The organism is Domibacillus antri (assembly GCF_001936625.1).
Classification (GTDB): domain Bacteria; phylum Bacillota; class Bacilli; order Bacillales; family Domibacillaceae; genus Domibacillus; species Domibacillus antri.
In genome coordinates this window covers 1-57,671 of sequence record NZ_MSDU01000021.1, presented here as the reverse complement: position 1 = coordinate 57,671, position 57,671 = coordinate 1, and the positions used below count along the sequence as shown (strand labels likewise).

Below are 57,671 nucleotides of genomic sequence, written 5' to 3'. Positions count from 1 at the left end.
GGCCGTCAACAAGCATGTAGCGATAGTTGAAGTCCTGCGCCATCCGTACCATCGTTTCATACACAGCAGAGTCACCGTGCGGGTGATACTTACCAATAACGTCACCGACGATCCGTGCAGACTTTTTATAGGCTTTGTCCGCTGTCATGCCAAGGTCATTCATTGCATAAAGAATACGCCGATGAACCGGCTTTAAGCCATCACGCACGTCCGGAAGTGCACGGGAAACGATAACGCTCATCGCATAATCTAGAAATGATGAACGCATTTCCTGGCTTATATTAATCTCTTTCACGTTGGAGCTTGGCGTATCAGCCATGAAAAAATCCTCCCTTTTAAAAAAGTGGGAGCGCCCGCATTCACGGGCGCCATTTCAGTTTATATATCGAGATTTTTAACGTAGCTTGCATTATCTTCAATAAATTTACGGCGCGGTTCCACCTTATCGCCCATTAAAATTTCAAAGGTTTCATCCGCTTCCATTGCATCTTTCAATGTCACCTGCAAAAGGGTACGCGTGGAAGGGTCCATTGTCGTTTCCCACAGCTGTGCAGGATTCATCTCACCCAAACCTTTATAACGCTGCAATGCCGGCTTTGCGTTTCCAGGGAGCGCAGCCATAATTTCATTTAACTCATGATCATTATATGCATAGCTAATTTGCTTCCCTTGCTGCACTTTATATAATGGCGGCTGGGCAATATACACATAGCCTGCTTCAACGAGCGGTCGCATATAGCGGAAAAAGAACGTTAACAAAAGGGTGCGGATATGCGCGCCGTCAACATCGGCATCGGTCATGATGACCAATTTGTGATAACGTGCTTTTGAAAGATCAAAATCTTCGCTGATTCCTGTACCGAGTGCAGTAATCATCGCGCGCACTTCGTTATTCGATAAAATTTTATCCAACCGCGCTTTTTCAACGTTCAAAATTTTCCCGCGCAGCGGAAGGATCGCCTGGAAGTGCCGGTCGCGGCCCTGCTTTGCTGATCCGCCGGCAGAATCTCCTTCGACGATGTACAGTTCGCTGATTTTCGGGTCGCGCGATGAACAGTCCGCGAGTTTCCCCGGCAGGCTTGAGACCTCAAGTGCACTCTTGCGGCGTGTCAGTTCGCGTGCTTTTTTAGCAGCTAGGCGGGCCCGGGCTGCCATCATCCCTTTTTCGACAATTTTTCGCGCTATTGTTGGATTTTCAAGCAAAAATGTTTCAAAGCGGCCGGCAAAAACGGAGTCTGTTACCGTGCGTGCTTCGGAGTTTCCAAGCTTTGTTTTTGTCTGTCCTTCAAACTGCGGATCCGGATGCTTCACTGAAATAATGGCGGTCAATCCTTCACGTACATCTTCACCGGACAAATTTGTATCAATCTCTTTCACAAGTCCATTTTTACGGGCATAGTCATTAATGACACGCGTCAATGCCGTTTTAAAGCCGGATTCATGTGTTCCGCCTTCATGCGTGCTGATGTTGTTCGCAAATGAATAAATATTGCCGACATAGCCATCGTTGTATTGCAGGGCTACTTCAACATGAATGCCTTCTCGCTCACCTTCCATGAAGATGGCTTCTTCATGCAGCACTTCTTTTGTGCGGTTCAAATGTTCCACATATGATTTAATTCCGCCTTCATAGTGGTATTCGTTTTGTTTTCCTTCACCGCGCTTATCTTCCAGCGTAATTTTAATTCCGCGGTTTAAGAAAGCAAGCTCACGCAGGCGCTGCGCCAGTGTATCGTAATCGTATACAAGCGTTTCCGTGAAAATTTCTCCATCCGGGCAGAAATGAATATGTGTACCCGTAATATCCGTCTCACCGACTATTTTTAAATCTTCCTGGGGAACACCGCGTTTAAAAGACTGATAATGAATTTTCCCATCGCGGTGTACATATACTTCAAGCATCGTTGAGAGCGCATTTACAACGGAAGCGCCAACGCCATGAAGACCGCCGGATACTTTATAGCCGCCGCCGCCAAATTTACCTCCGGCGTGAAGAACAGTCAAAATGACTTCAACAGCAGGGCGGCCCATTTTTTCATGAATGCCGACCGGGATACCGCGTCCATTATCTTTAACGGTAATGCTGTTATCTTCTTCAATGATGACGTTGATTTCTGTACAAAAGCCGGCAAGCGCCTCATCAATACTGTTATCGACAATTTCCCAAACGAGGTGATGAAGACCTCTTGCGCTCGTCGAACCGATATACATACCGGGACGTTTTCGGACAGCCTCAAGTCCTTCAAGCACCTGTATTTGATTTTCATCATAGGAAGGTGTCGTATTTTGTTGTTCCATTGTCAAATCCAGTCACCTTCTCTTTCGGTAAAATGATATTACTTTATTTGTTGAATAGCTCCGCTTGTTACACTGTAAGCGGAAGCAGCATTTAATGTGTCGTGTTCAATGCCATCCGTGTTCGTTGTGGTCACAAACGTCTGCACTTTCCCATGAATCGTATTCAGTAAATGGGATTGACGGTAATCATCCAGTTCGGATAAAACATCATCAAGAAGTAAAATCGGGTATTCCCCGATTTCAGATTGAATCAATTCAATCTCCGCAAGTTTTACCGCCAGCGCTGTCGTCCGCTGCTGCCCCTGCGATCCGAATGTTTGAATGTTTTTGCCGTTTACATAAAAAAGAAGATCGTCACGATGCGGTCCTGTCAGTGTAACACCGCGGTCCACTTCTCTTGTCCGGCCTTTTTGAAACGATTCGGTCAAAATAGACCGAATCTGCTCTTCACTGTGTTCCTCACGAATACCTGCGGCAGGTTCATATAAAATATTAAGTGATTCAATGCCTCTGGAGATCCCTGAATGCAGCGGTCCTGCCCATCTTTGAAGCATTCGGATAAATTCAAACCGCTTTATCATCACTTTCACAGCCAGATCAATCAACTGTTCTGTCAGTACATCAAGCATGGTGTAGTCTGATGCACGTTTCGTCTGCAGCTGCTTTAAATAATGGTTCCGCTGCTGCAACACTTTATGATAAAGACTTAAATCGTGTAAATAAACAGGCGATACCTGTCCAATTTCCATGTCAATAAAACGCCTTCTAACCTGTGGGCTTCCTTTGACAAGCGTCAAATCTTCCGGCGCAAACATGACCACGTTCATATTGCCGATGTATCGGCTCAGACGCGTTTGCTCAAGATGATTGACCTTCGCTTTTTTTCCTTTTTTGGAAATCAGCAGTTCAAGCGGGAGTGACTGATGCTTTTTTTGCACTCGCCCTTTTATTTTAGCATATTCCGCTTCCCAGCGAATTAAATCTTTATCATTTGATGTCCGGTGCGATTTGGCCATCGCCAGCACGTAAATGGATTCAATGATATTTGTTTTTCCCTGCGCATTTTCACCGATGACGACATTGACGGTATTGTCGAATTGAACAAGAAGAGATTCGTAATTGCGATAATTTTCAAGGGCCATTTGTTCAATGTGCATATAATCAAAACACCTTTCGCGGGCAGTTAATCGCTCTCTTCCTCTGATCCGAATCCAACTTCATATATACCATCACCTGGAATTTCCACTTCATCGCCTTCATACAGTTTCCGTCCTCTGCGATTATCTTTTTCGCCATTTACATATACATCGTGCTCGCTTAAAAACCATTTAGCCATGCCGCCCGTCTGAATAACGCCGGCAAGTTTTAAAAATTGACCGAGCGTGATGAATTCTTCATCGTTCCCTGTTTTTTGAGTCGTCATATAGTCGTTTCCTCCGTTAAAAAACCTAATACTTTATTTTACTAAATAATTGGCTTGAATACAAAAAAAGCGGAGCTGTTACGCCCCGCTTTTCGCATGGGTGGATCAATATGTGCGGACAGGTAAAATTAATTGCAAGGTTGAGTCATCATGAAGCGGGCGAATAACGAACGGACGCATCGCACCTGTAAACTGTATATCAATTTCTGCCCCTTCAATGGCTTTGAGTGCATCCATCATATATTTCGCGCTGAACGAGATTTTCAGTTCCTCCCCTTCTGCTGAAATGCTGTTAACCTGCTCGGTTACTTTTCCGATCTCAGGAGAGTTGGATGAAATTTCAATCGTACCGGAATCCCCGCTGCTCATTTTCACTACATTGTTTCGGCCTTCACGGGCTAAAAGTGAAGCGCGGTCAACCGCCTGCAAATATTCTTTCGTGTTCAGTTCAATTTTCGTTTTGTAATCATCCGGAATAAGACGGCTCGTATCCGGATAATTCCCTTCAAGCAGACGTGAGAAAAATAACACATGTTTTGAACGGAAAAGAACCTGGTTTTCCGTCATGACAATTTCCACCGGTTCATTCGAGTCATCTAAAATTTTACTAAGCTCGGTCAAGCTTTTCCCTGGAATGACCACATTATATTCGCCGTCCGGGAGCCCTTCCGCTGTTGTTTTTCGCAAAGCAAGGCGGTGGCTGTCTGTTGCTGTACAAATAAGTGTTCCTTGTTCGATTTTCCAGTTGACGCCAGTTAAAATGGGACGGGTTTCAGATGTTGATACGGCAAATACAGTTTGCCGTATTAATGTTTTAACAAGATCAGCAGGCAATTTGAACACATTTTCATCATCGATTTGCGGCAAATGAGGATATTCATCTGCATCTTGCCCATTCAAGCTGAATTCCGCATGTCCTGAACGAATCATTGTTTGAAACGATGATGATGTTTCAAATTCAATAGTAGAGGCCGGCAGCTTACGGACAATTTCATTAAAAAAACGGGCATTCAAGACAACTCCGCCTGTTTTTTCAATCACCGCAACCGGTGTTTCCCCTTCTTCTTTCGGTATAAATGATTCGATCGAAATATCAGAGTCGCTTCCCGTCAATGTAATGCCATCATCTGATGCGTGAATTTTAATACCGGTCAAAATAGGAATTGTCGTTCTGGAACTTACTGCTTTTAAAACATCTTGTACACTTCCGACAAGCCGGTCTTTTTGAATGGAAAATTTCATACTGTGTCCCTCCGTTATTATATTAGAATAGCAACCTCCTTAAAGGTTGGTTCTGTATTTTTATATTAAAAAAATAATAGTCGTAGTAGTAGGGCTTGTTGATTTGTGGATAAGTGCAAAAAAACGAAATAAATACAGTCTATCCACATGTGGACAGACTGTTGATACTCGCCCTGGTTTATTCACAAGCTATTAAGCTTTTAAAATGGTGATAATTTCTTTCACTTTTTGTTGAACAGCAGGATCTGTGTCCAGCAGCTTTGATATTTTTTCGTGCGCGTGGATGACCGTTGTATGATCACGCCCGCCAAACTCCTCCCCGATTTTGGGAAGTGAAAAATCCGTCAGTTCACGGGATAAATACATGGCAACCTGACGCGGAAATGCAACTGATTTTGTCCGTTTTTTCGCTTTGAAATCTTCGAGGCGGATATCATATTGCTCACCAACGACCCGTTGAATATCCGGAATCGTAATGACTTTTGGCCGTGCCCCTGGAATAATGTCTTTCAGCGCGTCTGCAGCCACGTTTGCGTTCACTTCCTTGTTAATTAAAGAAGAATAGGCAACAACACGGATGAGCGCTCCTTCTAACTCACGGATGTTTGTGTCGATTTGATTGGCGATGTACAGCATGACTTCATTTGGCACGTCCAAATTTTCAGCCCGGGCTTTTTTGCGCAGGATTGCAATTCTTGTTTCCAGATCCGGTGGTGTAATATCGGTAATCAATCCCCACTCGAACCGTGAACGGAGCCGGTCTTCAAGCGTCGGGATTTCTTTTGGAGGCCGGTCACTGGATATGATGATTTGTTTGCTTTCCTCGTGCAGCGTATTAAATGTATGAAAGAACTCTTCCTGTGTTTGTTCTTTGCCCGCCAAAAATTGAATATCATCAATGAGCAGAACGTCCACATTACGGTATTTGTTCCGAAACTCCACCGCTTTATTATCACGGATGGAGTTAATAAACTCGTTCGTGAATTTTTCCGACGACAAATAAACCACTTTTGCTCCTGGATTGTGTTCAAGAACGTAATGTCCGATCGCGTGCATTAAATGTGTTTTTCCGAGACCCACGCCCCCATAGATAAAAAGTGGATTATACGCTTTTGCGGGAGCTTCTGCCACAGCAAGTGAAGCCGCGTGGGCAAAACGGTTGCCCGAACCGATTACAAATGTGTCAAACGTGTATTTTGGATTCAGCATGCTTTGAATGGTATCCTGTCCGTTCGTTTTTTGATTGGCCGCCTCTTGTTCTTGCTGGTGTTTTGGAGGTACGTATGTCTCGAAATCATGGACGTCCGGAGAAATAAAGTAAACATCCAGCTTTTCTCCGGTTAAATCATTAATAATTTCCGACATAAGGTGCGTGTAGTGCCCTTCAAGCCAATCGCGGTTAAAAAAGTTGGGGGCAGCAACAACAATTGCGTCTCCATGAAGAGAATGAGCCTTCGTTGATTTTACCCACGTATCATAACTCGGTTTGCTTATTCTTGTTTGAATATTCTCAAGAACCTTGTTCCAGAGATCATCAATGTTTTCCATATGGCACCTTCTTTCTTGCTCCAGGCATACTATGTTCAATGTTTGTACAACATAAACAAGGGGAGAATTTATAATTATGCATGACAATGATTGTGAATAAATATATAATAAGATGAAAGTAGTTTTTCGACAATTTCTACAGTGTGTGGACAAAAATAAAAACAGTCTGTTTATAGCTTTTCCACAAACTATCCACAGTTGTGGATAGTTTTTTTCTGGAAATGAGTTATCCAGAGTGAAAACAAAATAATAATAGCAGAAATATAGAGCAGTTGCAATGGTTGAAATCAATTATCCACAGGGTAAAAACCAATGTTTGAAACGTTGTCCACAGTGTGAGGACTTGTGAAGAACAAGAGTAAGAGGTTGTGGATAATCAAAAAGTGCCGTCGAATGCTGTCCACAATGTGTATTTGTTCAACAAATTATGTGTTGTGTATAAATAAATTCCGCTGAGAAAAGACAGTAAAATAAAGTCGATCCAATCCGTTTTTAAAATGCAGTTGACAGGATTGACACTCGTCTTTATAATTAACAAAGACTGTTTTGAAAATATGAATTTGAAAACCTCAGGGAGGTGTTTTAATATGAAAAGAACGTATCAGCCTAATAAACGTAAAAGAAGCAAAGTTCATGGTTTCCGTGCACGTATGAGTTCTAAAAACGGCCGCCGTGTTTTAGCAAGCCGCCGTGCAAAAGGCAGAAAAGTATTATCTGCATAAGACCACTGACCATTTCAGTGGTCTTTTTTTCTAAAGATCGCTGTGCGAATGAAAGAACCAGCAGGTGTCATGATGAAAAAATCATTCCGAATTAAAAAAAATGACGATTTTCAAACGGTTTTCAGTAAAGGGAAATCGTTCGCGAATCGGCAGTTTGTTGTTTATATGTATAAAAAAGAACAAAATGTACCGTTCCGGATCGGCTTGTCGGTCAGTAAAAAAATCGGCAATGCTGTTGTGCGCAACCGAATAAAGCGATACATAAGACAGTGCTTTATAGAATTAAAGATGGATGTTTGTCCCGGCTATGATTTCATTATCATTGCAAGAAAGCCGGCCGCGGATATGTCATGTACGGAAGTGAAAGGCAGTCTTATGCATGTGCTGAAGCTGGCGAGGGCGCTGCAGGGAAAACAATCGAATAAACCAAATAAAGAGTAAGCAAATGATAGGGGGCGTAATAGTTTGAATAAAAGAACGCTTTCATTTCTGATTCTGGCTCTTTTTTCTGTATTGCTTGCCGGCTGTACAGAAGTCAATCAGGAAATTACAGCAGATAGTGAAGGGTTTTGGAATGAATATGTCATTTACCCGCTTTCGCAATTTATTACAGCTACATCCAATTTAGTAGGCGGCTATGGCCTGGGGATCGTTGTGGTGACGATTATTATCCGAATTATCATATTGCCGCTTATGATTAAACAGACAAAAAGTGCAAAAGCGATGCAGCTGCTGCAGCCTGAAATTAAAAAAATTCAGGAAAAATATAAATCAAAAGATGCACAGACACAGCAAAAATTACAGCAGGAAACGATGGCACTTTTTCAAAAGCATGGTGTAAACCCGCTTGCCGGCTGTTTCCCGATTTTAGTTCAAATGCCGATCATCATCGGTCTTTATCAGGCAATTATGCGTACGGAAGAAATTAAACACCATACATTTTTATGGTTTGATCTTGGTTCACCGGATATTATTTTGTCGGTTCTTGCCGGTGTGTTTACATTCTTCCAGCAAAAATTGATGATGGCCGGAACAGTCAATCAAAATCCGCAGATGGCGATGATGCTTTGGCTTATGCCGGTTATGATTATTGTCTTCGGGATTACACTCCCGGCGGCGCTATCGCTATATTGGGTTGTCGGCAGTATTTTTATGATTGTCCAGACACTCATTATTAATGGACCGAACAAAGCACAGGATCCATCTATTATGTAAAAATAAAAGGACATTGTCTCTTCAGACAATGTCTTTTTATTTATTAAAAAAAGGAAATTAAAACCTTTTTTAAAATAAAAGTTATTATGGAGTTATCAACATGTGGAGAATTCATTATCTTTTTTTCATTGACGGGCTGTGGTATCCTATTTATTTAGGGAATGAAAAAGAAGCCATTGGCTGCTATAGATAAAATGAAAATGCGAAAGAGGTGGAAAAGATGGAATTTGACACAATTGCCGCGATTTCAACACCGCCTGGTGAAGGAGCGATTGCGATCGTCCGGTTAAGTGGTGATGAAGCTATTTCCATTGCGGATAAAGTATTCCGCGCGCCGGGGAGCAAAACGTTATCCACAGTACCGAGTCATACGATACATTACGGGCACTTAATAGATCCATCCACAGGACGTACGGCGGAAGAAGTAATGGTGTCTTTAATGAAGGGACCGAAAACCTTCACGCGGGAAGACGTCGTGGAAATTAACTGCCACGGAGGAATAACGGCGGTTAATCGTGTTTTGCAGATTGTTTTAAATGAAGGAGCGCGTCTTGCAGAACCGGGAGAATTCACGAAGCGTGCTTTTTTAAACGGCCGAATTGACCTGTCACAGGCAGAAGCAGTCATGGATTTAATTCGCGCCAAAACGGATAAAGCGATGAACGTCGCTTTGAATCAAGTGGAAGGCCGTCTGTCAAAGCTTATTCAAAAACTGCGCCAGGAAATTTTAGAAACGCTTGCCCACGTGGAAGTGAATATTGACTATCCGGAATATGACGATGTGGAAGAAATGACGCATCGCGTATTACTTGAAAAATCACAATTTGTGCAGTCTGAAATTGACCGGCTGCTCCGGACAGCGGAACAAGGGAAAATTTTGCGTGAAGGATTATCCACTGTCATTGTCGGCCGGCCGAACGTCGGAAAATCATCGCTCCTAAATGCACTCGTTCAGGAAAATAAAGCAATTGTTACGGATATTCCCGGAACGACGCGTGATGTCATTGAAGAATATGTGAATGTACGCGGTGTTCCGCTTCGTCTTGTCGATACAGCGGGTATTCGCGAAACGGAGGATATTGTTGAACGGATCGGTGTCGAACGGTCAAGAAAAGTACTGAAGGAAGCCGATTTAATACTACTTGTGTTAAACTATTCGGATGAACTGTCGCAGGAAGATGAAAACTTGTTTGAGGCCGTTGATGGTATGGATGTTATTGTTATTGTGAATAAAACAGATCTTCCGCCGAAAATAAATATGGAGCGCGTGCGGGAATTGGCCAAAGACAACAGGCTTGTGACAACATCGCTTCTGGAAGAGCAGGGAATTGATGAACTGGAAGAAGCGGTTGCGTCGCTCTTTTTCTCAGGAGCAGTCGGCGCTCAGGATATGACATACGTCTCTAACTCCCGGCATATTGCGCTTTTAAATCAGGCAAATCGATCCATTACCGATGCGATTAACGGCGTAGAGTCCGGTGTACCGATTGATATTGTCCAAATTGATTTGACGAGAACGTGGGAATTACTCGGTGAAATAATCGGAGAAAGCGTTCATGAAAGTTTGATTGATCAGCTGTTTTCACAATTTTGCCTAGGGAAATAATCATTAGAAAGGAAAACGAAGCATGAATTATTATGAAGCAGGCGAATTTGATGTTGTCGTCATTGGAGCAGGGCACGCGGGCGTAGAAGCAGGTCTTGCTTCCGCCCGGGTTGGTGCTAAAACGTTAATGATTACGATTAACCTCGACATGATTGCCTACATGCCATGCAACCCGTCAGTGGGCGGACCGGCAAAAGGAATTGTTGTGCGGGAAATTGACGCGCTTGGCGGCGAGATGGCGAAAAATATAGATAAAACACACATTCAAATGAGAATGTTGAATACAAGAAAAGGGCCGGCTGTCCGCGCGCTGCGTGCGCAGGCCGATAAAGTCTTGTATCAGCAGGAAATGAAGAAAACGATTGAAAATGAACCGAACTTGACACTCATTCAAGGGATGGCGGAACGATTAATTATTGAAGACGGTGAATGCCGCGGAATCATTACACAAACAGGTGCCATGTATCGCTCAAAAGCAGTTGTTATTACGAGCGGAACGTTTTTACGCGGGGAAATTATTCTCGGTGATTTGAAATATTCAAGCGGCCCGAATAACCAGCAGCCGTCTCTAAAGTTATCCGAACACCTCGAAGAACTCGGCCTGGAACTTGTCCGCTTCAAAACAGGTACACCACCGCGCGTGAACAGCCGGACAATTGACTATTCAAAAACGGAAATTCAACCGGGTGATGATGTGCCGCGTGCGTTCAGTTACGAAACGAAGGAATATATTACGGATCAGCTTCCATGCTGGCTCACGTACACGAATGAAGAAACGCATCATATCATTGGCGAAAATCTGCATCGTTCTCCGATGTATTCTGGCGTCATTAAAGGGCGTGGCCCGCGCTACTGTCCGTCAATTGAAGACAAAGTCGTCCGTTTCAACGACAAACCGCGACATCAAATTTTTCTTGAGCCGGAGGGCCGTAATACAGAAGAAGTATATGTGCAGGGATTTTCGACAAGCTTGCCGGAAGACGTGCAGTACCGCATGCTCCGGACTATTCCGGGTCTTGAAAAAGCTCAGCTGATGCGAGCAGGTTATGCAATTGAGTACGATGCAGTGGTGCCGACGCAACTGTGGCCGACTCTGGAAACAAAAAGAGTAAAAAACTTATACACAGCGGGACAAATTAATGGTACATCCGGTTACGAGGAAGCGGCCGGACAAGGACTCATGGCCGGAATTAATGCAGCTTGCCGTGTTCTCGGCAAAGAAGAAGTTGTCTTAAGCCGCTCAGATGCCTATATCGGCGTTATGATCGATGACCTTGTCACAAAAGGAACAAGTGAGCCGTATCGACTGTTAACATCACGGGCGGAATACCGTTTATTGCTCCGTCATGACAATGCGGATCTTCGTTTAACCGAAATCGGCTATAAACTTGGTATGATTTCAGAAGAACGCTATGCTGCCTTTACAGCGAAAAAAGCGGCGATTGCCGAGGAAATAGACCGGTTAAAATCAACGATTATTAAACCGGATGAAAAAACGCAGGCTATTATTCGTGAAGCAGGCGGAAGTGAGTTGAAAGACGGTATTCGCGGTGCGGATTTACTCCGCCGTCCGGAAATGACATATGAAGCGATCAAACAGCTTATACCGGCGGATCGTCAGTTGGACGAAGAAGTGGAAGAGCAGGTAGAAATTCAGAGTAAATATGAAGGCTATATTGAAAAATCGCTTCAGCAGGTAGAACGAATGAAAAAGATGGAAAACAAAAAAATTCCGGCTGACATTGATTATGATGCGATCAGCGGCATTGCCAACGAAGCACGGACAAACTTGAAAGAAGTACGGCCGCTCTCGATTGCGCAGGCGTCACGTATTTCCGGGGTCAATCCGGCTGATATTTCCATTTTACTGATCTATATCGAGCAGGGCCGTGTTGCGCGGACCGGCAGCGAATAAGGAAGGTCTCTCAATGAAAATCGATCAATTTCAAATGGCTCTTGCTGAAAAAGGCATTGTGCTTTCAGATAAGCAAATGAATCAATTTCACCGCTATTATGAGCTGCTCGTTGAATGGAATGAAAAAATGAACTTAACGGCCATTACCAAACAGGAAGATGTGTACGTTAAACATTTTTTTGACTCGCTGACAGCGGCCATGTATACCGATTTAACGAAGCCATTCCGTATTTGTGATGTCGGAGCGGGGGCAGGGTTTCCAAGTATTCCACTAAAAATCGCGTTTCCGCAGCTCGACGTGACAATTATTGATTCATTAAATAAACGAATTACATTTCTGAACCATCTTGCGTCTGAATTGAAGCTGGAAAATGTTCATTTTGTACATGGAAGAGCAGAAGAAATGGGCCGGAAACCGGAACATCGCGAGCAGTATGATATTGTGACTGCCCGTGCCGTTGCCCGCATGTCCGTACTTTCAGAGCTATGCCTGCCTTTTGCCAAAACGGGCGGTATTTTCGTCGCAATGAAAGCAGCGAGCGCAGCCGATGAAATGGCAGCAGCGGCGAAAGCTATTCACGTGCTGGGCGGAAAAACAGAAAATGTTTTTTCGTTCCGTCTTCCTGTGGAAGAAAGTGAACGGACCATTATCGTGATCCGCAAAGAAAAAGATACACCGAAAAAATACCCGCGCAAGCCGGGAACACCAAATAAAACACCAATTGAATAATGATAGCAGGAACAGGGCGCCTCATGGCGAATAGTAACAGGTGGAGAAAAGAGAAGGTGGTGTAGTCATGAAGCGTCCTTTTTCCCGTTTATTTGGAGGGAAAAGTGAACAGTCATCCGATGTCGCAATCATGCTGCCGGCAGACGAAGTAAAAGAAATTTCCGTTCAATGCATTCAGCCAAATCGATTTCAGCCGCGCATTGTCTTTCAAGAAGAAAAAATTCAAGAGCTGGCGTCAACGATTGCTGTACACGGCATTATTCAGCCGATTGTCGTAAGAGAGATAGAAGAGGACCGTTATGAAATCATTGCCGGTGAAAGACGGTACAGAGCGGCACTAAGCCTCGGACATACGGCTGTTCCGGTCATCATCCGTTCGTTTACCGATGAACAGACAGCGTCCGCCGCTTTAATTGAAAATGTACAGCGGGAAGAATTATCGCCGGTTGAAGAAGCAGCCGCGTACAAAAGACTGCTCGATTTACATGAGATGACACAGCAGTCACTCGCTGTCATGGTCGGAAAAAGCCAGTCGTTTATTGCGAATAAACTTCGCCTTTTAAAACTGCCGGAAGATGTGCAGCAAGCTGTGGCGGAAAAGCACATTACAGAACGGCATGCACGTGCTCTTCTGCCGCTGAAAAAGCCGCAGCTGCAAAGTGAGCTGCTTCAAATTATGCTGGCAAAACAGTTGAATGTAAAACAGACAGAAGACCGGGTTATAAAAATGCTTGAAAAAGAGCAGCCAAAGCCGCGTAAAAAAGCGGTCAGCCGGGACATTCGCATCGCGGTAAATACGATTCGGCAGTCATTGTCACTTGTTCAGGAAAGCGGTATTCAAGTGGAGCAGTCAGAGGAAGAAAGTGACGATTTCTATCGGATTACGATTCAAATACCGAAAAAACCGAAACAATGACGACTGAAAAGCCGTTTTTACTCAATTGAGTTAAAAAACGGCTTTTTTGCATGGAAAAAAGCAAAAAATCGTTTATTTTGTTAAAATAAGAGACAGACAACACGGACAGAAGAAAGCAGGTGTCTTCCATTGGGGAAAGTAATTACGATTGCCAATCAAAAAGGCGGTGTAGGAAAAACGACCACATCCGTTAATCTAGGGGCTTCTCTCGCCTCGCTTCAAAAAAAAGTACTGCTTCTTGATATTGATCCACAAGGTAATGCAACAAGCGGGGCCGGCATTGAAAAAAGCACGGTGGAACAATGCATCTATGATGTCCTTGTGGATGACGTAGAGCTTGTAGATGTCATTAAACCGACAGCTGCGGAATGCATGTATGCAGCCCCCGCCACGATTGCACTGGCGGGAGCGGAAATTGAGCTTGTATCTGCCATTTCACGCGAACTGCGGCTTAAAAAAGCATTGGAGCCGCTCAGGGAAAGCTTTGATTATATTATCATTGATTGTCCCCCTTCACTTGGACTGTTAACGGTTAATGCATTAACAGCAGCCGATTCTGTTTTAATTCCGGTGCAGTGTGAGTATTATGCACTCGAAGGACTCAATCAATTGTTAAATACAGTGCGCCTCGTTCAAACGCATTTAAATAAAGATTTATATATAGAAGGTGTACTGCTTACAATGTTTGACGCTCGGACCAATTTGAGTATTCAAGTGGTGGAAGAAGTGAAAAAATATTTTCATGATAAAGTGTATCAAACCGTTATTCCGCGCAATGTGCGTTTAAGTGAAGCGCCAAGCCATGGGAAACCGGTAATGCTTTACGATGCCCGTTCACGCGGTGCAGAAGTGTATCTTGACTTTGCGAAAGAGGTGGCAGCACATGGCTAAAGGACTTGGCAAAGGCCTTGATGCGCTTTTTAAGGATTTAAGACCTGAAAATAATAGTACTGTTGAAGACATATCCGTAAAAGAAATACGTCCAAACCCGCATCAGCCGCGAAAGATTTTTAACGAGGAAGCGATTGATGAATTAAAGCAGTCGATTGAATCACACGGCATTTTGCAGCCAATCGTGCTTCGCAAAAGTATTAAAGGCTATGAAATTGTTGCTGGAGAGCGCCGCTTTCGTGCTGCACAAGCAGCCGGATTGAAAGAAGTGCCGGCTATCGTAAAAGAGTTGACAGAAGAGCAGATGATGGAACTTGCGCTTCTCGAAAACCTGCAGCGTGAAGATTTAACGGTGATGGAAGAAGCGGCTGCCTATCAGCTCATCATGGATAAACTAAAGATTACACAGGCAGAGCTCGCCGCCCGGATCGGAAAAAGCCGTCCGCATATCGCCAACTATGTCCGTCTGCTTGGACTTCCGGCAGAAATCCAAACCTTTATCGCCGAAGAAAAACTGTCAATGGGACACGCCCGTGCGCTGCTCGGCTTGAAACATAAGAAACAGCAAAATGAAGCGGCGATAAAAGCGGTGGCGGAAGGATGGACGGTTCGCCAGATGGAAGTCTGGATCCGCAAATTAAATGACAATGTTTCACGTGAAACAAAACCGGTAAAAAAAGATGTATTTATCATAGATCGAGAGGAAGCACTGCGCGCAAAGTTCGGTACCTCCGTTCAAATCCGCCAATCGAAAAACGGCAAAAAAGGGAAAATTGAGATTGAATATATGTCAGCTGACGATTTAAACCGGATTTTGGAAATGCTCGATCAAGAATAGCAGAGGGTATTAGGATGTTTTTAATCGGTTCACTCGTAAATGGGCTGGCGATTGCGGCTGGCGCTTTGCTTGGAAAGATGCTGACCCGCATCCCGGAAGGAATCAAAGGGACAGTTATGCATGCCATTGGACTTGCCGTCAGCGTTCTCGGGCTGCAGATGGCGTTAAAAAGCGAGAATTTTTTGCTTGTGATTATCAGTCTTGTAACGGGTGCACTTGCCGGTGAACTGCTGAGACTGGACGAGCGTTTAAACAGCCTGGGAGAGTGGCTGGAACGAAAGGTTGGCTCAAGCGGCACCGGAAGCATTTCGCAAGGATTTGTGACTGCGACGTTAATTTTTGTCATTGGGGCGATGGGTGTGATCGGTGCACTGGACAGCGGCATTCGAGGTAATCACGAAGTTTTATTTACAAAATCGCTGATCGATGGAATTACGGCTCTTATTTTAACCACAACACTCGGTATAGGTGTTTTATTTTCCGCGGTGCCTGTATTTCTGTATCAAGGAACCATTGCGCTGCTTGCCACACAGATTGACCGATTTGTGCCGCAGGCGTGGATGGATGCTTTTATTTTGGAAATGACGGCAGCGGGAGGAATCATGATTTTGGCCATCGGGCTGAATCTACTCGGAATGACAAACATCCGCGTGGCAAATTTGCTGCCGGCTATTGTATCCGTTGGCATCCTTGTTTCGTTTTAAAAAACCGCTCTACTGTAAATGAAGCTGGTTTCCTGTTAAAATGAGGACGTTTCATGAAACAGTAAGGAGGGCTTCTTTTGGAAGAACAATCATTATCGACGTACCAGCGCGCCCTTGAAAAACTGTGGGCAAGATTTACAAATGAAGAGACGTGGCTTGCATTTGGGGAAGGCACTATTAAAATTATTTTGACCATTTTTGCTGCTATGCTCATTGTGAAAGTAGGCAAACTGGCGATTCGCAACTTTTTCGCGATTCGCTCAAAAGCACCGCTTACCTTTTCAGAGCGGCGTGAAAATACACTGTTAAAATTAATTGAAAATGTGCTGGCATACGTTGTGTACTTTATTGCACTCGTCAATGTTTTGGCTGTTTTGTCATTTGATGTAAAAGGGCTGATTGCCGGTGCCGGTGTCCTTGGTCTTGCCATTGGTTTTGGTGCGCAAAACCTTGTTCGTGATGTCATCACCGGGTTTTTCATTATTTTTGAAGATCAATTTTCCGTCGGTGATTTTGTCCGGATCGGCCAATTTGAAGGAACGGTGGAAGAAATCGGACTCCGTACAACAAAAATTAAACAGTGGACCGGTGAACTGCATATTTTACCAAATGGAAGCATTGTGGAAGTGACTAATTTTTCTCTTCATAACAGTGTTGCAGTCGTCGACGTCGGCATCGCTTATGAGGAAAATATTTCTGAAGCGGAACGGATTATTAATGAATTGCTTGAAACACTTCAGGATAAGTATCCTGAAATTGTGGCAACGCCGAAGCTGCTGGGCATTCAAATGCTGGCGGCATCGGATGTGACGCTGCGTATTACAGCAGAAACGACACCGATGAATCATTGGTATATCGCGCGGATGATGAGAAAAGAAATTAAAGAATGCCTGGATGAACATGGTATTGAAATTCCGTATCCGCGTATGGTGATGTATTCAAAAACAGAAGAACTCGGAGCAGAAAAGCGGAAAGATGGGGGAACAGCATGATGGAAGAAAAACAATTTGAGTTAAATGATGTTGTTGAAATGAAAAAACCCCACCCATGCGGCACGAATCGCTGGAAAATCATCCGGCTTGGCATGGACATTCGAATTAAGTGCGAAGGCTGCGGCCACAGCGTTATGCTGCCGCGCCGTGAATTTGCGAAAAAAATGAAGAAAGTACTGACAGAGAGCGGCGAATAAGCCGTTCTTTTTTCATTGTGAAATTGCCTTTTTGTTCTTCAGTCCATATAATGGGGAAAGGTTTAGAAAACAATGTACGTTTGAGAGAAAACAAGGAGTGAATAAATATGGCATTAACAGCAGGCATTGTTGGACTTCCGAATGTCGGAAAATCCACATTATTTAACGCGATTACAAAAGCGGGAGCGGAATCGGCAAACTATCCGTTCTGTACCATTGACCCGAACGTGGGTATCGTTGAAGTGCCGGATGAGCGTCTTGCGAAATTAACGGAAATGGTCACACCGAAGAAAACGATTCCGACGGCGTTTGAATTTACCGATATTGCGGGTATCGTAAAAGGCGCCAGTAAAGGGGAAGGTCTTGGAAACAAGTTTTTGTCCCACATTCGTGAAGTAGATGCGATCTGCCAGGTTGTCCGCTGCTTTGACGATGAAAACATTACACATGTATCCGGGAAAGTCGATCCGATTGATGACATCGAAGTCATTAACCTTGAACTGATTCTTGCGGACCTTGAATCTGTGGACAAACGTCTTGCGCGTGTGGCGAAACTTGCGAAGCAAAAAGACAAAGACGCGGTGGCGGAACATGATGTGCTTGTGATTGTAAAAGAAGCGCTGGAAGCGGACAAGCCGGCCCGCTCGATTGAATTTTCAGATGAGCAGCAAAAAATCGTGAAGCAATGGCACTTATTAACAGCGAAGCCGATGCTGTATGTCGCCAATGTAAGCGAAGAGGAAATTTCTGATCCGTCGGGCAATGAGCATGTTCAAAAAGTACGGGATTATGCAGCTGGGGAAGGATCGGAAGTGATCGTCATCTGCGCGAAAGTGGAAGAAGAAATTGCGGAACTTGATGACGATGAAAAAGCGATGTTTTTAGAAGAGCTTGGCATCGAACAATCCGGCCTTGATCAATTGATTAAAGCGGCGTATTCATTGCTCGGCCTTGCGACTTACTTTACGGCAGGCGTTCAGGAAGTGCGTGCGTGGACATTCCGCCAAGGCATGAAAGCACCCCAATGCGCCGGCATTATTCACTCGGACTTTGAACGCGGCTTTATCCGCGCCGAAACGGTTTCCTATGATGACCTTGTGGCAAACGGCTCAATGACCGCAGCAAAAGAAGCGGGTAAAGTGCGCCTGGAAGGGAAAGAATACGTGATGAAAGATGGCGACGTTGTCCATTTCCGGTTTAATGTATAATTGATCATAAAAGGGACAGCCGAATAAAGAAAAGTCTCTTTCTTCCGGTGCGTCAGACAGAAAATGCTGCGTAATATAAAAACGAAGCGGCGCGATTTAACTATTATTAGGCAGTATGACGCCGTTTTGATGCGAAAATCAAGGAGAGGCTGTCCTGCATGTCATCACTGACTGGCTTGCGGGACAGTTTCTTTTTTCGTCATGGAGGTGATTCTTTGAAAGACATAAGCTCCGGCTCGCTGCTCGCTGCTTTTTTATTTATGACGGTGCCGCTCTGGCTTTCGTATAAACAGCAGCTCGGCATTTCAAAAGACATCGTTATTGCGTCCATCCGGGCGTTCGTTCAATTAATGGGCATCGGCTATCTTATTACACTTGTGTTTTCAATAAAATCACCAGTCGTCTTTACGCTGCTCATTTTGTTAATGATTATCATTGCAGCCAGGACCTGTGCAAGGCGAGGCGGTGTGTTTCATCACTCGTTCAGGATTGCTTTTTTTGCAATTATCACAGCAGAAATAGTGTCTGTCATCATCTGGATATTGTTCGATATTGTGAGTTATGAAGCGCAATATATTCTGCCTATGAGCGGGATGATTATCGGCAGCTCAATGGTCGCAGTCAGCTTAACGTTTGACCGGTTGAAGAGAGAATTTGATTCAACAAAAGAGATGATTATGGGGAAACTTGCGCTCGGTGCAACAAACCGGCAGGCATCACAGGACTTGATTGAAGCAGAAGTTAAAGCGTCGCTTATTCCGAATGTGGGAGCAATGAAAGTAATCGGCCTTGTTCAATTGCCGGGTATGATGACCGGGGCGATCATAGCCGGCGCTTCCCCGGTCATTGCTGTGAAATATCAGCTTGTTATCTTATTAACGATATTCGGCAATGCGGCCATTACCTCCATTATGGTCAGCTTTTTAACGTATCCAGCTTTTTTTTAAACAGCGTATGTTTTAATACTTGTATAAAACAAACTTATGTTCTGTATCGAAAATACCTCTAAAATTGCTGTCATGAGTACGTTCCAGTGAGCCGGATTGTTAAACAATGTTGCGCTGTTGAGAGATTCATGTTATAATTTCAACTTGTGAGTAATGAAAACTTACTCCTTGCCCTTTGGGAATCGAAGGGCCGCATAGTCCACGAGGAGGTGAACGAAGATGAGAAAGTACGAATTCATGTACATTATCCGCCCGAACATTGAAGATGAGGCGAAAAAAGCACTAGTTGAGCGTTTTGACGGTATCCTTACTTCAAACGGCGCGGAGATCATCGAGTCAAAAGATTGGGGTAAACGCCGTTTAGCGTACGAAATCAATGATTTCCGTGAAGGCTTCTACCAGCTTATTCATGCTAAAGCTGAAAACGCAGCTGCAGTTAATGAGTTTGACCGTCTTGCGAAAATCAGCGATGACATTATCCGTCATATCGTTGTTAAAGAAGAAGAGAAATAATCGTAACGTAATAAATACACATCTTTTTCAACATGTTTCCTGACAAAATATGTTAAAAGAAAAGGAGTTGATTCTGATGATAAACCGGGTGGTTTTAGTCGGTCGTTTAACGAAAGATCCAGAACTTCGCTATACGCCAAATGGAGTTGCGGTTGCGACATTTACGCTTGCGGTCAACCGCACGTACACAAACCAGCAGGGTGACCGGGAAGCGGATTTCATTAACTGCGTCATCTGGCGACGTCCAGCTGAAAACGTTGCAAACTTCTTGAAAAAAGGAAGTCTTGCCGGCGTTGAAGGGCGTATCCAGACACGTAATTATGAAGGCCAGGATGGAAAGCGCGTTTACGTGACAGAAGTTCAGGCAGATAGTGTCCAATTTCTTGAACCACGCTCAGGCAGCGGGGGCGGAAGCTACAGCGATGCACCTCAGCAGCAGGGCGGCGCTTACTTTGGCGGACAACAGCGGAATAACAATCAGGACTTTCCGTTTGGCCAGCAACAGCAGAATCAACAGCGCGGCAATAATGATGCCGGTTATTCTAAAATGAACGAAGATCCGTTTGCAGATAACGGTCAGCCGATCGATATTTCAGACGACGATCTTCCATTCTAATAATTTAAGAGGGAGGGAAACTCATGGCAGGACGCAGAGGTGGACGTAAGCGTAAAAAGGTTTGTTATTTCACATCTAACGGTATTACACATATCGACTACAAAGATGTTGATTTGCTTAAAAAGTTCGTATCTGAACGTGGAAAAATTCTTCCACGCCGCGTAACTGGAACAAGCGCTAAATACCAACGCCGTTTGACAATCGCAATCAAACGTGCGCGTCAAGTAGCACTTCTTCCATTCGTTGGAGAAGAAAGATAAGAATTAAAACAGGCGCAATGCTGATTCATTCAGCGTTGCGCTTTTTTGTGTCTAAAAAAATAGAAACACCCCATTTTGATACAGAATACAGCTGAAATTGTAGTGCTTTTTTTGAAACAATCATCATAATGTCCCATAGGTATAGACGGAAGAACGGGTTCTACTTGCTGAAGGCCGAATTCATAGAAAATCCGGCTATTGAAATGAAGAAAGAGATGTTTAAATGAATTTCTGTGACACCCCTATTTTACAAAAAATTTACAATGGCTCAACAATATATTAGGTATATAACACTATAATGGAAGGCGGAGATAGGGAGAAAGGTGTAGGTATACAAATGAAATCCATTCGTATGAAATTGATTGTTCCGATTACGATCGTGCTGATTTGTGCGTTTGCCTTTATTATTTTTTTTACGGGCTGGAAAACGGAACAAAAAATAGCCGAAGATGCCACGGCACAAACACAGGGATTCGTAAAAGAGCTGAATAATTCAGCAGCAGTCTTTTTGCAAAAATATGAAGAAAGCGTTCAATTGCTCTCGGAATCCAATCAAGTCATTCAATATGCCAATACATATCGTTCTACCACTCAGCCTAATAATGAAGCGGAAAGACAGGTTCAATCAGTGTTTAACCGCTATACGGAAATATATAAAGATGCGCTGAGCGTTTATTATGCATCTGAAAACGGTGTCTTTAAAATGACACCGGCAACCGCACTGTCTGCTGATTTTAATCCGGTGGAAGAGGCATGGTACAAAGAGGCTGCTGAATCAAAAGATCCGGTGTGGAGCGAGCCGTACGAAAGCGAGTCAGGGGATTATGTCATTACGGTTTCTAAAGCGATTATGAGCGGTGAAGATGTACTAGGGGTCATCGGAACGGATATTAATTTAACAAGCATGACCAATCGGATGAATGAACTGAATATTGGCTACAACGGTTATCCGGTCATTTTATCAAACGAAGGAAAAGCGATTATCCACCCGACAGAAAAAGGACAGGATGTGTCAAAAGATCCGGTGATGGCAGCTATTATTAAAGGCGATCAAAACGGTGTTATTGAAACGGACAGCGGGTTAGTCGTGTATGATACCGTCGGCAAAACAGGCTGGAAAATTGGCGCTGTTTATGAAAAACAGCATTTATTCGACGTGTCGAATGAAATGAAGAAACTCCTTGCGATTACTGCCTTTTCGGTTTTATTATTAGTTATTTTCGTCATTTCAATGTTATCTTCTAACATTACGAAGCCGATCAAAAAACTGAATGAGTCTGTACGGCGTGTGGCAGAGGGGGATCTGCAGACATCCGTTCGTACAACAGGAAAAGATGAAGTGGCGCAACTTGGAAATAATTTTAACGGCATGGTGGGAAAAATGCGTGGCATTGTGGAAGTAACCAATGATGCGGCAGCCAATGTGCGTGAAGCGATCCATCATTTAAATGCGGCTGTGCAGGAAATTAATGAATCGGGTACAATGGCCTTTTCAGCACTTGAGGAATTAACAGACGGGACGGAACGAGCGGCGCACGGGTCAAAAAAAGCAGCTGACCGTTCCAGTGAACTCGGTCATTTAATCAGTTCGATTTCAGAGGAAGCATCCGCTATGTCTGAACTCGCACAGCAGGCGGCAGAAGCGGCTGGAAAAGGAACAGCGCATGTTACGGCTGTCGCGTCTTCGATGGATGCATCAGCTGGACGGATGGATGCGGCCATGACAGCGATCCGCACACTGGCTGAAGACATTACCCGCATTGAAAGCATTGTCCATGTCATTGAAGATATTTCCGCGCAGACGAATTTGCTTGCATTAAATGCCTCGATTGAAGCGGCACGTGCCGGCGAGCATGGAAAAGGGTTTGCGGTTGTCGCACAGGAAGTGAGAAAGCTGGCCGAACAGACGAATACAGCCGCTGGAGAAATTCATAAAAAGATTGCGGCTGTCCAAAACGGTTCTGAACATGCCATCGATACAATGGGGCAGGCGGGTGATCATATCATGACACAGACAGACGCAGTGCGCGAAACGGAAAGTGTCTTTGCGAATCAAGGTGAATTGATGAATAAAATGGAAGAAGCCATTTCAGAAATGGCTGACAGTATCCGGACAGCCAATCATGAAAAAGATATCGTTGTGCAAACTGTCGGCCATTTAGCAGAAGAAGCCCGCTTTTCCGCTGCATCCTGTGAAGAAGTGCAGGATCGGACAAAAAACCAGCTTACAGCGATTGAGGGAGTTGCGGCGGCATCTGAGCAGCTTGCTTCATTAAATGAGGAGTTGATTACGGCAATCCGGCAATTCCACATATAAAACCATGAATGGAAACAGTCCGATCTTTTGTTCGGGCTGTTTTGCTTTTAAAGTTGAATGGACAAAGAAAGGAATGTAGAATAAAGAAGGAGAATGCCGGATTGTACGGCGTATGAACGGAGTGTTGAAGTGGGAAGAACGAAAGTGATAACAGAAGGGGCACTCATGCTGGCGCTTTTTACGGTGCTGCTTCTTATTTCAGTGTATGTACCGATTTTGTCGGTTGTCGGCGTCATCTTTTTGCTGCTGCCTTTTTTTATTTACAGTGCGAAATATGGGCTCGGTCCGGCATTGATGATGTTTGTTGGTTCGGTGGCGGTTACCTTTATCATTGCCGGTCCGGTTGCGCTGCCGGTTGTGTTCATGTACGGAATCACCGGTGTTGTGATAGGGACAATGGTGCGCAGGAAATATGATAATTGGATGATTTATATGGCGGGGAGCTTAACCTTTCTTCTGAACATCATTATCCAGTACATTGCTACTATCCAGCTGCTGGGTTTGTCTGTTGTCGATCAATTAGGAGATTTAGTTAAACAATCGATGAATGACACGAGCGCTATGTTAGAAAGTGCACCTGTCTATACACCTGAACAAATAGATGCAGCCATTCAATATATTAATGATATACTGCCGGCATTATTTGTCGTGACGGCATTTTTCATCGTATTTCTATTAATGCTTATTAACTATCCGATCGCGAAAAGGCTCGGAATTCAAACAAAGCCCTTAAATCCATTTCGGACGGTAAGGCTTCCGCGTTCTATTTTATGGTACTATCTTTTTTTTATGATCGGGGCGCTGCTCGTCAAACCGGAAGAGGGGACATTGTGGTATGACATCTATATAAATGTGATGTTTATTTTGCAGGCCTGCTTATATATACAGGGATTGTCGTTCGTCTTCTTTTTTGCCCACCGCAAAAAATGGCCGAAAGCTATTCCTGTTATTATTGCGATTTTATCGATTCCGGTCATTCCAGTCCTTTATCTTATCCGATTATTAGGTATAATTGACTTAGGATTTGATTTAAGACAGCGAATGCAGAAAAAGCCGTAATATGCTTTTTAAAATCGGCTCCATTAAAGGCGTTTAATGGAGTTTTACAATTAGGAGCTGAAGCTATGCTTTCGTATTATAACAGGCGAATCATTCAATCGCTGCTGATCGTTATCGGTCTTGTGCTGACTGCCGCATCAATCTGGATGCTGACGTTTCATAACCTGGCAGGTATTGTGATGACCGCGGTTACGATTTTCCTTCTCCTGTTTTTGTATATGGCAGAAAAAAAGCTTCATCAAGAAGTGGAACAATATGTGTCCACACTGTCTTACAGGCTGGAAAAGGCAGGCGATGAAACGCTTCAAGAGCTGCCGATTGGAATACTTCTTTACAACAAGGAATATGAAGTTGAATGGGCGAATGCCTTTTTGACGTCGTATTTTAAAGAAGAGACGCTTGTGGGCGCATCTCTTTATGAAATTGCGGAGCAGATTCCCGCCGTCATTAAAGGAGAAAAGGAAACGGTTATTTCGCTTCAAGACAGCCTTTTTCGTGTCATTTCTAAGCCGGAAGAGCGGCTTGTGTATTTTTTTGATGTCACAAAACAGGAAAAAACCGCACAGCGTTTTGAAGAGGAGAAAACGGCATTAAGCATTATTTTTCTCGATAACTATGACGATTTGACGCAGGGAATGGATGATCAGACGCGCAGCAGCTTAAACAGCCTTGTGACGTCTATGCTTAATAACTGGGCGAAAGAAAACGGCATGTATTTAAAGCGGATTTCTTCCGATCGATTTTTTGCTGTGTTAAATGAACGTATTTTACGCACGCTCGAGGAGACTAAATTTTCGATCTTAGATGAAGTGCGGGAAGAGACAGCAAAGCATCACGCTCCGCTGACACTTAGTATCGGAATTGGACAGGGACTGCTGCCGCTTCCTGAACTGGGTGATGTTGCACAGTCCAGCCTTGATTTGGCGCTTGGCCGCGGAGGGGACCAGGCAGCCATTAAACAAAGTGACGGGAAAGTAAAGTTTTACGGCGGAAAAACAAACCCGACGGAAAAACGGACACGTGTAAGAGCACGGGTAATTTCCCACGCGCTTTGTGACATTGTTGTTGACAGCGATAAAGTGATTGTGATGGGACATAAATATCCCGATATGGACGCAGTCGGCGCTTCCATGGGGATTCGCTATGTCGCCGAACTGAACGGCCGTGAAGGATATATTGTCATTGATTTTTCTCAAATTGACACGGCTGTGAAGCGGCTGCTGAAAGAATTAAAAGAGCAAAATCCGGATCTTTATTCCCGTGTGATTACACCGGAAGAAGCATTGGAAATTGCGACGAATAAAACGCTGCTTGTGGTTGTCGACACACACAAGCCATCATTGGTCATTGAAGAAAAGCTGCTCTCAAAAGCAGAGCGGGTTGTCGTGATTGACCATCACCGGCGCGGAGAAGAATTTATTAAAAATCCGCTTCTCGTTTATATGGAGCCGTATGCGTCATCGACAGCCGAGCTTGTGACAGAGCTGCTTGAGTATCAGCCGAAAACGAAAAAAATATCGATGCTTGAAGCGACAGCGCTTCTATCCGGTATTATTGTCGATACGAAAAGTTTTTCACTCCGCACCGGTGCCCGGACATTTGATGCGGCTGCTTACTTGCGCACACATGGAGCGGATACCATTCTCGTCCAAAAGTTTTTAAAAGAAGATCTTGGCACCTATATTCAACGCGGCCAGCTTATCGAAACCGTCTATTTTTATAAGGATGGTCTGGCCATTGCGAAAGGCGATGACGATTACGTATACGATTCTGTATTGATTGCTCAGGCAGCCGATACGCTGCTTACGATGAATGGTGTGCAGGCATCGTTTGTCATTGCAAGAAGAGGAGAGGAAACCGTTGGAATAAGCGCCCGTTCGCTTGGGGATGTGAATGTGCAGATCATCATGGAGCAAATGAACGGCGGCGGTCACTTAACAAATGCAGCGACGCAGATTAAAGATGTATCGGTAGAAGATGCGGAAATGGAGCTATGCCGCGTCATTGACGAATTGACTGAAGGAGGAACAGCAGAATGAAAGTCATTTTTTTGAAAGATGTCAAAGGAAAAGGAAAAAAAGGTGAAGTGAAAAACGTGGCGGATGGCTACGCGCATAACTTTTTAATAAAAAACGGCTATGCAGTCGAAGCAACGTCGGGTAATCAGCATACACTTGATGCCCAGAAGAAAAAGCAGGCGGCCATTGCCGCACAGGAGCTGGAAGAGGCGAAACAATTAAAAGAAACCGTTGAAAAATTAACGGTGGAATTACACGCGAAAACAGGTGAAGGCGGCCGTCTCTTCGGTTCTGTTACGGCAAAGCAAGTCGCGGACGAATTGAATAAAACGCACAAAATTAAACTAGATAAGCGGAAAATGGATCTGCCGGACGGTATCCGCGGCCTTGGCTATACAAACGTGCCGGTGAAATTACACAACGAAGTAACAGCTGTTTTGAAAGTGCACGTAACAGAAGAAAAATAATAAAAAATGTGATCGGATTTTTCTGGTCACATTTTTTGCGCAAGGAGGGTGAATATGAGCGATGTATTAACGGACCGCGTACCGCCGCAAAATATTGAAGCAGAGCAGGCCGTACTGGGAGCGATCTTTTTAGAACCTTCCGCGTTAACGGTCGCATCTGAAATATTAATCCCGGAAGATTTTTACCGGAGTGCCCACCAGCAAATTTACTTAACCATGCTGAAGCTCGGCGATCATGGGAAAGCGGTAGACGTTGTGACGGTAACGGAAGATCTTGCCGCCGCAAAACACATTGAAGATGTCGGCGGTATTTCGTATTTAAGTGAACTGGCGGCCTCTGTACCGACCGCCGCCAATATTGAATATTACGCCCGCATTGTGGAGGAAAAATCACTTCTGCGCCGTCTGATCCGGACGGCAACAACGATTGCCCAGGAAGGCTATGAGCGGGAAGATGAAGTGGAAGGGCTCTTAAGCGAAGCCGAAAAAAGCATTATGGAAGTGGCGCAGCGAAAAAATGCCGGTGCGTTTCATAATATAAAAGATGTGCTTGTCCGAACGTATGACAATATCGAACTGCTTCACAACCGGAAAGGCGATGTGACCGGAATTCCAACCGGATTTGCGGAGCTGGACCGAATGACAGCGGGATTTCAGCGGAATGATCTCATTATCGTCGCAGCCCGTCCATCTGTCGGTAAGACCGCGTTTGCCCTCAATATCGCGCAAAACGTGGCGACAAATACAGATGAGACCGTTGCGATTTTTAGCCTTGAGATGGGTGCGGAACAGCTTGTCATGCGGATGCTGTGTGCGGAAGGGAATATTAATGCACAAAATTTGCGGACCGGTTCCTTATCAGATGAAGACTGGCGTAAATTGACGATGGCGATGGGAAGCTTGTCCAATTCCGGTATTTACATCGATGATACGCCGGGTGTCCGTATCGGTGAAATCCGGTCCAAGTGCCGCCGTTTGAAGCAGGAACAGGGGCTTGGCATGATTTTAATTGACTACCTGCAGCTCATTCAAGGAAATGGCCGCTCTGGTGAAAACCGTCAGCAGGAAGTATCGGAAATCTCCCGTTCATTAAAGGCTCTCGCCCGTGAACTTGAAGTGCCGGTTATTGCGCTTTCCCAGCTGTCCCGCGGCGTGGAGCAGCGGCAGGATAAGCGGCCGATGATGTCGGATATCCGTGAGTCGGGTTCAATCGAGCAGGATGCCGACATTGTCGCGTTTTTGTATCGTGATGACTATTACGATAAAGAATCGGAAAATAAAAATATGATCGAGATCATTATTGCCAAGCAGCGGAACGGTCCGACCGGAACAGTCGAGCTTGCTTTCGTAAAAGAATATAATAAATTTGTGAATGTAGAGCGGCGACTGGATGACATGTCCGCGCCGCCCGGAGCATAAAAAAGTCAGCGAATTGCTAGCTTTTTTTATGCAAAAGCGAATGAATTTTTAGAAATAATATAAAAATGTTCGTCTTTTCTGTTTGACGAACCATGTTTTTTACTGGTAAAATAATTGTGTTTGAGAAAACGTTTTTCATGAACCTTCGGAGGTGCAAAAAATGTCATCAGTAGTAGTAGTAGGAACACAGTGGGGCGATGAAGGAAAAGGGAAAGTCACGGATTTTCTTTCTGAAAACGCAGAAGTCGTTGCCCGTTATCAAGGCGGCAACAATGCAGGCCATACTATTAAATTCAACGGTGTTACATACAAACTTCATTTAATCCCATCCGGTATTTTTTATTCGGATAAAATTTGTGTGATCGGCAACGGGATGGTTGTAGATCCAAAAGCGCTTGTTAAAGAACTTGAATATTTGCACGGCCACGGTGTATCAACCGATAATCTCCGTATTTCAAACCGTGCACACGTTATTCTCCCTTATCATTTGAAAATTGATGAAGTGGAAGAAGAGCGTAAAGGCGCCAATAAAATCGGCACGACAAAAAAAGGAATCGGCCCTGCCTACATGGATAAAGCAGCGCGTATGGGTATCCGCATGGCTGACCTTTTGGACCGTGAAACATTTGAAGAAAAATTAACGCATAATATTGCGGAAAAGAACCGTCTTTTAGAGCGTTTCTATGAAACGGAAGGATTTAAAGTAGAAGATATTCTTGATGAATATTACGAGTACGGACAGCAAATCAAACACCTTGTCTGCGACACATCTGTTGTGTTGAACGACGCGCTTGACGAAGGCCGCCGCGTACTATTTGAAGGTGCTCAGGGCGTAATGCTTGATATCGATCAGGGAACATATCCGTTTGTTACATCATCGAACCCTGTTGCAGGAGGCGTGACAATCGGTTCTGGTGTCGGCCCATCGAAAATCACGCATGTTGTCGGCGTATCAAAAGCGTACACAACACGTGTTGGCGACGGTCCATTCCCGACTGAATTAAACAATGAAATCGGCGATCGGATCCGTGAAGTAGGCCGCGAATATGGTACAACAACTGGCCGTCCGCGCCGTGTCGGCTGGTTTGACAGTGTTGTCGTCCGCCATGCACGCCGCGTCAGTGGATTGACGGATCTTTCATTGAACTCAATCGATGTATTGACGGGCATTGAAACGTTGAAAATCTGTACTGCTTATCGTTACAAAGGAGAGCTTATTACCGAGTATCCGGCTAACCTGCGTACACTCGCAGAATGTGAGCCTGTATATGAAGAGCTCCCTGGCTGGACAGAAGACATTACAGGGGTAAAAGACTTGAACGAGCTGCCTGCAAACGCACGTCACTATATCGAGCGCGTATCACAGCTGACAGGTATCCCGCTTTCTGTGTTCTCTGTAGGACCGGACCGCAACCAGACAAACGTTGTTCGCAGCGTCTGGAGCTAATTTTTATGAAAACCGATTCCTTTTCCGGAGTCGGTTCTTTATTTGGTTAAGAAAAAAGAAAAATGGTTACAATAATAGGAACTTAGTCACGCTCACGTTAAAACGAATTTTACCCATATATCCTGTTGTTTTCATTAAATACCGCATAAAATGACGATATTTGGCTTGGAATGTTTGGAAATAGACGCAAAATTGTCAAAATTTCATCGTTTTATTCGTTTATTATGACAAATTTTTTAAAAATGTATTGTCACCCCTGTAGGCATGTGATACTATTAACAACGTTGCTGGTAAACAATATTAGGGCCTGCTGAGCAGGTCACAAAAGCGTTGCGGCAGGACGCCGTGAAGTTAGCTTTTGATCATATCATTAAATTGGTCCGGTAGTTCAGTTGGTTAGAATGCCTGCCTGTCACGCAGGAGGTCGCGGGTTCGAGTCCCGTCCGGACCGCCATTTTTACTTTAACCTAACGTTATGTCTTGATGGCGGCCGTCCGCACCTATGAAATGTCCTTCACGATCACGGCCGCTATGTTTTTTTAAAAAATCGCTTGTACGGCCCAGCAGCTCCAATTTATGAATTTTTCATTAGATATCGGCTCAGTAGCTCAGTTGGTAGAGCAAAGGACTGAAAATCCTTGTGTCGGCGGTTCGATTCCGTCCTGAGCCATAAAAAAAAGCATCGCGGTGATTTCGCTCCCGTGGTGCTTTTTGTTATTTTACAAAATCTTTACTGGCCGGAAGCCGGATGTCACGGAACTGCTGTTCATGATAAAGTTAAGAAAAGCGAAAGTAGCGCAAATATGATAAAATATAATATTTGAAGCCATCTTTTACTACTCATCGAAAAGAAGTGAGGGATATAGATTATGCAAAAGAAGATATTGGTTGTAGATGATGAAAGGCCAATTGCAGATATTTTGCAGTTTAATTTGAAAAAAGAAGGATACGACGTGCAATGTGCGTATGACGGCGACCAGGCTGTCGAGATGGTGGAAGAAATGCAGCCGGATCTCGTTTTGCTTGATATTATGCTTCCGGGACGTGATGGCATGGAGGTGTGCCGGGAAGTGCGCAAAAAATATGAAATGCCGATCATTATGCTGACGGCCAAAGACTCGGAGATTGATAAGGTGCTCGGTCTTGAACTCGGAGCGGATGACTATGTGACAAAGCCGTTTTCAACGCGTGAGTTGATTGCCCGCGTAAAAGCGAATCTGCGCCGTCATCAGGCAGTGCCTGTACAGGAAGAGGAACAGGTAGATACGAATGAAATTATGGTCGGCGCGCTGACGATTCATCCGGATGCTTATATCGTCTCCAAACGGGGCGAAACGATCGAATTGACGCACCGTGAATTTGAATTGCTTCATTATTTGGCGAAACATATCGGCCAGGTGATGACGCGTGAACATTTACTGCAGACGGTGTGGGGCTACGATTACTACGGAGATGTCCGGACGGTGGATGTGACTGTGCGCCGATTGCGTGAAAAGATTGAAGATAATCCGAGCCACCCGTCATGGATCGTGACGCGAAGAGGAGTAGGCTACTACTTGCGTAATCCAGAGCAGGAGTAACTTAAATGAAACGGGTAGGTTTTTTTCGTTCGATTCAGATGAAATTTGTGCTTATATACGTGCTGCTTATTTTGTTTGCGATGCAAATTATCAGTGTGTATTTTGTCAACTCGCTTGAAGAAAAATTTGTGACTAACTTTAAAAGCTCTCTGCAGGAACGCGTTAATTTACTCGAGTACAATTTACGTGAAGAAATGCTGAAAGAGCGTGATGAAGAGTCCAATACGCTGGAGCAGGACATTCGGCGTATTTTGGAGGATTTTTCCGCCAGTGATATTAAAGAAGTGCGTGTTATTGATGAACGGAGCCGGATTATCGGCACATCGGATGTGAGCAACCAGGGGGTTGTCGGGCAAAGGATGACCGAAATTGCCGTGAAAAGGTCACTCTCCGCCGGTGCAGCGGAAGACAATATGTTTATTGATGAGCGGACCGGCCAGCGTGTCTGGGTATATACGTCGCCTATTTCATCCAACAGTGAAGTCATTGGCGCGGTTTATTTAATCGGCAATGTCGAAACGGTATTCAGCCAGCTGGAAGACATTAATGAAATTTTATTTTCTGCGGCAATTCTGGCATTGGCCATTACGGCTGTGCTTGGCATTACACTGGCCAGAACCATTACGCGGCCGATTACGGATATGAGACGCCAGGCGGTTGCTCTTGGAAAAGGAAACTTCTCCCGTAAGGTAAAGGTGTACGGACAGGATGAAATCGGCGAGCTGGCCGTGACGTTCAATAACTTGACGAAGCGGCTTCAGGAAGCGCAGGCGACGACAGAAGGCGAGCGCCGCAAGCTGTCATCGGTCCTTTCCTATATGACAGATGGGGTTATTGCCACAGACCGCCGCGGACGCGTTATTTTAATTAACGAACCGGCTTCGAAAATGCTGAATGTTTCACGTGAAACAGTTATTTCACAGCCGATTGTATCTCTGTTAAATTTGGAAGAAGATTATTCATTTGATGATTTACTGAATGAACAGGACTCGGTTATTCTCGATTACAGCACGCATGATCGTCCGTACATTTTGCGGGCCAATTTTTCCGTTATTCAAAAAGAAACCGGATTTGTAAATGGCCTTATTACCGTCCTGCATGATATTACCGAGCAGGAAAAAATTGAAATGGAGCGGCGTGAATTCGTTACAAACGTTTCGCATGAACTGCGGACGCCGCTGACAACGATGCGCAGCTATTTAGAAGCGCTCGCTGACGGCGCCTGGCAGGACCCGGATATTGCGCCGAATTTTCTGGATGTCACACAAACAGAAACAGAGCGGATGATCCGGCTCGTCAATGACTTGCTCCAGCTATCGAAGTTTGACAGCCATGAATACAATTTAACCAAAAAAGATACGGACTTTATTGAATTTTTCAATAAGATTATCGACCGGTTCGAAATGACGAAATCACAGGAAGTCACATTCCGCCGCAAGCTGCCGCGCTACCCGATTTATGTGACAATCGATCAGGATAAATTAACGCAGGTTATTGATAATATTATCTCCAATGCGTTGAAATATTCACCTGAAGGCGGGCTTGTTTCATTTAAAGTGGAAGAGCACGGCAGCACCATTCAGGTCAGCATCAGCGATCAGGGAATGGGGATTCCGAAAAAAAGCCTTGATCGCATTTTCGAACGTTTTTATCGTGTAGACCGTGCCCGCTCCCGTAAAATGGGCGGCACGGGTCTTGGTTTAGCCATTGCAAAAGAACTCATTACCGCTCACGGCGGCCACATCTGGGCAACAAGTATTGAAGGAAAAGGAACGACTATTTTCTTTACACTGCCGGCGGATCTTTCCGAAGAGGATGATTGGGAATGAATTATGAAAAAATCAAATCCGTTGCCCTCGCATTACTCGTACTTATAAGTCTGGCATTCACATGGGGCATCTGGAACTACCAGCCTTCTTATGAAACGATAACAGATGGTTCAAATGAAATCGTTACTGAAGTGGAGATCGGACAGCAGCAAAAGGTTTCTGAGCTGTTGAAACCATCTAAAATTGTCGCTCATTTGCAAAACGATCATTATGGAACAGTCGCGGAGGAAGAACTGACGTGGGTGATGGAGCAAATGGCCGAGTGGACGTTTTATGAGCCGGAAAATATTTCAGGTACATTGAACGAGCAGCAGTTTAAGGAGCTGCTCACCGGTAATTCACGGGTGGAGCTGTTTTTTACATCATCCATTCCGTTCAACACAATTAAAAATATGTTGATGTTTAATGAGTCGGCCGTGCCAAATGCCGTATTTAACCGGATTGTTATTGCCGGAACGGAAGGACAGAGTGACAGCGCGTCTGTTTACTTCGTTTCTGTAGAGGAACGGCTTGTATTTAAAAGCCGGGTCGAATCGCCGTCACTACCTGCCTTTAAAACACGGTTTTTAAAAAAATCAGATCGTTTGGAGCGGTACATCGCCCATCAAATTCCAAATGGATCGCTCTTGTTTATAAGAGAGCAGCCGCCAGTATTGTCTGTGCAAAAATATTTACCGGAACAAATTGATGCCGACACGTTTAAAAAAGCATTATTTAATGATCCGAGTTATGTTCGGCGAGGTTCACGGACAGGAAGCGATGAATATACGGACGGTTCAAGTTTAATGCGGGTCAATCACAGTACCGGTGTCATCCGGTACGTGAATCCGGCGCAGGAAGCGGAAATCGGTCAGGCGATGGCACTCGATCAGCTTATCGATAAAAGTATCAGCTTTGTCAATGACCATAACGGCTGGGTGGATGAGTACCGGCTGTTCAGAGCAGAACCGGGTTCCTCTCTCATCAGCTACCGGTTATTTTCCGGGGATTTCCCGGTTTTTAACGCACAGGGCATGTCAGAACTGAATCAAATTTGGGGGCGTGATCGCATTTACCAATATGAACGGCCATCCTCTACGATTCAGCTGGATAATCCGCTTCCCGAAACAGGAGCCCCGGTTGAGCTCGACAGCGGAGAAGAGGCGCTGGGTAAAGTGCTCAACCAAGATATTGATCCGACCCTTTTGACGGATATGCGCATCGGCTATGATATGACAGTGGAGCGTGAATCGCCCAAAATTTTAGCACTGGAGCCTTCCTGGTACTATGAATATAACGGCGCGTGGCTTCGGCTAGAGACGGATGAAGGAGGAGCGGCCGATGGACTGGAGTAAAACGAAAACCATTTTTATTGCCGTTTTTCTTGTGCTCGATCTGTTTCTAGCTGTCATGTTTTTTAACAAATATGGGGCCGGCCGGTTCGAAGTAATCAAAGAGGCCTCCATTGAAGAAAAGCTGCGTTCCGATAGGATTGAGTACGAGAAGCTGCCGGTGGATGCTGGTGAATTATCCATTGTGACAGCCAAGCCGAAAACTTTTTCAAAAAAAGAATTTCTTTTCTATACGAATCAAACGATCAACATACAAAACGGTGAAACGGAAATTGTCAGTGAACTGGACAAACCGTATGATACAGACGGCGCGGCGCGTGAAAAAATCGTCTCATTTGTAAAAAATAATGTGCTTCATGGCGAGCATTATTCATACTGGAAGCGGGACCGCGATGCACAAACGGTTATTTTTTATCAGCAGTTTGATGATAAAAAGCTTTTTGAAAATATAAGCGGCCTGCTAACAGTACAGCTGGATGAGAATGAAAATATTATCGGCTACAAGCAGACGATGCTGTCAGACATCGATGAAAATCGGGATGAAGAAGCGATTTTGCCTGCATTTCAAGCCATTGATGCGCTGTATAAAAACGGACTTATCCAGCCTGACAGCGAAATTGCCAATGCGGAACTCGGCTATTACACCCTTGTGCAGCTGACGGAATCGCAAGTGCTGTCGCCGACGTGGTATTTTCAGCTGAGAAAAGACGATGAAACGGAAGAAATTTACGTAAACGCCTATGACGGATCGATTTATCAGACGAAAAAAGAGTCGTAATTAACTGGAGTGGAATACATGACGATGCAATTTAGCGTGCTTGCAAGCGGAAGCACCGGCAATGCGGTCTTTGTCGAATCAGACGGCCATTCATTTCTTGTGGATGCGGGACTGAGCGGTAAAAAAATGGAAGAGCTGTTTCGTTCCATCGGCAAACAAATTGCGGACCTGTCCGGCATTCTTGTTACACATGAACATAGTGATCACATTAAAGGACTTGGTGTGCTGGCAAGAAAGTATAAATTGCCGGTGTATGCCAATTCAAAAACGTGGCGGGCAATGGACCGGCTGACGGGTACAATTGATGACAGCCAGAAGTTCATTTTTGAAACAGAAACGGTGAAAACATTCGGCGCGCTTGATATTGAGTCGTTCGGCGTGTCACATGATGCCGCCGAGCCGATGTTTTACATTTTTCATCAAGGGAAGAAAAAGCTTGTGATCATTACGGACACAGGCTACGTAAGCGATCGGATGAAAGGCTTGATTGCCAATGCGGACGCGTACGTATTTGAAAGCAATCATGATGTCGGCATGCTGCGCATGGGCCGCTACCCATGGAGCATTAAACAACGTATTTTGAGCGATGTCGGCCACGTGTCAAATGAAGATGCCGCGCTTGCGATGAATGATGTCATTGGCCCGAATACAAAACGCATTTACCTGGCGCATTTAAGCGCTGATAACAACATGAAAGAACTGGCGAAAATGAGTGTCACGCAGACACTGCAAATGAAAGATGCCGGTGTCGGCGAACAGTTTAACCTGTACGACACCGATCCGAAAATACCAACACCTCTCGCGATGGTTTAAAAAAGCGGCTGCAGGGAATCATTCTCTGTGGCCGTTTTTTTAGAGAAAAATAAGACAAAATAATGGACGAACAATCAGCTGACACTGTAAGATAATTTTTACACGTGAAAATACACGATGGGGTTTACACAAAAGGAGGCATTTTTAATGACAAATTCAACCGTTCTATTCACAGATGTGACACTCGGCACGACACGTTTAGAAAATCGTACCGGTGTGGCGCCAATGACGCGCACAAGCGCCACACAAGAAGGATTGGCAACAGAGCAAATGGTATCATACTATGAAAAATTTGCCCGCGGCGGTTTTGGTTTCATCGTGACAGAAGGCATTTATCCTGATGATCAATACAGCCAGGGCTATTTGGGTCAGCCGGGCATCATCAATGATGAACAAATGCAGGCGTGGAAAAAAGTTGTGGAAGCTGTTCATCAGCAAGGCAGCAAAATTATTGCGCAGCTTATGCATGCGGGAGCCCTGTCACAAGGAAATCGTTTCGTAAAAGAAACAATGGGTCCATCTGCTGTTGAACCAAAAGGGGAACAATTAGGCATTTATGGCGGAGAAGGTTCATTCCCGACACCAAGAGAGGCGACAAAACAGGATATAGCGGATGTTATTGCCGGTTTTACGGAAGCGGCGAAACGGGCGAAAGAGGCCGGATTTGACGGCGTTGAAATTCATGGAGCCAATGGGTACATTTTGGACCAATTTTTGACGGATTACACGAACCAGCGCACCGATGAATATGGCGGCTCCACCGAAAACCGTGTTCGCTTGTCAGTAGAAGTAGTAAAAGCAGTCCGCGCGGCAGTTGGTCCTGACTTTACAGTAGGCATTCGCATTTCGCAGGGAAAGGTAAACGACCACACACACAAATGGGCAGGTAAAGAAAAAGATGCGGAAATTATTTTTGGACAGCTTGGACGTTCCGGGGTCGATTTCATTCATGTGACAGAATATGAAGCCTGGCAGCCTGCTTTCCCTGAAGGGCAGGGAGCGAGTCTTGCCGCGCTGGCTAAACAGTTTGGCCGAGTACCGGTCATTGCAAACGGGCATCTTGAAGATCCTGAACAGGCAAGAGCAATCCTTGAAAAAGGCGAGGCGGATGCGGTAACAATCGGCCGTGGCGCCCTTGCGAATGGAGACTGGGCAAATAAAGTGAAAAACGGTGAAAAACTGGAAGAATTCGAACCGGAAAAAATATTAAGTCCGGATGCCAAAATTAAAGACTTTGAAGCGTAAATAATATAGAACCGTCTTAAAAGCATTTCTTTTGAGGCGGTTTTTTTAATATAAGCAGCTTGCATATCGTTTGCACTTTTTTTTTGCAAAGGCGTATAATTTTTTCAGAATAGACAGGATGAAAAGTGAGACAATAACGTGGTGGAAAGGATGAGGCATATATGGGTTATTATGATGAAGGGCGTACTGAACGTCATAAACGCGGCGGGAAAAGCGGCTACTTTTTATCGGGACTGGCCGGAGTTGTCATCGGAGCGGGTGTGGTCATCGCGGCGCTGCCATCCATTGTTGATTATCAAAATGATGAGCAGTCGATCGTCGACCATCAGCCATCCGGCAATCGCGGCACAGAGCAGGTTTCGCTTGATGTGACCACTGACATCACAAAAGCGGTGGACAGAGCGAAAGATACCGTCGTCGGTATTACAAATATTCAAGAATCAATGAATTTCTTCGGAGCTGAACCGACAACACAGGAAGCGGGTACAGGAAGCGGCGTTATTTATAAAAAAGAAGGCGGTACAGCCTTTATCGTCACAAATTATCACGTTATTGAAGGCGCACAGCAGCTTGAGGTGACGCTTGCGGACGGTACAAAAGAACCGGCAGAGCTCATTGGCGGTGATGTCTGGACCGACTTGGCTGTTTTATCGATCAGAGGCGTAAATGTCGAGAAAACAGCTGAATTTGGCGATTCGGAAGCATTGAAAATCGGTGAACCCGTTATCGCCATCGGGAATCCGCTCGGTCTTGAATTTTCCGGTTCAGTCACACAGGGGGTTGTATCAGGTCTAGAACGTGCGATTCCAGTGGACTTAAATGGCGATACGATCAATGACTGGCAGGCGGAAGTATTACAGACGGACGCGGCGATCAACCCGGGAAACAGCGGCGGGGCGCTCGTCAATATTGCGGGGCAGGTTGTCGGCATTAACTCAATGAAAATTGCCCAAAGCGCCGTTGAAGGAATCGGGCTGTCCATACCAATTGATGCGGCCCTTCCGATTATTAAAGACCTCGAATCATTCGGTGAAGTAAGACGGCCGGCAATGGGTGTCACGCTTCAAAACTTGAGCGAGCTGCCATCCTACCATCAGCAGCAAACATTAAAGCTGCCTGAAGCTGTCAAGGAAGGCGTCATCATCGAGCAGGTTCTCACTAACTCACCGGCAGCCAAAGCCGGACTGCGGGAATATGACGTTATCACCGCGCTTGATGGCGAACCGGTGCAGGATGTTATTGCGCTGCGCAAATATATGTATAACAATAAACAAGACGGCGACACCGTAAACGTCACCTATTATCGTGACGGGAAACAGCGGGAAACAGAGCTGACGCTTGTGGCTGAAAGTGATTTATAATGGAGGAAAAAGATGTATTGCTGCTTAGAGCACGTTGAACTGGCACTGGATATTGCGGTTGACGAGCAGGAAACCGCACCCGTGCTGGAAAAAACAAACGAAGCGGATTCATGTGAATTTTGCGAAAACCAGGCCATATATGTTGTGGGAAACTAACATTCGGCCACAAAATGTGGATGAAACCTGTGGGTATGTGGATAAAAACTGAAAATCCCGGTTGTCAGCAGGGGGCAGCCGGGATTTTCATGTGTATTTTTTACAAAGTAAGGAAAAATAGATTAACTGAATGTTAAAAATGATCAGAAAGATAGAATCGTGTATGGTAAAATAGAAAGAAATGAAGATGTTGATATGTGGATAACTTCTGTGGAAAACTTGTTTATAAAATGTTTGTAAAGTGGGGTCGAATTGTGAATATCTCTATTATAACAGTGGGTAAGTTAAAGGAAAAGTACTTAAAACAAGGCATTGATGAATATGTCAAACGTCTGTCGGCATACGCAAAAATCGACATCATCGAAGTACCCGACGAAAAAGCCCCGGAAGTCCTAAGCGACGCCGAAATGATCCAAGTCAAAGAAAAAGAGGGAAAACGAATCCTAGCAAAAGTCGGACAAGATACATACGTGATCGCCCTCGCCATTAACGGAAAAATGAAATCCTCCGAGCAAATGGCAGCCGACCTCGATAAACTCGCCACATACGGCAAAAGCAAACTCGCCTTCATCATCGGCGGATCGCTCGGATTAAGTGATGCCGTCCTGAAGCGCGCAGATGAAAAGCTCTCCTTTTCCAACATGACCTTCCCGCACCAGCTCATGCGGCTGATTCTGGTGGAGCAGGTGTATCGGAGTTTTCGGATTAATCGGGGTGAACCGTATCACAAATAAAGGTTAGCTTACCGAATAGTTCAAACTGAGGGGAAAAGAAAGGTTGAACGTGAGGTCTCTTTTAGACGAGAGTTACCCATCTCTTTTTTCACCACCTTTCAAATAACTCATAATTATCATATAATAGGAGATAGTTTCATCTATAAATCATTGTAATGCAGTATGGTATAATTATAATTGAGACAGAAAAGGTGTGTGACTAGGATGCGCCTTGGCTTGGTGTGACGCTAAGCAGGAGCGCCTGCATCCTTTCTGCGAATTTTAGGGGGATAAGGAGGGTAAAAATGAGCAATAGAGAAACGAAAACAGACGTTATCTTAATTGGCGCAGGCATCATGAGTGCGACTTTGGGGACACTTCTGAAAGAATTAGTACCGGACTGGAAAATGACAGTATTTGAAAAGCTCTCAAAAGCAGGAGAGGAAAGCTCTAACGAATGGAATAACGCGGGAACGGGGCATGCGGCACTGTGCGAGCTTAACTACACGGCCGAAAAACCGGATGGATCTGTCGATATTAGTAAAGCGATCAACATTAATGAACAGTTTCAGGTTTCCATGCAGTTTTGGTCTTATCTTGTAAAAAGCAAGCTGATACATAATCCACATGACTTTATTATGCCATTGCCTCATATGAGTTTAGTACAAGGGGAACAAAATGTAACGTTTTTAAAGAAACGTTTTGAAGCGCTTTCAAACAATCCCCTATTCCAAGGGATGGAATTTTCCGATGATCCGGAAAAACTGATGGAATGGATTCCGCTTATTATGCAAGACCGCACATCGAATGAACCGATAGCGGCAACAAAAATCGACTCTGGAACGGACGTCAACTTTGGCGCTTTAACGCGCATGTTGTTTGACCACTTAGAGAGTAAAAATGTCGATATAAACTACAAACATCGTGTTCATGACATTAAACGTACCAGCGATGGCTTGTGGGAATTGAAAGTGCGGAATCTCGATAGCGGTACGGTCGAACGCCATACTGCAAAATTCGTCTTTATCGGGGGCGGGGGAGGAAGCCTGCATTTACTGCAAAAATCCGGTATTCCTGAAGGAAAACATATTGGAGGATTCCCGGTAAGCGGAATTTTTATGGTGTGCAAAAATCCGGATGTTGTCGCGCAGCATCATGCAAAAGTATACGGCAAAGCGAAGGTCGGTGCGCCGCCAATGTCTGTTCCGCATCTTGATACACGATTTATCGATAATAAAAAATCGCTGCTGTTTGGACCGTTTGCCGGCTTCTCGCCAAAGTTTTTGAAAACCGGGTCAATGCTTGATCTAGTCACGTCCGTAAAACCGGATAACCTCTTAACCATGCTGTCGGCAGGGGCTAAAAATATGCCGTTGACAAACTACCTGGTCCGTCAAGTGATGCTATCAAAAGAACAGCACATGGAAGAGCTGCGCGAGTTTATCCCGAACGCCAAAAGCGAGGATTGGGATTTTGTCGTAGCGGGCCAGCGTGTGCAAGTGATCAAAGATACGGAAGCTGGCGGCAAAGGAACGCTTCAATTTGGTACGGAAGTGGTAAGTGCCGCTGATGGTTCGATCGCCGCATTGCTCGGCGCTTCTCCGGGCGCTTCCACCGCCGTTCACGTTATGCTTGAAGTATTGACAAAATGCTTCCCTGAACAGATAAAAGAGTGGGAACCGAAAATTAAAGAAATGATTCCTTCTTATGGCGTGTCACTAATGGAAAACCCAGAGCTTCTGCACGAAATTCATACTTCAACAGCGCAGACGCTTGGTCTAAGCGAAAAAAAACAGGTTTTTAGTTAATTCTTTGGATGCAGAAACAAAGGTATTAAATGAAAACGTTTAAGCAGCATTTATCATGAATGGACAATCGTTTCTATGATGAAGAGATTGAAAAGGCAATGATTCCGCTGAAAGCCGCTGCTGCAAAATGGTGGCTTTTTCAGTGCTGCTATAGGGTTTATAAAGGAACAAAGCATTGGGAAAAGATGCCCAATGCTCATTTTTTTTGCTTCTTAAATTACCACGGTGAACAGTACCATAAATAAACGAACTTTTTAGAGGAACCAAAATGTGATGTTTTCAGGTGTCCTATCTTCATTTCAGCTTTCTTGATGGGTTATATTAGGTTTTCAAAAAGGTGTACTCAGTCGTAATGGCTAATTCTTTAAGATAAGTAATCAATTCATCTCGAAGATCCTCATGCAAAAGTGCAAACTCAATTGTCGTTTTGACAAACCCAATTTTCTCTCCAACATCATATCTTTTTCCTTCAAAATCATATGCGAATACACTTTGGATTTGGTTTAATTTCTGAATCGCATCGGTTAACTGAATTTCTCCTCCTGCTCCAATTTCTTGCTCGTTTAAAAACATGAAAATTTCAGGTGTCAGAATATAGCGTCCGATTATGGCAAGATTGGAAGGTGCTGTTCCTGGAGTTGGTTTTTCAACAAGGGTGTGCACCCGGTATTGTTTTCCATCTTGTGATGCCGGGTCAATGATGCCGTATCGGTGTGTTTCTTTATTCGGAACTGCTTGAACCCCGATAACAGATGAATGCGTTTCTTCATATACACGAATAAGCTGTCTTAAACACGGTGTTTCGCTTTGAACGATATCATCACCCAGCAGAACGGCAAATGGTTCATCACCGATAAAATGACGTGCACACCAAACAGCATGCCCGAGTCCCTTTGGCTCTTTTTGACGAATATAGTGAATATCGGCAAGGTTTGCAGCGTAACGAACCTTGTCTAATAAGTCGACTTTTCCTTTTTTTAATAGGTTTTGCTCAAGGTCAGGAACAAAATCAAAATGGTCTTCAATGGCGCGTTTTCCTTTTCCAGTAATGATGATAATTTCCTCAATTCCGGATGCGATTGCTTCTTCAACGATATATTGGATGGATGGTCGGCTTATCGACGATCGGCAGCATTTCTTTTGGCTGCGCTTTTGTGGCTGGTAAAAATCGAGTCCCAAATCCAGCTGCGGGAATGATCGCTTTTTTTATTTTCACAAATATTCCTCCAATTATAAGTAATGAGTACGGTTAGTCATGAAAAGCATTTTAAGCTGTATGTCTGCCCCTTAACCTCCATATTTGCAATAACATTCCGAAAGATGTGTAAATGGTTAAGTAAGTGAGTACTACCCAGCCCGTTTCTAAATAAGGCTTTACGGCCGTCTGTACCGTTTCACTCGTTAAAAAACTTCTCTGGTCAATGCAGCTGTACGTTCCTAATGCTATTAAAAGGATAATCGCCATGCCCCCTTCAGCCAGTTTGCTTCGTGTGTTGCCCCTCTCTGCGTTATACTGGGTTGTCCACCCGTCTTTTTTGTTAGCGGATAATTTTCCTAGCCATACATTGGCAAAGGTAATTAAATTAACCCATAAATAGATTTCAGGACTGATGAGCAATGCAGCTAAAATGACATCTATTGGCCTGTGCATGGGCGTTTTTAAGGCGAGGATCGTATTTAATATAGATGCGAGAGCAACAGGTATAAGCCATATCCAGGACCAATAAAACTGGTCTGTAGCTACAGCTAAAGCTAGAAGTAAAAGGAATAATACGCGTATCGTAAAATCGGTAAGTGTTTTTATTTGAGAACGCCAAATTTTCCCTCTATGTTTTGACTTCACGCCAATATTGCTATTTGTCAGCAATTCAACCGTTCCTGATTGCCATTTGTTTCGCTGCTGCCGGAAGGTGTGGTATGTTCTCATAGCGTCAACAAAACAACGAGCGGTGGGACTGATGAGTGTTTTCCACTTTTTCTGGATTTGCCAAGTTAACAGCATATCCTCTACGTCACTTTCATCCTGCCAAGGTCCGTCTAATTTATTTTCATCTATCACACTTTGTAATGCTTCTGGCCGAAACAATGTCGCTTGCCTGCCAAGCACATATGTACTCCCGCCGCTGTTCTGAAGATCCAGCAGCCAGCTTGCCATATCTTGCTTTTGCTGATGTGTCCACCAGCGTGCAACGGGACCCCCATATTCACCGGTTGCAATCTTTTCTTCGTAATGAACATCATCTTTCGAAATAAGACTTTTCTTTTTTGGCATCCTCATGGTGTACTTCGCCATTACGCCCCCAATATTTCGCGAGCTCATGAGTCCTTCCCACAATTGAAATAATGCATCTGGTGCAAGCCGGCTGTCTGCATCCATACCAAGTATTGCCTTGACTGAATCTTTGTAATACTCCTCAAATATGGTTAAATTTTTATTGTATAAGTCCAGCGGATCGCCATAAATACTTTTCCAAGCTGTGTTTAAAGCCCCTACTTTTCGCTGTTTATTCTTTTTTGTGGTGAGCACTTTCAATCTTAGGTTGAATTCTTTTCCTGCCTCTAATGCTATCTCTTCCGTCCGGTCTGTACAGTTATCAGCAACCACAATAACATCAAGCTCGACGTCTTTTGGCAAGGATTGATCTCCTAATCCAGCTAAACAGTCACGGATTGATTTCTCTTCATTATGGGCGGGAATAAATGCAACAATTCTTGGCTTCATATACGTATTCCTAACTTTTGATACTGTTGAATCATTAGGAATATTCAGAATGCTGGTTACTTCATTCCTTATCCTCCAGTTAACATAGATTGTTTCAATAGAGTGCTGATCCAACATTCGCTGCAGGTTCGTTTATACTCGGAAGAAACCGCTTTTATCACTCCCTCAGCCGATAAAAGAACCTAAACAGGACAATCAAGATAAACAGCTTGATATGCTAAATGTATTAATTCAAACGAAAGATAGAACTAAAAGATGCGGGTGCGCTAACTAGTTCCTAAGTTGTCTGAGATTTTTTTACAAAGTTCTCCTATAAGATGACAAGTCAAGTGGGGATCACCATTTTATAGTTTATGGAAATCCTTATTCAATGGTGGATAAGGTTTTTTTTCTGAGTAATCAGCTTCCTCATTTTATTGATGAAACTCAATACATAATAAAGCAGCCTGCAAATAAAATAAAATCATGAAAACGCCCATATTGACACAAACCGCCGTGTATGTTATTTAAATAGTGGTTAGCACTCTATTGATTAGAGTGCTAACCATGTAGGCTTGTCGCGTTCAATTCATTTTAATTCTCAAATCCATTTCTATAACCGAAAGGGGAATTTTTTATGGAAAAAAAGCAATTTAAAGCAGAATCCAAAAGGCTGTTACATATGATGATCAACTCCATTTATTCGCAGCGGGAAATCTTTTTAAGAGAGTTAATTTCTAATGCCAGCGATGCGATCGATAAAATATATTACAAAGCATTAACGGATGAATCGTTACGTTTTGACAAAGATCAATACTATATCAAAGTGGCCGCAGACAAAGAAAATCGGATATTAAAAATCTCGGATACAGGGATTGGAATGACGAAAGAAGAGCTGGAAAATAATCTTGGGGTCATTGCGAAGAGCGGTTCTTTAGCGTTTAAAAATGAAAACGAATTGAAAGACGGGCATGAAATCATCGGGCAATTCGGGGTCGGTTTTTATTCCGCCTTTATGGCTGCGGATCATGTAACGGTGATCAGCAAGGCGCTCGGACATAATGAAGCATATAAATGGGAATCGGAAGGTGCCGATGGGTATATGATTGAGCCGTGTGAAAAAGATGCAACAGGTACGGAGATTATGCTCAAAATAAAAGAGAACACCGAAGATGAAAATTATGATGAATTTCTCGAGGAGTACCGGTTAAAGGCGATCATCAAAAAACACTCTGACTTTATCCGCTATCCGATTAAAATGGACGTGACCGGAAGAAGACTGAAAGAAGGCAGCGAAAACGAATACGAGAATTATACGGAAGAACAGGTCATCAATAGCATGGTTCCGATCTGGAGAAAAAACAAAAAAGAGCTTACTGTTGAAGATTACGAAAAATTTTATGCGGAAAAACATTACGGATTTGATAAGCCAATTAAACATCTTCATATTAATGTCGATGGAACGATCAGATATAATGCCATTTTATATATCCCGGAAAACATCCCTTTTGACTACTATACAAAGGAATATGAAAAAGGGTTAGAGCTTTATTCCAACGGCGTGCTGATCATGGACAAATGCGGCGACTTGCTGCCGGATCATTTTAGCTTTGTCAAAGGAATGGTCGATTCTGAGGATTTGTCCCTCAATATATCAAGAGAGATGCTGCAGCATGACCGGCAGCTAAAGCTGATTGCAAAAAACATCAGCAAAAAAATAAAAAGTGAATTGCAAAGCTTATTGAAAAATGACCGGGATCAATACGCTGAATTTTTTAACACGTTTGGCAGACAGCTGAAATACGGGGTTTACAGTGACTTCGGCGCCCATAAAGAGGAATTGCAGGACTTGCTGATGTTTTATTCTTCAAAAGAGAAAAAGATGGTCACGCTGGATGAATATATATCAAGAATGCCTAAAGATCAAAAGTATATTTATTATGCTTCCGGTGAATCACATGAAAGAATTGAAAGACTGCCGCAGACGGAATTGGTTGCGGAAAAAGGCTATGAAATTTTATATTTCACAGATGATATCGATGAGTTTGCCATCCGAATGTTAATGACATACAAAGAGAAGGAATTCAAATCCGTATCAAGCGGGGATTTAGGCATTGAAACGGATGAAAAAGAGAAGGCGGAATCAACAGAAAACGAACATAAAGAGCTTTTCGACTATATGAAAAACGTCTTGTCAGACAAAGTAAAGGATGTCAAAGTGTCAAAACGGTTGAAGACACATCCGGTATGCTTGTCGTCTGATGGGGACTTAACGATCGAAATGGAAAAAATCCTGAATGCCATGCCTGACAGTCAAAATGTCAAAGCGGATAAAGTGCTGGAAATTAATACAAATCATGGTGTGTTTAAATCGTTAACAAATGCTTTCGAAAAAGATAAAGAAAAATTAGATCTCTATACGAATTTATTATACAACCAGGCACTGTTAATTGAAGGATTGCCGATTGAAGATCCGGTTGAATTTACTAACGATATGTGCAAAGTGATGATATAACTGTAAATTTGAGGATGGAGGCATTGTTCTCGAATATCCGTTTTTACTGACTTTTGCGTCAGTTTACGATGCAGTCCATATAATCACCAAAAAATCCCTTGAGCATATTCCTGAGATCAAGGGATTTTTTCTATATGGGCAGAGACTCTTATCGTTCTTATTTTTTCCACAATAAATATACAAAGTACGGTGCGCCGATTAGCGCGGCCATAATACCTGCTGGAATCCCGCTCGGTTCAAGGATATTGCGCCCTATAGTGTCTGCAAATAATAACAGCCAGCCGCCCAATAGGATGGCAATGGGGATAAATAATTGATTTCTGGGTCCAACCAAAGCTTTGGCCATATGCGGGGCCATCAGTCCGATAAAGGTAATTCCTCCTGTTACAGAAACAGCAGAAGCCGCCAGTGCAACAGCTGTTAAAAGCAATATCATCCGTTCTTTTTCAATGGAAACTCCTGCACCAATGGCTATGGATTCGCTTAATGCTAAGAGATTCAGCCGATTGGCTTTATACAAAGTAAATGGGATTAGAATCACTAACCAAGGAAGGATTGCCCAAATAAAAGGCCAATCAGTGCCCCATATATTTCCTGATAGCCACTTTGCAATGAAGTCGACTTTTGTGCGCTCGGCAGATGAAATAAGGACAATCATGGTGCCGGAAAGGGCCATAGAGAATCCGATCCCGATCAGCACTAAATTTACCGGCTGCAGGCCTGCATTTTTGGTATAGGATAAAAAATAAATGAAGCCGGCCGTTATAACCGCACCGCCAAAAGCAACTAGCGGAAGCATATAAACAAATGATCCTGCTTCAATCGGGAAAAATAAAAAGAAAACCACAATGGCCACGCCTGCACCGGAGTTAATCCCGATAATTCCGGGATCAGCTAGATCATTACGTGTGATTCCTTGTAAAATAGCTCCGGATAAAGCAAGTGCCATGCCTGCTAACAGTGTAATAATCATTCGCGGCAATCGGACAGAAAACAAAACAAATTCCTCTTTAAACGTACCTTGACCGAAAAGAGCCGGGATCAGCCTGTCATAAGATAGAGAGGAGTACCCCGTTCCCATTCCAATAATCATGGTAACCATAATGAGCAGGAGTGACATGCCTAAAATGATCCGCTGTTTTTTAATGATAACCGGATGTATCATGAGAATGCTTTTCCTCCTTTTCGTACAATGATCAGGAAGAAAGGCAGCCCGAGCATTGCCACAATGGCTGCTACCGGGGTTTCATATGGAGAATGGATGGTTCGGCCAAGTGTATCGGCAAACAGCATAAATGTGGCACCCGTAATAGCGGACATCGGTAAAATATAACGGTAATCCGTTCCAACCAAGACACGAACCATATGTGGAATCATGAGGCCGATGAAAGCCATATTCCCAGCCAGGGCAACGGATGCACCAGCAAGGATGATAGTAACGATAAAAAGAATGGCCTTGATTTGTGTAATCTTTTGGCCTAATCCGGCCGCAACTTCTTCATTCAAACTAAGAATAGTGATCTGCCTTGAGAGTATAAAGGAAATGAATATACCTGTCGCGATAAAAGGAACAATCACTTGCAGCTGACCCCAAGTCGTGCCAATCATTCCTCCTGCTGTCCACATCGAGACATCTTTTGAAATTTTAAAATAAAGACCAACCCCTTCGGCAGCTGCATATAGGAATGCGGAAACCGCTGCTCCGGCCAATACAATACGGAGAGGGGAGAAGCCGCCTTTTTTTATTGCACTTATACCAAAAACCATCATGGCGCCGGCTGCTGCTCCAATAAAACAAGCGGCCATGGTAGTGAAGTAATTTGCTGAGGGGATGAAGGCAATGGTAATGGCCAGTGCCGCATTAGCACCGGCAGATAATCCCAGCAGTCCTGGATCGGCAAGCGGGTTTCTTGTCATTCCTTGCATAATGGCACCGGAAACGGCAAGAGCGGCACCGACAAAAAGGGCTGCTATTTCGCGTGGTAAACGAATTTCACGGATAATCGTTATAGTATCACTGGAAGCAGTAGATGTAAGGGCTGACCATACCTCTTTAACCGTGATATCAGCTGCTCCGAAAACCATTGCGAAAAAAAACATGCACACAAATAAAAGGACTCCCGCAATGAGTTTGTATACGAATGGGATAGAAAGTAAAGTCTTTTTCATCATCACATCTTTTGTTTCCTTTACTGGAATAAGGGCTGTCTCATAAAGTTATGGAGACAGCCTTTTTTGTTTCTATGGCCGGATTTCTTGCAGTTTGGGCCGGTTTTCTTGGCGTTTGGGCCGAATTCCCGTCCATTCGGCCTTCATGAGGCAAAATCCGGCTGTCCTGTCGATAAATCGGCCTGAATCGTTCAGAATCCGGCCTTCCCCTTTCCTTATGGGAAAGCATTATAGAATTTTAGTTACTTTGAAGAAATGATTTCGTAAAAAATTCAAGTTGATTTTCCAATGTGACCGGGTCACTGAAGGAAGCACTATTCCCGTTTAGTTCAAATACTCGATTGTTTTTAACAGCGGGAATGTTTTGATAAGTTTCTGTTTCTTGGAAAGAAGTATCGGCATCAGAGTATTTACTTAAAATGATATAATCTCCCGCATATTCCGGCAGAACTTCTGCTGATAAAGTATAATAACCCGATTCCAATGCCACTTCCTTTACTTTTTCAGGCATTTTCAAGTTCATTGCTTGATATAATATTTCCGTTCCCCGCGCCCAGTTTTCACCAAAAACATAAAGATCCTTACCATAACTTTCAATGACAGACACGGTTGCATCTTCGCCAATTTTCGCTCGAATATCTTCCCCAGCAGCTTGTGCACGATTTTTAAAGTCATCAATCCAAGCCTGAGCTTCTTTTTCCTTGTTTAATAGTTTTCCAATTTCTAAGTGTTGAGTTAAATAATCCACCTTTCCCCATGTATACGTTACAGTGGGAGCAATTTCACTTAGTTTTTCAACGTTTTTAATATTGGATAATCCAATAATTAAATCCGGCTCCAGTTCAATAATTTTTTCTAAATTTTCATCGGATACTTCTTCCACATCTTTTAATTCTTTTGCAAAGGTCGGGTTATTTTTAGACCAAACATCTACCCCGACGACATTGACACCTAAACTTAACACATTGCCGGTAAAACCGGAGAGCAATATCACTCTTTGCGGATCAGCGGGAACATCAATGGGCCCCGTTTCAGATTGGTATGTAATGAATTCAGATTGTTTTTCTTTTGGGGCGGAGCTGCTATCTTTTACTGCTTCTTCGTTGCCGCAAGCACTAATAATCAGAACTAGCACTAGAATAAACGGGACTAAAAATTTTTTCATGCTCATTTTCTCCTTTGAATAAATTGTAAGTCATACACATCGGTTTATTGGTTCTCGGATCCCGGCCAATGACAGCATCGATTTGAAAGACTTGCCGGAGCACATCCGGGATGATGACTTCTTCACACGTTCCTGCTTTCACAATTTCTCCGTGCTTTAAGGCGATCATATAGTCAGCAAAACGGGCCGCTTGGTTTAAATCATGAAGAACCATGATAATCGTACGTTCTTGTTCGCGATTTAATTTTTGCAATAATTCTAAAACCTCCAGCTGGTGAGCCATATCTAAATAGGTCGTCGGCTCATCAAGGAAAATAATGTCCGTTTCTTGGGCAAGAGCCATGGCGATCCACACGCGCTGCCGCTGCCCTCCCGACAAGGTATCGACCGGACAATATTTAAAGTCGCTTGTGCCTGTAACGTCTAAGGCCCAGTCGATTACTTCAAAATCTTTTTTTGTTAATCTTCCAAGGCCATTTTGATAAGGAAAGCGGCCATAAGATACTAACTCCCCTGCGGTTAAACCGCTCGCACTTTCAGGAGATTGCGGCAGAATGGCCATCTTTTTAGCAAGGATTTTCGTATTTTCTTTTGAAATATCTTTTCCGTCCAAAAGGGCCGCTCCGGATTGATGGGAAATAATGCGGGTCATTGCTTTCAATAATGTTGATTTCCCGCAGCCATTCGAGCCTATGATAGTGGTTATTTTTTTATCTGGAATATTTACACTGAGATTTTTGACAATTAACCGTTCACCATAGCCAATGCTTAAGTCTTCTGTATGTAGGCGAACCACATTATGTACCTCCTATGAAAAGTGCATGTTATATTATAGTTGATAATAATTATCAATATCAATTATTTTTAATATAAGTCTCTCCATTTCGAATGTCAATCATAAAATATGTAATGCGTGCAAGGTGATTTTCTGTAGGCCGTCATGTGGTGACTCGCGGAACGGTCTCTTTTTAAGAGAAAGAATTAATGAAATATTTTGATAATTGGAGGATGGAGAAGTAAATGGTTGTATTTTGTCAGAAAAGGGAGCTATTGTACGCCTTAAACCTTGTAAGGCTCTTTCTTCTCCAATAGTCCTTTTATACCCGCATTGACGTTCATTTGTCATAATCGTTAAGATAAGTAAGGTAAGCAAATTGAAAGAAGGAGGATTGAGGTGATTGAATGACTGCCCAAACAACCGAATCTGATAAGGTGACGTCCTGCCGTTTTCGAAAACCCGCGAAAGAAGATGGAGCCGGCATTTGGGAATTAATTAAGAGCACCGGAACATTGGATGTAAATTCAGCCTATTCGTATTTAATGATCTGTGAATTTTTCCCTGATACATGTATCGTGGCAGAGAAAGATCAACAAATTATCGGCTTTGTGTCCGCTTTCCGTCCCCCTCAATCACGTGATACCATTTTTGTCTGGCAAGTGGCGGTTCACGAGTCTGAACGAGGAAAAGGCATGGGAAAAAAACTGTTACAAGAGCTGCTTAGCAGAAAGTCTTGTGAAAATGTTCACTATTTGGAAGCAACGGTTTCCCCATCTAACCTTCCATCCCGGTCTCTATTTACAAGTTTAGCTAAACAATTGAAGTGTTCATATACGGTTTCCGATTGCTTTTCTGAAGATATGTTTCCGGAACCCGGACATGAAGCCGAGCCTATTTACCGTATTGGTCCTTTTTGATCCTGCTGTCCATTAAATACATTTTCTTGTTAAAAAAAGATTGAATATTCCGAAAGGTTGTGTGTAAATGCCAGCGATAACAGAATTGAATTCGCAGCTCACTATATTTGAAGAATTGGAATCTGAAGTAAGAAGCTATATTCGCAGTTTTCCCGTTATGTTTGAAAAAGCAAAGGGGTATAAGCTATGGGATGCAAAGGGAAAGGAATATATTGATTTCTTTGCCGGTGCAGGGGCTTTAAATTATGGTCATAATCATCCGAAAATGAAGGAAAAACTTTTAAGTTACCTGGCGGATGATGGAATTACTCACAGTCTGGATATGGGAACGAAGGCAAAGGCTGCATTTCTGGAAAAGTTCGAAAATGTCATTCTCAAACCCCGTTCTCTTCAGTATAAAGTGATGTTTCCCGGCCCTACTGGAACGAACACGGTGGAAAGTGCATTAAAACTTGCAAGAAAAGTGACCGGCCGTGATTTAATTATCAGTTTCACAAATGGATTTCATGGGATGACTTTAGGGGCTTTATCGGTTACAGGAAATTCATTTAAGCGGCATGGGGCCGGAGTTCCACTGCATAACAGCATGGCTATGCCTTTTGACAGCTACTTGGGAGATGATGTTGATACGGTCGATTATTTAGAGCGTTTTCTTGAAGATAACGGCAGCGGTGTCGCTCTTCCGGCTGCGATTATTCTTGAAACTGTGCAGGGAGAAGGCGGTTTAAACACGGCCAAGGACGAGTGGCTGAAGCGTGTTGAAGAAATATGCCGCAGATGGGATATCCTGCTGATCGTGGACGATGTTCAAGTCGGCTGCGGACGTACAGGTCCATTTTTCAGCTTTGAACCGTCAGGAATAAAACCGGATATTGTCTGCTTGTCAAAATCGATTAGCGGATACGGCGTTCCAATGGCGCTGACGCTCATTAAACCTCAATATGACATTTGGGAGCCGGGTGAGCATAACGGGACATTCCGCGGCCATAATTTAGCTTTTGTTACAGCCGCAGAGGCGCTGTCCTTTTGGGAAACAAAAGATTTCAGCCGGGAAATTTTAGATAAAGGGGCCATGGCGGGGGAATTCCTGAATGACTTAACGGACAAGTACCCGGAATTGAAGGGTGAGGTTCGAGGACGAGGTTTAATGAGAGGAATTGCCTGCGGTGTTGACGGGTTAGCGGAGATGATTTGCGGGCGCGCTTTTGAAAAAGGATTAATAATGGAAACCTCGGGCCCGAATAGTGAGGTATTTAAAATTATGCCTCCTTTAACAATCGATCGTGAAGGGCTGAATCGCGGTTTTGCAATCATTGAAGCAAGTGTGAAGGAAAGTTTAAATAAATAAGGAAGAGGCGGAAAAATATGATTGTCAAATCGTTAGAAGATATTAAAGGGTCGCGTGATCATGTGGACGACAAGAATTGGGAAAGCCGCCGTTTTCTTTTAGAAAAAGATAGAATGGGTTTTTCTCTTCATGATACTGTTATTCGCGCCGGTACGGAGTCTGTTTTCTGGTATAAATATCATCAGGAAGCCGTTTACTGCATTGAAGGTGAAGGGGAAATAGAGGATTTGGCCAATGGGAAACGGTATGAAATAAAAGCAGGTACGATGTATGCACTTGATGGCCATGAAAAACATTGCCTGCGTGCCAAAACGGATATGAGAATGGTTTGTGTGTTTAACCCTCCTTGCACCGGAAGGGAAACGCATGACGAAGAAGGCGCTTACCCTCGGCCTTCAGAGGGAACGCGTGTATAAGAGGTTTCAGAAGGAGTGTGGAGAATGACAGATTTATACCCTTCGAGAAAAAGTGAACATCCAGCGATTACGGAACGAAAAGATCCGGTTGTTTATTCCTCAATGACAGAGCAGGGGCCGCTGCGTGCTGATCAGCTAACGTATTTTGAAGATCACGGGTATTTGTTTCTGGAAAAATTTTTTAATGAGTCAGATGTTTCAATGATGCGTGAGGAGCTTTCGCGTGTTTTAAACAACAGTAAAGTTTCAACGGACAAGCGGGTGATACGTGAGCCTGACAGTGATGATGTCCGCTCCGTTTTTGCTGTTCATGAACACGATGACTACTTCAAGTCGCTGTCTAAAGACCGGCGCCTTGTGGACATGCGGAATCAGCTGTTAGGAAGCGATGTTTATATTCATCAATCCCGAATAAACTTGAAGCCGGGCTTTAACGGGAAGGAGTTTTACTGGCATTCCGATTTTGAAACGTGGCATGTTGAAGATGGAATGCCCAGAATGCGCGCAGTGAGCTGCTCGATTACATTAACGGAAAATACGCCATTTAACGGACCGCTCATGCTCATTCCGGGTTCCCATCGATACTTTGTCTCTTGTGTCGGCAAGACGCCGGAAGCAAACTACGAAATGTCACTTCGGAAGCAGGAACTCGGTGTTCCTGATCATGATAGTCTGACAAAGCTTGCGGCACAAGGGGGTATTGCTGCGCCTACCGGTCCGGCCGGGTCTGTTCTTTTATTTGATTGCAATATTATGCACGGGTCGAATAGTAATATTTCTCCCGCTCCGAGAAGCAATGTATTCTTTGTTTACAATAGTGTAAAGAATACACTCGTTTCCCCATTCTCGGGCCAGAAGCCGAGACCTTCCTATATTGCGGCAAGAGAAAAAGTAACCGAGAATGGGAATGGTTAAATTCACTATTAAAATGCGCAAAGATTCGTCGGGTAATGGCGCAGCTCTTGCCGCTGCGTTTGGTGCGATGACATTAGATCGTTCGTACGGAAACTGAATAAAGAGGTTGTTCTAAAGGGACTGGCTCCCTCCGATGTATACAGCATACAGAAGTTTTGGTTGTTTTCAGAACGCTATGTTGTGTCGGAGGTGCCAGTCTTTTTTTACAGCATATACGGTAAATGGACGGGCATAAGTTCTTATATGAAGAGGCAATCAAAACACTGCCTTGTTTCATCAATCAATGTTCACACATACTAATAGTTAGGTATAATATACTAGTTTGTTTATTGACTTTCAAGCTTGAGTAGCTATAATCGAGTTATAGTTTGTTAAATACCGTTATTTTTTGCAAATGAAACAAAACAATTGTGGAAGCGATGAACAACCATTTGTATGTGGGCACTTGAATGGTTGGAAGCGAGTAGTGCAACCGACCCTATTATTTTTAATGGGTCGGTTTTTTCTGTTTTAGATAAAAGGACATTCACTTTTAGCTAAAATGTAATTGCATAGTGCAGAAAATGGAAATTAATACAATTTATTGTAAAGACAGCGGGGTGACATTACGTATCTTTCGAAATAATACAAAAGCTTGGAGCGGCTTCAATAAATCCATAGAACGAACAAAAACTGTATCATGTTCACATATGTTCCCGGGATAATTCGTAGAGCGAGGTCATGGACATGTTCTTTAAAGGTGCAAATCAAGTCAGATTGATTATAGGCATTGGTATTTTTTCGATTATTTTCACTGTATTTACCTCTTATCTAAATTTTAGAGATTACCAGCATACATTAAATACCGAAATCGATTATCAAAAAGCGCTGCTCGAAAGGCATATTATCCAAATCGTTGAAGATACGAACAACTACTATAAGCTATTAGAGAGCAGTCTGCAAAAGAAAATGGAAGAATATTCTCATGTTATGCTTAAAAAGTATGAGGAAAACCCGGATGTCTTGACTTGGGATCTGGAGAAGATGAAGAAAGAATTTGACGGCTTTGATATTTTTATTATTGATCAAAATCTTACCGTCGTGCACACTTCATTTGAGCCCGATCTTGGATTAAATTTTAAAACAAATCCGAGCTTAGCAGAGATGTTTGCGAATAGACTTCAAGGCAATTCGTTTTCAACAGACCGATTGGAGATGTCGATTAATACGAAAGAATTAAAAAAGTTTAGTTATATCCCGACTCCGGATCACAAATATTTATTAGAGCTCGGAATTAATATGAAAAACTATACAACTCAATTTCCGGGCATAGACTACGAGTCGGTTTATCATGAATTGACGGTAAAAAACCCATTCTTGCAGCAATTGCGGGTGTATAAGCTATCATACACGGGATATCCGGACCGGGTGATTGGCATCAATGATGAGCAGAACAATCCAATCTTCATGGAACAGGAAAATATCCCGAAAGCAAGAGAGGCCATTGTAAACAATGAGCCGAAGCAAGTGAACCGCAAGGACAGTGAAAACAAGAGCGAATTTGAATTTAAGTATATTCCGATCATTTCCTACACGGAAGATGAAAAGCCTGATTATTATAATTCACGCATTATTGAAATGGTATATAACAATACCATTCTTGAAGAGAAAATCAAACGGCAGCAGGTGCGCTTTATTTCCGCAATTGCATTAGTTTCGAGCGTACTCACCGTATTAATGATCATCATTTATCAATTTTTCCGAAGACTAGAAGAGGGTAGATTTCATTTAACAGAAGCCAATACGAAGCTGAATCAAGAACTGAATTTGCGGATCGAGACGGAGGATTCCCTTCGCGACAGTGAAACGAAATATCGACTGATCGCGGATCATACGTCCGATTTAATTTACCTGCTTGATAAGGAAGGGATTGTCAATTATTGTTCTCCTTCAGTGGTCAGTGTGCTTGGATATGCAGTTGACACATATCAAGGTGAAAATTGGTTTGACCGCATCCACCCGGAAGATGTCGAACGGGTAAGGGAACTGTATCGAGATCAGATGATTAACCCGGGCTCTTTACGGGAGGAATTAAGATATTGGCATAAAGAGGGCGTATGGATCATGCTTGAGATTAACGGAAAGCCCATTGTCAATTCGAACGGCAGGACCGAGCGGTTTGTGATTGTTGCCAGGGATATCACACAGCGAAAACAATCCGAAGAAACGGTCCGATACATGGCCTATCATGATGCTTTGACTAATCTTCCCAATCGCAGGCTGCTGGCGGAAAAACTGAACAGCGCTTTAGAAGAGTCCAGTCAGATTGGATCGTTAACAGCGGTTATTTATTTGGATTTGGATCGATTTAAAATCATTAATGATACGTTAGGGCATTCCTTTGGCGATTTAGTCTTGAAAAAAGCGGTTAAACGAATCATGACATGTATTGAAGATCCGATCACATTGGCCCGCATGGGAGGGGATGAGTTTGCCATTGTCCTTCCGCAGTTAACGCATGAGGAAGAGGCGGTAAAATTATCCCGAGATATTTTAGCTGTCCTAACGGAGCCATTTTTATTAAACAACCGAAAGTTTACGTTATCAGCCAGTATAGGCATTGCCTTCTATCCGTCAGATGGAGAGAATGTTGAAACGCTGCTTAAAAATGCTGATATTGCGATGTATGCAGTGAAAGACCAAGGGAAAAACAGCATTCTATGTTTTTCTGAGGTGGAAAAGCCGGTTGATGTGAGACGGCTTATGCTCGAAAGCGGGTTGAGAAAGGCGCTGGCGAATAACGAACTTTTTCTTGTCTACCAGCCTCAAATGGCTATTCAAAATGAAGACATGACTGGCATGGAAGCTTTATTGCGCTGGGAGCATCCGGAATTAGGTGTCATTTCACCGTACGAATTTATTCCTATTGCAGAGGAGTCGGGGCTGATTGTACCGATCGGTGAATGGATACTGCGAACTGCTTGCCTTCAAATGAAGCATTGGCATAAGCAGGGCTATCCGTCACTGCGAATGGCGGTCAACCTCTCTGTTCGGCAGCTATTGGAACCCCAATTGGTGGATATGGTTGCAAACGTTTTAAAAGATACTGATTTTGATCCTGCATTATTGGATTTAGAAATCACCGAGAGCATGAAGATTGAAGACATGGACCACATGTTTCATAAGCTGTTTGAATTGAAAAAACTTGGCGTTAATCTTGTTTTAGATGATTTTGGAACCGGCTATTCTTCTTTGAGTTATTTGCGTAAGCTGCCGGTTGATAAGTTAAAGGTTAACCAAACATTTATTAGAGAATTAACATTGAGCACGAATCATGCTCCGATTGTTCGATCGGTCATTTCGATGGCAAAAGATTTGGGAATAAGAACGGTGGCGGAAGGTATAGAAAGCAAAGAGCATCTGTCTATTTTACAGCAGTACCAATGTGATGAAATTCAAGGATACGTATATAGCCGTCCGTTATTGTCGAAAGATATGGAAACATTTATACATTCACATAAGCATAAAAAGCCGCACCATACGAAATGATGCCACTTCAAATGGGAACGAGGTGTCTTAAACGTTCTTTATATTTAGCCGGATTTTACAAAATCCGGCTATCTTATTTGTGTTCTTTGAAAACCCC

Annotated in this window: 50 protein-coding genes, 2 tRNA genes, 1 pseudogene and 1 riboswitch (1 of these 54 running past the window's edge); of the genes and pseudogenes, 41 read left to right on the top strand and 12 right to left on the bottom strand. The window is 43.7% G+C overall.

The genetic code is table 11. The features are described from left to right. The 6 genes from gyrA to dnaA all read right to left on the bottom strand — a co-directional run. On the bottom strand, nucleotides 1-319 hold the 5' portion of the coding sequence (gene gyrA / locus BTO30_RS10380; protein ID WP_075398655.1) for a DNA gyrase subunit A. It extends 2,150 nt beyond the left edge of the window; only the first 319 of its 2,469 coding nucleotides appear in the window; its start codon is at nucleotides 317-319; its stop codon lies off the left edge, out of view. 59 nt (nucleotides 320-378) lie between these two features. Beyond that, nucleotides 379-2,298, bottom strand: a complete 1,920-nt coding sequence (gene gyrB / locus BTO30_RS10375) for a DNA topoisomerase (ATP-hydrolyzing) subunit B (protein WP_075398660.1) — start codon at nucleotides 2,296-2,298, stop codon at nucleotides 379-381. 38 nt (nucleotides 2,299-2,336) lie between these two features. Further along, complete coding sequence (gene recF / locus BTO30_RS10370; protein ID WP_075398654.1) at nucleotides 2,337-3,455, bottom strand: DNA replication/repair protein RecF; 1,119 nt, start codon at nucleotides 3,453-3,455, stop codon at nucleotides 2,337-2,339. Between the two features lie 26 nt (nucleotides 3,456-3,481). Beyond that, entirely contained in the window at nucleotides 3,482-3,721 is a 240-nt protein-coding gene (gene yaaA / locus BTO30_RS10365) for a S4 domain-containing protein YaaA (RefSeq protein WP_075398653.1), read from the bottom strand. 105 nt (nucleotides 3,722-3,826) lie between these two features. Continuing rightward, entirely contained in the window at nucleotides 3,827-4,963 is a 1,137-nt protein-coding gene (dnaN, locus tag BTO30_RS10360) for a DNA polymerase III subunit beta (RefSeq protein ID WP_075398652.1), read from the bottom strand. A gap of 192 nt (nucleotides 4,964-5,155) precedes the next feature. Continuing rightward, nucleotides 5,156-6,511 carry a chromosomal replication initiator protein DnaA gene (dnaA, locus tag BTO30_RS10355; protein ID WP_211272835.1) on the bottom strand — a complete coding sequence of 452 codons (1,356 nt, stop codon included), beginning with the start codon at nucleotides 6,509-6,511 and terminating at the stop codon, nucleotides 5,156-5,158. A gap of 587 nt (nucleotides 6,512-7,098) precedes the next feature. On the opposite strand from dnaA, the gene rpmH reads away from it, so the two are divergent. From rpmH to BTO30_RS10175, 35 genes are all read left to right on the top strand, one after another. Continuing rightward, nucleotides 7,099-7,233: a 50S ribosomal protein L34 gene (rpmH, locus tag BTO30_RS10350; RefSeq protein ID WP_046180646.1), complete on the top strand. Its 135-nt coding sequence runs from the start codon at nucleotides 7,099-7,101 to the stop codon at nucleotides 7,231-7,233. 72 nt (nucleotides 7,234-7,305) lie between these two features. After that, nucleotides 7,306-7,674, top strand: coding sequence for a ribonuclease P protein component (gene rnpA / locus BTO30_RS10345; RefSeq protein WP_075398650.1), 369 nt, complete (start codon nucleotides 7,306-7,308; stop codon nucleotides 7,672-7,674). Between the two features lie 24 nt (nucleotides 7,675-7,698). Then, nucleotides 7,699-8,448: a YidC family membrane integrase SpoIIIJ gene (gene spoIIIJ, locus BTO30_RS10340; RefSeq protein WP_075398649.1), complete on the top strand. Its 750-nt coding sequence runs from the start codon at nucleotides 7,699-7,701 to the stop codon at nucleotides 8,446-8,448. 220 nt (nucleotides 8,449-8,668) lie between these two features. Beyond that, the gene (gene mnmE / locus BTO30_RS10335; RefSeq protein ID WP_075398648.1) at nucleotides 8,669-10,054 is read left to right on the top strand and encodes a tRNA uridine-5-carboxymethylaminomethyl(34) synthesis GTPase MnmE; all 1,386 of its coding nucleotides are present in this window, start codon (nucleotides 8,669-8,671) and stop codon (nucleotides 10,052-10,054) included. 22 nt (nucleotides 10,055-10,076) lie between these two features. After that, complete coding sequence (gene mnmG, locus BTO30_RS10330) at nucleotides 10,077-11,969, top strand: tRNA uridine-5-carboxymethylaminomethyl(34) synthesis enzyme MnmG (RefSeq protein ID WP_075398647.1); 1,893 nt, start codon at nucleotides 10,077-10,079, stop codon at nucleotides 11,967-11,969. Nucleotides 11,970-11,982: 13 nt separating this feature from the next. Then, nucleotides 11,983-12,699 carry a 16S rRNA (guanine(527)-N(7))-methyltransferase RsmG gene (gene rsmG / locus BTO30_RS10325; RefSeq protein ID WP_075398646.1) on the top strand — a complete coding sequence of 239 codons (717 nt, stop codon included), beginning with the start codon at nucleotides 11,983-11,985 and terminating at the stop codon, nucleotides 12,697-12,699. A 67-nt stretch (nucleotides 12,700-12,766) separates the two neighbouring features. Further along, a complete protein-coding gene (noc, locus tag BTO30_RS10320; protein ID WP_075398645.1) occupies nucleotides 12,767-13,615 on the top strand; it encodes a nucleoid occlusion protein in 849 nt (282 codons plus the stop codon). Between the two features lie 129 nt (nucleotides 13,616-13,744). After that, on the top strand, nucleotides 13,745-14,506 hold the full coding sequence (locus tag BTO30_RS10315; protein ID WP_075398644.1) for a ParA family protein: 762 nt from the start codon (nucleotides 13,745-13,747) through the stop codon (nucleotides 14,504-14,506). Then, a complete protein-coding gene (locus BTO30_RS10310; protein WP_075398643.1) occupies nucleotides 14,499-15,344 on the top strand; it encodes a ParB/RepB/Spo0J family partition protein in 846 nt (281 codons plus the stop codon). Before BTO30_RS10315 ends, BTO30_RS10310 begins: the two co-directional genes overlap by 8 nt. Nucleotides 15,345-15,358: 14 nt before the next feature. Continuing rightward, nucleotides 15,359-16,048 (top strand): DUF554 domain-containing protein, encoded by a 690-nt coding sequence (locus tag BTO30_RS10305; protein ID WP_075398642.1) that lies wholly within the window; start codon nucleotides 15,359-15,361, stop codon nucleotides 16,046-16,048. Between the two features lie 77 nt (nucleotides 16,049-16,125). Beyond that, a complete protein-coding gene (locus BTO30_RS10300; RefSeq protein WP_075398641.1) occupies nucleotides 16,126-17,040 on the top strand; it encodes a mechanosensitive ion channel family protein in 915 nt (304 codons plus the stop codon). After that, nucleotides 17,040-17,237, top strand: coding sequence for a DUF951 domain-containing protein (locus BTO30_RS10295; RefSeq protein ID WP_075398659.1), 198 nt, complete (start codon nucleotides 17,040-17,042; stop codon nucleotides 17,235-17,237). Before BTO30_RS10300 ends, BTO30_RS10295 begins: the two co-directional genes overlap by 1 nt. 107 nt (nucleotides 17,238-17,344) lie before the next feature. After that, nucleotides 17,345-18,445 carry a redox-regulated ATPase YchF gene (ychF, locus tag BTO30_RS10290; protein ID WP_075398640.1) on the top strand — a complete coding sequence of 367 codons (1,101 nt, stop codon included), beginning with the start codon at nucleotides 17,345-17,347 and terminating at the stop codon, nucleotides 18,443-18,445. 215 nt (nucleotides 18,446-18,660) lie between these two features. Continuing rightward, nucleotides 18,661-19,392, top strand: coding sequence for an ABC transporter permease (locus BTO30_RS10285; protein WP_158023586.1), 732 nt, complete (start codon nucleotides 18,661-18,663; stop codon nucleotides 19,390-19,392). 219 nt (nucleotides 19,393-19,611) lie between these two features. Then, entirely contained in the window at nucleotides 19,612-19,905 is a 294-nt protein-coding gene (gene rpsF, locus BTO30_RS10280) for a 30S ribosomal protein S6 (RefSeq protein ID WP_075398639.1), read from the top strand. 76 nt (nucleotides 19,906-19,981) lie between these two features. Beyond that, the gene (ssb, locus tag BTO30_RS10275) at nucleotides 19,982-20,521 is read left to right on the top strand and encodes a single-stranded DNA-binding protein (RefSeq protein ID WP_075398638.1); all 540 of its coding nucleotides are present in this window, start codon (nucleotides 19,982-19,984) and stop codon (nucleotides 20,519-20,521) included. Between the two features lie 23 nt (nucleotides 20,522-20,544). Continuing rightward, complete coding sequence (rpsR, locus tag BTO30_RS10270; protein WP_046176393.1) at nucleotides 20,545-20,781, top strand: 30S ribosomal protein S18; 237 nt, start codon at nucleotides 20,545-20,547, stop codon at nucleotides 20,779-20,781. A 337-nt stretch (nucleotides 20,782-21,118) separates the two neighbouring features. Continuing rightward, complete coding sequence (locus BTO30_RS10265; RefSeq protein WP_075398637.1) at nucleotides 21,119-23,098, top strand: methyl-accepting chemotaxis protein; 1,980 nt, start codon at nucleotides 21,119-21,121, stop codon at nucleotides 23,096-23,098. Nucleotides 23,099-23,191: 93 nt separating this feature from the next. Then, nucleotides 23,192-24,157 carry a YybS family protein gene (locus BTO30_RS10260; protein WP_075398636.1) on the top strand — a complete coding sequence of 322 codons (966 nt, stop codon included), beginning with the start codon at nucleotides 23,192-23,194 and terminating at the stop codon, nucleotides 24,155-24,157. Between the two features lie 65 nt (nucleotides 24,158-24,222). Beyond that, on the top strand, nucleotides 24,223-26,196 hold the full coding sequence (locus tag BTO30_RS10255) for a DHH family phosphoesterase (RefSeq protein WP_075398635.1): 1,974 nt from the start codon (nucleotides 24,223-24,225) through the stop codon (nucleotides 26,194-26,196). Further along, nucleotides 26,193-26,642, top strand: coding sequence for a 50S ribosomal protein L9 (gene rplI, locus BTO30_RS10250; RefSeq protein WP_075398634.1), 450 nt, complete (start codon nucleotides 26,193-26,195; stop codon nucleotides 26,640-26,642). Before BTO30_RS10255 ends, rplI begins: the two co-directional genes overlap by 4 nt. Nucleotides 26,643-26,696: 54 nt before the next feature. Beyond that, entirely contained in the window at nucleotides 26,697-28,061 is a 1,365-nt protein-coding gene (gene dnaB, locus BTO30_RS10245) for a replicative DNA helicase (protein ID WP_075398633.1), read from the top strand. A gap of 160 nt (nucleotides 28,062-28,221) precedes the next feature. Next, entirely contained in the window at nucleotides 28,222-29,508 is a 1,287-nt protein-coding gene (locus tag BTO30_RS10240; RefSeq protein ID WP_075398632.1) for an adenylosuccinate synthase, read from the top strand. Between the two features lie 377 nt (nucleotides 29,509-29,885). Further along, nucleotides 29,886-29,962: transfer RNA gene (locus BTO30_RS10235), tRNA-Asp, on the top strand. A gap of 143 nt (nucleotides 29,963-30,105) precedes the next feature. Then, nucleotides 30,106-30,178 (top strand) — tRNA-Phe (locus BTO30_RS10230). A 199-nt stretch (nucleotides 30,179-30,377) separates the two neighbouring features. Continuing rightward, nucleotides 30,378-31,088 (top strand): response regulator YycF, encoded by a 711-nt coding sequence (gene yycF, locus BTO30_RS10220; RefSeq protein ID WP_075398630.1) that lies wholly within the window; start codon nucleotides 30,378-30,380, stop codon nucleotides 31,086-31,088. Nucleotides 31,089-31,093: 5 nt separating this feature from the next. Then, nucleotides 31,094-32,917: a cell wall metabolism sensor histidine kinase WalK gene (walK, locus tag BTO30_RS10215; RefSeq protein WP_075398629.1), complete on the top strand. Its 1,824-nt coding sequence runs from the start codon at nucleotides 31,094-31,096 to the stop codon at nucleotides 32,915-32,917. Continuing rightward, nucleotides 32,914-34,251, top strand: a complete 1,338-nt coding sequence (locus BTO30_RS10210; protein ID WP_075398628.1) for a YycH family regulatory protein — start codon at nucleotides 32,914-32,916, stop codon at nucleotides 34,249-34,251. The genes walK and BTO30_RS10210 overlap by 4 nt, the downstream gene beginning before the upstream one ends. Beyond that, nucleotides 34,238-35,026, top strand: a complete 789-nt coding sequence (locus BTO30_RS10205) for a two-component system regulatory protein YycI (protein WP_075398627.1) — start codon at nucleotides 34,238-34,240, stop codon at nucleotides 35,024-35,026. The genes BTO30_RS10210 and BTO30_RS10205 overlap by 14 nt, the downstream gene beginning before the upstream one ends. An 18-nt stretch (nucleotides 35,027-35,044) precedes the next feature. After that, a complete protein-coding gene (locus tag BTO30_RS10200) occupies nucleotides 35,045-35,839 on the top strand; it encodes an MBL fold metallo-hydrolase (RefSeq protein WP_075398626.1) in 795 nt (264 codons plus the stop codon). A gap of 147 nt (nucleotides 35,840-35,986) precedes the next feature. Continuing rightward, nucleotides 35,987-37,084 (top strand): oxidoreductase, encoded by a 1,098-nt coding sequence (locus BTO30_RS10195; RefSeq protein ID WP_075398625.1) that lies wholly within the window; start codon nucleotides 35,987-35,989, stop codon nucleotides 37,082-37,084. Nucleotides 37,085-37,245: 161 nt separating this feature from the next. After that, nucleotides 37,246-38,445, top strand: a complete 1,200-nt coding sequence (locus BTO30_RS10190; RefSeq protein ID WP_075398624.1) for a S1C family serine protease — start codon at nucleotides 37,246-37,248, stop codon at nucleotides 38,443-38,445. A 12-nt stretch (nucleotides 38,446-38,457) separates the two neighbouring features. After that, the gene (locus BTO30_RS10185) at nucleotides 38,458-38,601 is read left to right on the top strand and encodes a CxxH/CxxC protein (RefSeq protein ID WP_075398623.1); all 144 of its coding nucleotides are present in this window, start codon (nucleotides 38,458-38,460) and stop codon (nucleotides 38,599-38,601) included. 254 nt (nucleotides 38,602-38,855) lie between these two features. Further along, a complete protein-coding gene (gene rlmH, locus BTO30_RS10180; protein WP_075398622.1) occupies nucleotides 38,856-39,335 on the top strand; it encodes a 23S rRNA (pseudouridine(1915)-N(3))-methyltransferase RlmH in 480 nt (159 codons plus the stop codon). Nucleotides 39,336-39,604: 269 nt separating this feature from the next. After that, nucleotides 39,605-41,122, top strand: a complete 1,518-nt coding sequence (locus tag BTO30_RS10175) for a malate:quinone oxidoreductase (protein WP_281248609.1) — start codon at nucleotides 39,605-39,607, stop codon at nucleotides 41,120-41,122. Nucleotides 41,123-41,443: 321 nt separating this feature from the next. On the opposite strand, the pseudogene galU reads toward BTO30_RS10175, so the two are convergent. After that, a pseudogene (galU, locus tag BTO30_RS10165) lies at nucleotides 41,444-42,338 on the bottom strand (UTP--glucose-1-phosphate uridylyltransferase GalU). A gap of 51 nt (nucleotides 42,339-42,389) precedes the next feature. Beyond that, nucleotides 42,390-43,844, bottom strand: coding sequence for a glycosyltransferase family 2 protein (locus tag BTO30_RS10160; RefSeq protein WP_075398619.1), 1,455 nt, complete (start codon nucleotides 43,842-43,844; stop codon nucleotides 42,390-42,392). Between the two features lie 616 nt (nucleotides 43,845-44,460). Between BTO30_RS10160 and htpG the strand changes: the two genes are divergently transcribed. After that, complete coding sequence (gene htpG / locus BTO30_RS10155) at nucleotides 44,461-46,338, top strand: molecular chaperone HtpG (RefSeq protein ID WP_075398618.1); 1,878 nt, start codon at nucleotides 44,461-44,463, stop codon at nucleotides 46,336-46,338. 157 nt (nucleotides 46,339-46,495) lie between these two features. Here the strand turns inward: htpG and BTO30_RS10150 are convergent, their stop codons facing one another. From BTO30_RS10150 to BTO30_RS10135, 4 genes are all read right to left on the bottom strand, one after another. Further along, entirely contained in the window at nucleotides 46,496-47,503 is a 1,008-nt protein-coding gene (locus tag BTO30_RS10150) for a FecCD family ABC transporter permease (RefSeq protein WP_075398617.1), read from the bottom strand. Then, nucleotides 47,500-48,507, bottom strand: a complete 1,008-nt coding sequence (locus tag BTO30_RS10145) for a FecCD family ABC transporter permease (protein WP_425429454.1) — start codon at nucleotides 48,505-48,507, stop codon at nucleotides 47,500-47,502. Before BTO30_RS10145 ends, BTO30_RS10150 begins: the two co-directional genes overlap by 4 nt. A gap of 238 nt (nucleotides 48,508-48,745) precedes the next feature. Next, a complete protein-coding gene (locus BTO30_RS10140) occupies nucleotides 48,746-49,672 on the bottom strand; it encodes an iron-hydroxamate ABC transporter substrate-binding protein (RefSeq protein ID WP_075398616.1) in 927 nt (308 codons plus the stop codon). Next, entirely contained in the window at nucleotides 49,623-50,468 is an 846-nt protein-coding gene (locus BTO30_RS10135; RefSeq protein ID WP_075398615.1) for an ABC transporter ATP-binding protein, read from the bottom strand. Before BTO30_RS10135 ends, BTO30_RS10140 begins: the two co-directional genes overlap by 50 nt. Nucleotides 50,469-50,854: 386 nt before the next feature. Here BTO30_RS10135 and ectA point away from each other — a divergent pair, with 386 nt between their 5' ends. The 5 genes from ectA to BTO30_RS10110 all read left to right on the top strand — a co-directional run bounded on the left by ectA (nucleotide 50,855) and on the right by BTO30_RS10110 (nucleotide 57,574). After that, the gene (ectA, locus tag BTO30_RS10130) at nucleotides 50,855-51,367 is read left to right on the top strand and encodes a diaminobutyrate acetyltransferase (RefSeq protein ID WP_075398614.1); all 513 of its coding nucleotides are present in this window, start codon (nucleotides 50,855-50,857) and stop codon (nucleotides 51,365-51,367) included. A gap of 67 nt (nucleotides 51,368-51,434) precedes the next feature. Beyond that, a complete protein-coding gene (gene ectB / locus BTO30_RS10125; RefSeq protein ID WP_075398613.1) occupies nucleotides 51,435-52,715 on the top strand; it encodes a diaminobutyrate--2-oxoglutarate transaminase in 1,281 nt (426 codons plus the stop codon). Nucleotides 52,716-52,732: 17 nt separating this feature from the next. Beyond that, the gene (locus tag BTO30_RS10120) at nucleotides 52,733-53,131 is read left to right on the top strand and encodes an ectoine synthase (RefSeq protein ID WP_075398612.1); all 399 of its coding nucleotides are present in this window, start codon (nucleotides 52,733-52,735) and stop codon (nucleotides 53,129-53,131) included. A 24-nt stretch (nucleotides 53,132-53,155) separates the two neighbouring features. Continuing rightward, nucleotides 53,156-54,046: an ectoine hydroxylase gene (gene thpD, locus BTO30_RS10115; protein WP_075398611.1), complete on the top strand. Its 891-nt coding sequence runs from the start codon at nucleotides 53,156-53,158 to the stop codon at nucleotides 54,044-54,046. Between the two features lie 403 nt (nucleotides 54,047-54,449). Continuing rightward, a riboswitch (cyclic di-GMP riboswitch) is annotated at nucleotides 54,450-54,533 on the top strand. Nucleotides 54,534-54,772: 239 nt separating this feature from the next. Beyond that, nucleotides 54,773-57,574 carry a putative bifunctional diguanylate cyclase/phosphodiesterase gene (locus BTO30_RS10110; RefSeq protein ID WP_158023585.1) on the top strand — a complete coding sequence of 934 codons (2,802 nt, stop codon included), beginning with the start codon at nucleotides 54,773-54,775 and terminating at the stop codon, nucleotides 57,572-57,574. Nucleotides 57,575-57,671 lie beyond the last annotated feature (97 nt).

Excerpts from the sequence above, each read along its gene's own strand:
- gyrB (WP_075398660.1), bottom strand. The coding sequence starts at position 2,298 with ATGGAACAACAAAATACGACACCTTCCTATGATGAAAATCAAATACAG.
- recF (WP_075398654.1), bottom strand. The coding sequence starts at position 3,455 with ATGCACATTGAACAAATGGCCCTTGAAAATTATCGCAATTACGAATCT.
- yaaA (WP_075398653.1), bottom strand. The coding sequence starts at position 3,721 with ATGACGACTCAAAAAACAGGGAACGATGAAGAATTCATCACGCTCGGT.
- dnaN (WP_075398652.1), bottom strand. The coding sequence starts at position 4,963 with ATGAAATTTTCCATTCAAAAAGACCGGCTTGTCGGAAGTGTACAAGAT.
- dnaA (WP_211272835.1), bottom strand. The coding sequence starts at position 6,511 with ATGGAAAACATTGATGATCTCTGGAACAAGGTTCTTGAGAATATTCAA.
- rpmH (WP_046180646.1), top strand. The coding sequence starts at position 7,099 with ATGAAAAGAACGTATCAGCCTAATAAACGTAAAAGAAGCAAAGTTCAT.
- rnpA (WP_075398650.1), top strand. The coding sequence starts at position 7,306 with ATGAAAAAATCATTCCGAATTAAAAAAAATGACGATTTTCAAACGGTT.
- mnmE (WP_075398648.1), top strand. The coding sequence starts at position 8,669 with ATGGAATTTGACACAATTGCCGCGATTTCAACACCGCCTGGTGAAGGA.
- mnmG (WP_075398647.1), top strand. The coding sequence starts at position 10,077 with ATGAATTATTATGAAGCAGGCGAATTTGATGTTGTCGTCATTGGAGCA.
- rsmG (WP_075398646.1), top strand. The coding sequence starts at position 11,983 with ATGAAAATCGATCAATTTCAAATGGCTCTTGCTGAAAAAGGCATTGTG.
- noc (WP_075398645.1), top strand. The coding sequence starts at position 12,767 with ATGAAGCGTCCTTTTTCCCGTTTATTTGGAGGGAAAAGTGAACAGTCA.
- BTO30_RS10310 (WP_075398643.1), top strand. The coding sequence starts at position 14,499 with ATGGCTAAAGGACTTGGCAAAGGCCTTGATGCGCTTTTTAAGGATTTA.
- BTO30_RS10305 (WP_075398642.1), top strand. The coding sequence starts at position 15,359 with ATGTTTTTAATCGGTTCACTCGTAAATGGGCTGGCGATTGCGGCTGGC.
- BTO30_RS10295 (WP_075398659.1), top strand. The coding sequence starts at position 17,040 with ATGGAAGAAAAACAATTTGAGTTAAATGATGTTGTTGAAATGAAAAAA.
- ychF (WP_075398640.1), top strand. The coding sequence starts at position 17,345 with ATGGCATTAACAGCAGGCATTGTTGGACTTCCGAATGTCGGAAAATCC.
- rpsF (WP_075398639.1), top strand. The coding sequence starts at position 19,612 with ATGAGAAAGTACGAATTCATGTACATTATCCGCCCGAACATTGAAGAT.
- ssb (WP_075398638.1), top strand. The coding sequence starts at position 19,982 with ATGATAAACCGGGTGGTTTTAGTCGGTCGTTTAACGAAAGATCCAGAA.
- rpsR (WP_046176393.1), top strand. The coding sequence starts at position 20,545 with ATGGCAGGACGCAGAGGTGGACGTAAGCGTAAAAAGGTTTGTTATTTC.
- BTO30_RS10265 (WP_075398637.1), top strand. The coding sequence starts at position 21,119 with ATGAAATCCATTCGTATGAAATTGATTGTTCCGATTACGATCGTGCTG.
- BTO30_RS10260 (WP_075398636.1), top strand. The coding sequence starts at position 23,192 with ATGCCGGATTGTACGGCGTATGAACGGAGTGTTGAAGTGGGAAGAACG.
- BTO30_RS10255 (WP_075398635.1), top strand. The coding sequence starts at position 24,223 with ATGCTTTCGTATTATAACAGGCGAATCATTCAATCGCTGCTGATCGTT.
- rplI (WP_075398634.1), top strand. The coding sequence starts at position 26,193 with ATGAAAGTCATTTTTTTGAAAGATGTCAAAGGAAAAGGAAAAAAAGGT.
- dnaB (WP_075398633.1), top strand. The coding sequence starts at position 26,697 with ATGAGCGATGTATTAACGGACCGCGTACCGCCGCAAAATATTGAAGCA.
- BTO30_RS10240 (WP_075398632.1), top strand. The coding sequence starts at position 28,222 with ATGTCATCAGTAGTAGTAGTAGGAACACAGTGGGGCGATGAAGGAAAA.
- yycF (WP_075398630.1), top strand. The coding sequence starts at position 30,378 with ATGCAAAAGAAGATATTGGTTGTAGATGATGAAAGGCCAATTGCAGAT.
- walK (WP_075398629.1), top strand. The coding sequence starts at position 31,094 with ATGAAACGGGTAGGTTTTTTTCGTTCGATTCAGATGAAATTTGTGCTT.
- BTO30_RS10210 (WP_075398628.1), top strand. The coding sequence starts at position 32,914 with ATGAATTATGAAAAAATCAAATCCGTTGCCCTCGCATTACTCGTACTT.
- BTO30_RS10205 (WP_075398627.1), top strand. The coding sequence starts at position 34,238 with ATGGACTGGAGTAAAACGAAAACCATTTTTATTGCCGTTTTTCTTGTG.
- BTO30_RS10200 (WP_075398626.1), top strand. The coding sequence starts at position 35,045 with ATGACGATGCAATTTAGCGTGCTTGCAAGCGGAAGCACCGGCAATGCG.
- BTO30_RS10195 (WP_075398625.1), top strand. The coding sequence starts at position 35,987 with ATGACAAATTCAACCGTTCTATTCACAGATGTGACACTCGGCACGACA.
- BTO30_RS10190 (WP_075398624.1), top strand. The coding sequence starts at position 37,246 with ATGGGTTATTATGATGAAGGGCGTACTGAACGTCATAAACGCGGCGGG.
- BTO30_RS10185 (WP_075398623.1), top strand. The coding sequence starts at position 38,458 with ATGTATTGCTGCTTAGAGCACGTTGAACTGGCACTGGATATTGCGGTT.
- BTO30_RS10160 (WP_075398619.1), bottom strand. The coding sequence starts at position 43,844 with ATGAAGCCAAGAATTGTTGCATTTATTCCCGCCCATAATGAAGAGAAA.
- htpG (WP_075398618.1), top strand. The coding sequence starts at position 44,461 with ATGGAAAAAAAGCAATTTAAAGCAGAATCCAAAAGGCTGTTACATATG.
- BTO30_RS10150 (WP_075398617.1), bottom strand. The coding sequence starts at position 47,503 with ATGATACATCCGGTTATCATTAAAAAACAGCGGATCATTTTAGGCATG.
- BTO30_RS10145 (WP_425429454.1), bottom strand. The coding sequence starts at position 48,507 with ATGAAAAAGACTTTACTTTCTATCCCATTCGTATACAAACTCATTGCG.
- BTO30_RS10140 (WP_075398616.1), bottom strand. The coding sequence starts at position 49,672 with ATGAAAAAATTTTTAGTCCCGTTTATTCTAGTGCTAGTTCTGATTATT.
- ectA (WP_075398614.1), top strand. The coding sequence starts at position 50,855 with ATGACTGCCCAAACAACCGAATCTGATAAGGTGACGTCCTGCCGTTTT.
- ectB (WP_075398613.1), top strand. The coding sequence starts at position 51,435 with ATGCCAGCGATAACAGAATTGAATTCGCAGCTCACTATATTTGAAGAA.
- BTO30_RS10120 (WP_075398612.1), top strand. The coding sequence starts at position 52,733 with ATGATTGTCAAATCGTTAGAAGATATTAAAGGGTCGCGTGATCATGTG.
- thpD (WP_075398611.1), top strand. The coding sequence starts at position 53,156 with ATGACAGATTTATACCCTTCGAGAAAAAGTGAACATCCAGCGATTACG.
- BTO30_RS10110 (WP_158023585.1), top strand. The coding sequence starts at position 54,773 with ATGTTCTTTAAAGGTGCAAATCAAGTCAGATTGATTATAGGCATTGGT.